This window comes from Mesorhizobium sp. 10J20-29 (assembly GCF_054130485.1).
In genome coordinates, this window is sequence record NZ_CP199156.1 from 446,964 (window position 1) to 495,000 (window position 48,037).

A 48,037-nucleotide genomic window follows, 5' to 3' on the forward strand; every position below is an offset into this window, starting at 1 on the left:
TTCTCGCCACGCACGAGCCCTGCTCGCTCTGCCTCTCGGCCATCACCTGGACCGGCTTCGACAATTTCTACTATCTGTTCAGTCACGAGGATTCGCGCGACAGCTTCGCCATCCCGCACGACCTGAAGATCCTGAAGGAGGTCTTCACGCTCGATCCTGGCGGATACAATGCCGAAAACGCCTACTGGAAGAGCTTCGGCATCCGCAGGCTGGTGCACGACCTTCCGGAACCGGACCGGTCTAGGCTCGAAGCCCGCATCGCCGCGATTTCGAAGCGCTATGACGAGATGTCGGCGATCTACCAGGACAGCAAGACCGACAACGACATTCCACTGAACTGAGGCAGCAAGCGGCGCGCCCATGCTCGGATTCCGTCTGGACGCAGGGCCTTGTGCCGAGGCAACGTGGCCCGCATGAAGACCGTCACCGACTTTCCGCGACAACCCCTCGAATTTCCCGACATGGGCATCGTCATGCCCGACGGCTGCCGCCTGTCCGCACGGGTCTGGATGCCTGTCGATGCCGACCAGGATCCGGTTCCGGCCATCCTCGAGCACCTGCCCTACCGAAAGCGCGATGGCACGACGGCGCGCGACAGCCTGACCCATCCGTACTTCGCCGGCCACGGCTATGCCTGCCTGCGTGTCGACATGCGCGGAAACGGCGATTCCGACGGGCTGATGGAGGACGAGTACTCGGAGCAGGAATTGCAGGACGCCTGCGACGTCATTGCCTGGGCGGCTGCACAGCCCTGGTGCAGCGGCAAGGTGGGCATGATGGGGATTTCCTGGGGCGGCTTCAACGCGCTGCAGGTCGTTGCAAAGGGCCCGGCTGCACTGAAGGCGATCATCACGCTCTGTTCGACCGACGACCGCTACGCCGACGACATCCACTTCAAGGGCGGCCTGCTGCTCAACGAGAACATGGGCTGGGGCGCAACGATGCTCTCCTATTCCTCGCGCCCTCCGGACCCGGCGATCGTCGGCGACAAATGGCGCGCCATGTGGCTCGACCGGCTGGAGCACGAACCCTTCCTGCCCGCCGTCTGGCTGCGCCACCAGACGCGCGACGCCTACTGGAAACGCGGCTCGGTCTGCGAGGATTTTTCCGCCATCAAGGCCGCGACGCTGGCCATCGGCGGCTGGGGCGACGGCTACAAGAACGCCGTCTCGCGGCTGGTTGCCGGCATCGATGCGCCGGCCAAGGGCATCGTCGGACCCTGGATCCACAAATACCCGCATTTCGCCGTGCCGAAGCCGGCAATCGGTTTCCTGCAGGAGGCGCTGCGCTGGTGGGACCACTGGCTGAAGGGCATCGACACCGGCGTCGAGAACGACCCGGCCATGCGGCTCTACGTCATGGACTCCGAACCGCCGCGCGACTGGTACGACGAGCGGCCCGGTCGCTGGATCGCCGAGTCGGTCTGGGCGGTGCCGGACCGCGCACCGCTCCGATTCACGCTCGGCGCCGGCAATCGGCTCGCCGCGGATGCGACGCCCATGCCCCCCACGATCATCGCCTCGCCGCAGGATTGCGGCCTGGCCGGGGGTGAATATTGCGCCATCTGGCTCGGCCCGGAATTGCCGGGAGACCAGCGCATCGACGACGAAAAATCTGCCTGCTTCGACAGCGAGCCGCTCGACGCCCCGCTCGACATCGTCGGCGCGCCGGTCGTCCGGCTGACGCTCGCGGCCGACCGGCCACGCGCCATGGTCGCGGTTCGGCTTTGCGACCTGCAGGCTGACGGCGCCTCGACCCGCATCACCTATGGGGTGCTCAACCTCTGCCACCGCGACAGCCACGAATTCCCGCGCAATGTGGTTCCCGGCGAGGCGATGCAGGTCGCGCTGCAGCTCGACGACATCGCCTACTCGGTGAAGCCCGGCAACCGACTGCGTGTCGCGATCTCCTCGACCTACTGGCCTCTGGTCTGGCCGTCGCCCGAGCCCGTCGCGCTAACGCTGGCGGAAGGCGCCATTGACCTGCCGGTGCGCCCATCGGGAACCGGCGACGAATGGAGCTTCGCCGAGCCCGAAGCCGCCACGCCCTGGAAGATCGAGACGCTGCGGCCATCTTCAAACAGCCGCACGGTCAAGCGGACGGCGGATGGACGCGTGCGGCTCGATATCGTCGACGACTTCGGCGAGGTGCGCGATCTCGACCATGGCCTCGTATCGGGTGGCACCGCCGAGGAGAGCTGGACGATCGATCCGGACGACACTCTATCGGCGCATGGCAGCACGCGCTGGACGCAGACGCTGTCGCGCGATGGCTGGTCGGTATCGACCGAAACCTTGACCGAAATGACCTCGGATGCGACAAGCTTCCATCTGCGCGGCCGCATTGTCGCCCGCGAAGGATCCCGGCTCGTCTTCGAGCGGGACTTCGACGAAACCGCCCCCCGCGGCTTCATCTGACCAGACCTCCATTGGGCCATGGCGGAATTTGATTTACGCCACGGCATGTCGCAATCCGCCTTGCGGACGTCGCTCCATTCCGGTCAATATTCAGACCAGCATAAAAACAAGAACGGCCGAAGGTCGAAACCGCAGAGTGAGGAACCTGTCATGTCAAACGAACTGGATTTCCTGAGCCGCCGCGTCGCCCAGGGCCGACTCAGCAGGCGTGAATTCCTTGGCCGCGCCACCGCGCTCGGTGTTTCAGCGACCTTCGCCAATTCCCTGCTTGCAGGCGCAGCGCGGGCGGAGGGCCCGGTCAAGGGCGGCATTCTCAAGGCCGGTCTGGTCGGCGGCGAATCCACCAACAGCCTCGACCCGGCACTGTTCATGACGCAGGTGCCCTTCGCCTTCGGCAAGATGTGGGGCGAAATGATCGTCGAGCTGTCGCCCGAGGGCGACCTCGAGCCGCGCATTGCCGAGGAAATCGGCTCGTCCGACGACGCCAAGGTATGGACGCTGAAGATCCGCGACGGCATCGAGTTCCACAACGGCAAGACGGTAACGCCGGAAGACGTGGTTGCGACACTCGAGCGCCACTCCGACGAGAATTCGAAATCCGGCGCGCTCGGCTACATGAAGGGCATCGAGAGCCTCAAGGCGAGCGGCAGGGAAGTCGTCATCACGCTCAAGGAGCCCAATGCCGACCTGCCCTACCTGCTCAGCGACTACCATCTGGTCGTCCAGCCGAACGGCGGCAAGGACGGCGCCGACGCCGGCATCGGTGCCGGGCCTTACAAGATTGCAGTCAATGAGCCCGGCGTGCGGCACGGCGGCGAGCGCTTTGCCAACTACTGGCAGGGTGACAAGATGGGTCATGCCGACCAGGTCGAGATCATCGTCATCAATGACGCGACGGCGCGCACGGCCGCGCTGCAGGGCGGCCAGGTCAACATGATCAACCGGGTCGAGCCAAAGATCGTCGACCTGATCAAGCGCCTGCCGGGCGTCACCATCCGCAACCATTCGGGCCCCGGCCACTATGTCTTCATTGCTCATTGCAACACGGCGCCCTTCGACAACAATGACCTGCGCATGGCGCTGAAGCTCGCCATGGACCGCGAAGAGATGGTCGACAAGATCTTGCGCGGCTACGGCTCGGTCGGCAACGACTTCCCGATCAACTCGGCCTACCCGCTGTTCTCCGACGACATCGAGCAGCGCACCTTCGATCCCGAAAAGGCCGCCTTCCACTACAAGAAATCGGGCCATGATGGCACCGTGCTGCTGCGCACCTCCGACGTCGCCTTTCCCGGCGCCGTTGACGCCGCCCAGCTCTACCAGCAGAGCTGCGCCAAGGCCGGCATCAAGGTCGAGGTCAAGCGCGAGCCCGGCGACGGCTACTGGTCGGAAGTCTGGAACAAGCAGCCCTTCTGCACCTCCTACTGGGGCGGCCGTTCAACACAGGACCAGATGTATTCGACCGCCTATCTTTCGACCGCCGACTGGAACGACACCCGCTTCCTGCGCCCCGACTTCGACAAGATGGTGATCGCCGCCCGCGCCGAACTCGACAACGAGAAGCGCAAGGCCCTGTACCGCGACATGGCGGTGATCGTGCGCGACGAGGGCGGCTTGATCCTGCCGATGTTCAACGACTTCATCGACGCGACGGGCGATGGCGTCGGCGGCTGGGTCGACGACCCGCACCAGGAACTGATGAACGGTTACGCACTTGCCAAGTGCTGGCTTGAAGCCTGATCGGCGCCGCGGACATGTCATCACCAATCCTGAAACTGGTTGCCCAGCGCATCGCGCTGGGTATCCTTCTCCTCCTGGCCGTTTCGGTCCTGATCTTTGCCGGCACGCAGATCCTGCCCGGCGACGTCGCCCAGTCCATCCTCGGCCAGTCGGCGACGCCCGAGTCGCTCGCCAATCTGCGCGCCGAACTCGGCCTCAATGACCCCGCCTATGTCCGCTACTTCAACTGGCTCGGCGGCATTCTCACCGGCGATCTCGGCACGGCACTGTCCAGCGGGCAGGACATCGCCACCTCGATCAGCGGCAGGCTGTGGAACACGCTGTTCCTCGCTTTCTGGGCCGCGGCGGTATCCATCCCGCTGGCCATCGGGCTTGGCCTGCTCGCCGTGCGCTACCGCAACGGCTGGGTCGACAAGCTGATTTCCGGACTGGCGCTCGCTTCCACCTCGTTCCCGGAATTCTTCATCGGCTATCTCCTGGTCTATTTCTTCGCCGTCAAATGGCAGATCTTCCCGGGCATCTCGACCGTCTATGACGGCATGCCCTTCATGGACCGCATGCAGGCCATCGCCTTGCCGGCCGCCGTGCTGACGCTGGTCGTGCTCGCCCACATGATGCGCATGACGCGCGCCGCCATCCTCAACGTCATGCAGTCGGCCTATATCGAGACGGCCGAACTGAAGGGCCTGTCGGCAATCGACGTCATCCGCCGGCACGCCTTCCCGAACGCCATCGCACCGATCATCAACGTCGTCATGCTGAACCTCGCCTTCCTCATCGTCGGCGTGGTCGTCGTCGAGGTGATCTTCGTCTATCCCGGCATGGGACAATATCTCGTCGACCACGTCTCCAAGCGCGATGTGCCGGTCGTGCAGGCCGTCGGCCTGATCTTCGCCGCCGTCTACATCACCCTCAACATCGTTGCGGATATCGGGGCGATCGTCGCCAATCCGCGCCTCCGGCATCCGAAGTAGGGGCGCGCCATGCTGAACATCCGACGTATACCCATCCCGGCGCTGGTCGGGCTCGTCCTGACCGCCATGTTCCTGTTTGCCGCGATATTCGCGCCGCTGATTGCCCCTTACGGCAACGGGCAGATCGTTGGCGATGTCTGGGAACCGGCCTCGTCGAGCTACCTGCTCGGCACCGACAATCTCGGCCGCGATCTCCTGTCGCGCATGATCTACGGCGCCCGCGTCACGATCTTCATCGCGGTGCTCGCAACCGCGCTGTCCTTCTCGCTGGGCTCGATCCTCGGCTTCACGGCCGCCGTGCTCGGCGGCTGGTTCGACACGCTGATGTCGCGCTTCGTCGATCTCCTGATGGCGATCCCGACCCTGATCTTCGGCCTCGTCGTGCTGTCGGTGCTGCCGACCACGCTGGTCACGCTCATCATGGTCATGGGCCTGCTCGACTCGACGCGCGTCTACCGGCTGTCGCGCGCGGTCGCCGTCGACATCAACGTGATGGACTTCGTCGAGGCTGCCAAGCTGCGCGGCGAAGGCACGGTCTGGATCATCTTCCGCGAGATTCTGCCGAATGCCCTTTCGCCGCTGATATCCGAGCTCGGTCTGCGCTTCATCTACGCCGTGCTGTTCCTCTCTGCCCTCTCTTTCCTCGGCCTTGGCGTGCAGCCGCCGGACGCTGACTGGGGCGGCATGGTCAAGGAAAACAAGGACGGCATCGTGTTCGGCATTCCCGCAGCCCTCATCCCGGCCGCAGCGATTGCCGCGCTTGCCATCTCGGTCAACCTGGTCGCAGACTGGATCCTGAACCGCACCACCAGCCTGAAGGGAGGGCGCGGATAATGGCCGAGGCAGCAAAGAAGCAGGACCCCCTGCTCGACATCCGCAAGCTTCGCATCGAGGCGACGGTCTTCCCGCCCGGCGAGGCGCCGAAGAACATCGTCCTGGTTCACGATGTCTCGCTGTCGCTCAAGCGCGGCAAGGTGCTCGGCCTCATCGGTGAATCCGGGGCCGGCAAGTCGACCATCGGCCTGTCGGCCATGGGTTACGGCCGCGGTGGCGTTCGCATCACCGGCGGCGAGGTCATGCTCAACGGCCGCGACATCATGAAGGCCGGCAAGCGCGGCATCCGAAAGCTGCGCGGCAAGGAGGTCTGCTATGTCGCGCAATCGGCCGCGGCAGCTTTCAATCCCGCCCACAAGCTGATCGACCAGGTGATAGAGGCGTCGCTGGAACACGGCACGGGCACGCGCGCCCAGGCCGAGAAGCGCGCCGTCGAACTGTTCCGCAAGCTCAGCCTTCCCGATCCGGAAAACATCGGCGAGCGCTATCCTCATCAGGTTTCGGGCGGCCAGTTGCAGCGCGTCATGACGGCGATGGCTCTCTGCTCGGAGCCGGACCTGATCGTCTTCGACGAGCCGACAACCGCGCTCGACGTGACTACCCAGATCGACGTTCTGGCGGCGATCAAGGATGCGATCCGCGATACCGGCGTCGCCGCGCTCTACATCACGCATGACCTTGCCGTCGTCGCCCAGGTCTCGGACGAGATCATGGTGCTCAGGCACGGCCGGCTGGTCGAGTGGGGTGGCACCCAGCAGATCATCAAGGAACCGCGTCAGGAATACACCAACGCGCTCGTTTCCGTGCACGAGATCACGCATGACGAGCAGCAGCCGGGCGAAGCGCCGTTTCTCTCCGTCAAGAACGTCACGGCCGCCTATGGCCGCGGCGGTCCGAAGGTCTTGAAGGACGTCTCGGTCGATATTTTTCCGGGCCAGACGCTGGCCGTGGTCGGCGAATCCGGGTCCGGCAAGTCGACCCTGGCGCGTGCCATCACCGGCCTCCTGCCGCCCGAACAGGGCACGGTCGATTTTGACGGCAGACCGCTCGCCAACCGGCTGGCCGACCGCCCGAAGGAAGACCTGCGGCAGTTGCAGATGATCTACCAGATGGCCGACGTGGCGATGAATCCGCGTCAGACCGTCGGCACCATCATCGGCCGGCCGCTGGAGTTCTATTTCAACATGCGCGGCGCCGAGCGCGACCGACGCATCGCCGAACTGCTCGACAAGATCGAGATGGGCAAGGGCTTCAGCGATCGCTACCCGGCCGAGCTTTCCGGCGGCCAGAAGCAGCGTGTCTGCATTGCCAGGTCGCTCGCCGCCAAGCCCAAGCTGATCATCTGCGACGAGGTCACCTCGGCGCTCGATCCGCTCGTGGCAAACGGCATTCTCAAGCTGCTTCTCGGCCTGCAGAAGGAGGAAGGCGTAGCCTATCTCTTCATCACCCACGACCTGGCGACGGTGAAATCGATCGCCGATTCCATCGCCGTCATGTATCGTGGCGAGGTCGTGCGCTACGGACCCAAAAGCAAGGTTCTGGCGCCGCCTTTCGACGATTACACCGACCTGCTGCTCTCCTCCGTACCGGAAATGGAGATCGGCTGGCTGGAGAAGGCCATCAAGGGCCGCAGAATGGAGAGTGCCGGAAACTGATCCGTCACTGTCCTAGTCAAACAGCCGTCACGAGCCTGGCTCACGATGGCCAACCAACAACAATGGGAGTTGTAGAATATGACCACCGAACTCGAATTCCTAAGCCGATTGACCGTTGCCGGACGCATGTCGCGGCGTGATTTCCTCGGCCGAGCCGCAGCGCTCGGCGCCTCGGCAGCCTTCGCCAACACGCTGCTCTCCGGCGCAGCCCAGGCCCAGACGCCCGTCAGGGGCGGCATCATGCGTGCCGGCCTGCAGGGCGGCGAGTCCACCAACAGCATGGACCCGGCGCTGATCCTCAGCCAGGTCATGTTCAGCTTCGGCAAGCAGTGGGGCGAGTACCTGAACCGGCTGAAGCCGGACGGCGGGCTGGAAAACCTGATCGCCGAGGAAATCGGCTCGTCGGGCGATGCCACGACCTGGACCATCAAGGTTCGCGACGGCATCGAGTTCCACAATGGCAAGACCGTCACCGCCGAGGACGTGGCCGCGACGATCGAGCGTCATGCGGACGAGAACTCCAAATCCGGCGCGCTGGGCATCCTGAAGAACATCAAGGGCGTCAAGACGAGCGGCAAGGAGGTCACCGTGACCCTGGCCGAGCCGGATGCCGACTTCCCCTACCTGATGGCTGACTATCACCTGATCATCCAGCCCAATGGCGGCAAGGACGATCCGAACGCCGGCATCAGCGCGGGTCCCTACAAGGTTTCGGTCAACGAACCGGGCGTGCGCCATGGCGGCGAGCGTTTTGCCAACTACTGGCTGGGCGACAAGCTCGGCCATGCCGACCAGGTGGAAATCGTCGTGATCAACGACGCGACTGCACGCCTTTCGGCCCTGCAGGGCGGCCAGGTCAACATGATCAACCGCATCGAGCCGAAGGTCGTCGACCTCGTCAAGCGCGTCCCCGGCGTCTCGGTCGAAGCGACTTCGGGCCGCGGCTTCTATCCGTTCAACATGTTCTGCGACACCGCGCCCTTCGACAATAACGACCTGCGTATGGCGCTGAAGCTGGCCATGGACCGCGAGGAACTGCTCGACAAGATCCTGCAGGGCTACGGCACGATCGGCAACGACTTCCCGATCAACTCGGCCTACCCGCTGTTCCCCAACGACATCGAGCAGCGCACATTCGACCCGGAAAAGGCCGCAGAGCACTACAAGAAGTCCGGCCACTCCGGCTCGATCCTGCTGCGCACCTCCGACGTTGCCTTCCCGGGCGCGGTCGACGCTGCCCAGCTCTACCAGCAGAGCTGCGCCAAGGCCGGCATCAAGATCGAGATCAAGCGCGAGCCTGGTGACGGCTACTGGTCGGAAGTCTGGAACAAGCAGCCCTTCTCGCTGTCCTACTGGGGTGGCCGCGCCACGCAGTCGCAGATGTACGCGACCGCGCTCGCCTCGACCGCCGACTGGAACGACACCCGCTTCAAGCGGCCGGAGTTCGACGCCATGCTGCGTGCAGCCGCCGGCGAGCTCGACCAGGACAAGCGCAAGTCCATCTACCACGACATGGGCATGATGGTGCGTGACGAAGGCGGCACGATCGTGCCGTTCTTCAACCAGTTCATCGATGCGGTGGATTCCAAGAAGGTTGCCGGCTGGGTTGCCAACCCGCAGGGCGAGATGATGGACGGCTACGCGCTCTGCGAGTGCTGGCTCACCGCCTGAGCCTGACTGGACGTCGATAATGATCCCCGCCGCGGTATACCGTGGCGGGGATTTTCTTGGTTAGAAGCGGACTGCGACAGAACCTGTCGGCGTCCGAAACTTCCGGATCGGAAACATGGCGCTCAAGACAAAACTCCTGCTCATCGTCCTCGACGGGTTGCCCTGGCGCAACTGGAAGAAGTTCATGGGCAATCTGGAGGGCTGGGTGCAGTCGGGCGACGCGCGCGCCTGGAAGATGCGCTCCGTCCTGCCTTCTACCTCGGCCTGCTGCTACGCCTCGATCCACACCGGCGTGGCACCGCAGGCGCACGGCATACTGTCCAACGAGGTGCGCTTCCGCGTCGCCCAGCCCGACGTCTTCTCGGAAGTGATGAAGGCCGGTGGCAAGACCGGCGCGGTGACCCATTCCTACTGGTCGGAATTCTTCAACCGCTATCCTTTCGACATGGTGCGCGACATCGAATACGACGAGCCCGGCGGGCCAATCACGCATGGCCGCTTCCACACCATGACCGGCTACGGCCACGCCAACCAGATGACGCCGTCCGATGTCGACCTGTTCGCCACGCTGACCATGCTGGCCGAGCGGCACGGCATCGATTACGGCATCCTGCACACCTGCACGCTGGACTCGATGGGCCACCGCTTCGGCCATGACTGCGGCGAGATGGACCACGCGCTGGCCGTCATGGACGCCATGCTGGCCGCCTTCCTGCCGCGCTGGCTGGAGGCGGGCTACGAGGTCATGGTGACCGCCGACCACGGCCAGACCGACCGCGGCCACCACGGCGGCCATGACGACGAGATGCAGGATTTCGCGCTCTATTATTTCGGCAAGGGCAAGGGACCGGCGGCCGAAACGCTGCTCGACCAGTTGCAGCTGGCACCGACCATTCTCAAACGCCTCGGCGTGCCGGTCCCGGCTACGATGAAGGCGAAGCCTTTCCTGAGCTGACTATGACCGCGCGCGAACGTGCAGGGCGCCTGCGGCATCCGTCATCGCGGCTATGGACTCGTAGCTCTCGATAGCTGCATGGCCCCCTCCGGACTTGTCGTCATGGGTCGCGGTCACCACCATGACGCGCGCGCCGGCGGCCTCCGCGGCGGCTATTCCGGCCGGTGCGTCCTCGAAGATCAGGCAGGACTCTGCCGTGACGCGGAGGCGCTCCGCGCCGAGCAAAAAACAGTCGGGCGCCGGTTTGCCCTGCGAGACGTCCTCGGCGGTCACCATGACGGCCGGCGCGCTCAGACCGGCCGCCTCCATGCGCCTCAGCGCCAGCGCCTTGGGCGCCGAGGTGACCACGGCCCAGCGGTCCTGCGGCAGGGTGGCGAGAAAGGCAGCCGCGCCGCGGATCGGTTCGATGCCGCCGACATCCTCCATCTCCAGCGCGAGCAGCCGGCGCGCCTCCACTTCCGGATCCATGCCGGGTACCGCCAGACGGCGCATCGTATCGATGGCGCGCATCCCGTGGATCGTCGGCAGCAAGGCCGCCACATCGAGCCCGTGGCCACGCATCCAGCCGGCCCAGACCCGCTCGGTCGCCAGGATGGACGTCAGGATGGTGCCATCCATGTCGAACAGAAAGGCCGAGAACCCCGTTGCCGGAAAGGCATTTGCCGTCATGTTCACCAGATCCACTCCTGCCTGCCCAGCGCGCCGACCGCCTCGACGATGCGGGTGAAACTTGCGCGCGCCCGTGCCACGCAGTGGCGCGCCCGCAGGTAGCCATGAACCAGGCCCGGCTCCTCGAGCCAATACGCCCGCCCGCCCGCTTCCGCAACACGGCTTCCATAGGCCGCGCCGTCAGAGGACAGCGGGTCGCATTCGGCGGTGATAATCACCGTCGGCGGCAGGTTGGTGAAATCGGCATCGGCAAGCGGCGACAGCGTGATGTCGCCCGTGCGGTCGACGCTGCCAGTGCGCACATGCTTGTAGAATTCGAGATCGCGCATCGTCAGCTGCGGCGCCTCGGCATGCGTCACGTAGGAGCCCTTGCTGCGGTCGCCGCCGAGGCCTGGATAGATCAGAACCTGCCCGGCTGGCCTGACCTTGTGGCCCCGCGTCGCGTGGCTGACGGCGGCGGCGAGATTGCCGCCGGCGGAATCGCCGCACAGCACGATCGGTATTCCGTAAGCATCCGCTGACCATTCATAGGCCGCCAGTGCGTCTTCGAAGGCTGCCGGGTGGACGTGTTCCGGCGCCAGCCGATAGTCGACCGAAACGACCTCGAAGCCGGTCCGGTCGCAGATCTCGGCGCAGACATCGTCATGGCTGTCGAGCCCGCCGAGAATGAAGCCGCCGCCGTGGAAGTAGAGCACCACGGCCGCGGGCTTGTCCGCCTTGCGGTAGATGCGGACCGGGATATCCGTGGCCGCTGTGGGGATCGTCGCGTCGCTGGCCGTCACGCCGGCAGGGTAGCCGGCGTGAAACGCCCTGCACATGCGGCCGTAGACCGCGCGCTGCTGGTCAATGGTGTAGTCGACCGTGTCGGGCGGATAAAATGCGTTGACGCGGTCGATATAGGCCCAGGTCTCGGCGTCGATCAGCTTCGTGTAATCGGTCATGACGCCCCTTGTGCCATGGCCTTCACTTTCCCTTCCAGACCGGGTCTCGCTTTTCCGCGAAGGCGCGGAAACCCTCCATGCCGTCCTCGGAACCGTACAGTTCGTCGACGGTGCGGAACTGCCGCTTGGTAATGCGGTTCATCGCGTCCTGGAAAGCCATGCCCTCGGCGGCCCGCGCCACTTCCTTGATCGCGGCAAAGACGAGCGGCGGTCCCGATTCCAGCAGTCGGGCAACTTCCCAGACGCGCTCGTCGAGCTTTTCCTTGGGCAGCACCTCGTTGACCAGACCCCAGCGATGCGCCTCGGCGACGTCCATCCAGCGCCCGGTCAACAGCATGTCCATGGCGACGTGGTAGGGAATGCGCTTCGGCAGCTTCAGCGTCGCCGCATCAGCCAACGTGCCGGCGCGAATTTCCGGCAGCGCGAAGCTCGCATGGTCGGCCGCGTAGATCAGGTCGCAGGACAGCGCCAGTTCGAAGCCGCCGCCGACCGCCATGCCGTTGACGCAGGCGATCACCGGCTTGTTCATGTCGCGCAGTTCCTGCAGGCCTGCAAAGCCGCCGACGCCGTAATTGCCGTCGACCGCGTCGCCGCCGGCCGCCGCCTTGAGGTCCCATCCGGCCGAGAAGAACTTGTCTCCCGCCGTCTTGACGATGGCGACACGCAGCTCGGGGTCGTCGCGGAAGGCCTTGAAGGTCTCGCCCATCAGCCGCGAGGTCTGCAGGTCGATGGCGTTGGCCTTCGGCCGGTCGAGCGTGACCTCGAGGATACCGCCTTCGCGGCGGGTTTTGACGACGTCAGTCATGGGCATTCTCCGTGAAAATCAGCAGCGCGTCGGCGATCCAGGCGCCTTCGCCCTCGGCACACGCAATGAGCGGATTGATGTCTAGTTCCTCTATGCGATCTGCATGGGCGAGCACGAAACGGAAAATACCCGCAACCGCATCAATGGTGGCGGCGAGATCCGCCTTCGGCCGGCCTCGATAGCCGTCGAGCAGCGGAAACAGCTTCAGGCCGCGCAACGCGGCCTCGATCTCAGCCCTGCTTGCCGGCAGGAGCAGTGTCGCACTGTCGCGCAGCAGCTCGACCAGCACGCCGCCGGAGCCCAGCGTCATCACCGGTCCGAACACCGGGTCACGCGTCACGCCGACGATCAGCTCGGCCACCCCATTGGCAATCATGCGCTCGACATAGAGCCCGCTGCCGAGCCCGATCAGCCCATGCGCCGCCTCCCGCACCGCCGCCTCGTCGCGCAAATTGAGCCTGACAGCGCCTGCCTCGCTCTTGTGCGCCAGGCCAAGCGCCTTGACCGCGACCGGAAAACCAAGTTCGTGCGCCGCGGCCACCGCCTCGTCGGTGGAGCCGGCCTCGATGCCCTTCGGCACAGGCAACCCGAAACCGGCAAGCATCGCCTTGGCGGCGGCTTCGGTAGGGTGGGCAGGCAGTGCCGGCTGGTCAGTTCCCCCATTGGAACCTTCGATACGACCATCCCACAAGGCTGAGGCCGGGGCGCGGTCGGCCTTCGTCCAGGCCTCGCCGATGAAGGACGCGGCTTCGGCCGCGTCGAAAGCCTCGACAATGCCGTGCAGCGGCACGATGCCCTTTGCGACCAGGCCCTCGGCATAGGCTTCTGCAAGGTTCTCGCCCATCGAGGCGACGATGGCGCCGCGCGCGCCATTGGCCGAAAGTGCCGCCTCGAAGGCTGTCACCGCCCCCCACCAGTCGGCATCCGAGCAGCGGTCCGAGCGCGGAAAATCGAGCACCAGCATGTTGAGGTCGAAGCCGCCGGACGCCATCGCCGAAAAGGCCTTGGTCATCGCCGGCACGTCGTTCCAGATGAAGGTGTGGTAGTCGAGCGGGTTGGCGATGGTCACCAGAGGCCCCAGAGTTGACCTCACGCGGGCGTGGTGCGCCGCCTCGAGCTTCGGAAAGCCGACACGCCGCCCCTCGGCGCTGTCGGCCATCACCGACGCCTCGCCGCCCGAGCAGCTCATTGAGGACAGTTTCGGGCCGGAATGCGGGCCGACGACATGCAGCAGCTTCAAGGTCTCGAGGAAGGACGGGATGGCGTCCACGCGGGCGATGCCGAGACGCTTCAGGAAAGCGTCTGAAGCCGCGTCGGAGCCGGCCAGCGAGGCCGTATGCGACACGGTTGCCGTGCGCGCCTGCTCGGATCGGCCGACCTTCATCGCGACAATCGGCTTCTTCAGCTTGCGCGCCCGCGCCGCCAGCCGCTCGAATCCGGCAACGGAATCGAAACCCTCGATGTGCAGCCCGAGCGCCGAGACGCGCTCGTCCTCGATCAGGCCGAGCGCCATTTCCGACAGGCCGGTCTGCGCCTGATTGCCGGCCGTCATCAGGAAGGCGACCGGCAGGCCGCGCGTCTGCATGGTGAAGTTGCAGGCGATGTTCGACGACTGGGTGATGATGGCGACACCCCGCTCGCCTTTTGCAAGCCGCCGGCCGCCATGCTGATCCGGCCAGAGCAGCGCGCCGTCGGCATAGTTGATCAACCCGTAGCAGTTGGGCCCGATGACCGGCATGTCGCCGGCCGCCTCCACCAGTTCCTGCTGCAGCCGCGCCCCGTCGGCATCGTCGGCGCCGGCCTCGAGAAAGCCTGAGGCGAAGCAGATTGCACCGCCCGCCCCGCGCTCGGCAAGTGAGCGCACGATGTCGATGGTGAGGTGCCGGTTGACGCCGATGAAGGTGGCGTCGGGCGCGCCCGGCAGCGCGTCCACCGTGGCGAAGGTCGCCACGCCCTCGATCTCGGGCTTCGTCGGATGTACCGGCCATATGTCGCCGGCAAAGCCCATCTTGATGCATTGCTTGACGACATTGGGCGCGAAGAAGCCGCCGCCGATGACGGCAATGGATTTCGGCCGCAGAAGCCGGGAAATGTCGCGCGTGCCGCTCATCGGAAGTCCACTGCCCCGTTGTCGCCGATTGCCTGCTCGATCGCCGCGTCGAGCCGTTCGAGTTCAGCCGCATAGTCGCTGACGGCGATGCGGCCCTTCGGCGTCAGGTCGTAGATGCCGGTCGCGACGCGCTCGAACCAGCCGTAGTGATCGTCTGCCATCAGGCGGCGGGCATGCTTTACGCGCGCCTGCCGCGCCACGTCGGCAGCCTTTGTCGGGCCCCCCGCTTCCAGGACCTTCAGGCAGAGCAGCGCGTCCTGCCGGTAGGCCGTGACCAGGCCGACGCGCGTCGCCCCGCCATTGTTGGGGTCGCCGACGCGGCGGGCGAATTCGCGCAGCAGCCGCGCCTTGCGCGGCTTCGACTGGCGCGGTCTGTAGGCTGCCGGATCGCAATGGATCTCGACGAAACCGTCCCTCATGCGCACCGTGATCAGCCCCAGCCCCAGGCGGCGGCAGAGCGCCGTGTTGCCGGCGAGCGAACTCATGAAAGGCTTGCCCTCGCCGCGCGGCACGGCGACATAGACAGTGTCCGTCAGGGCCTGCCGCTGCACCGCCTGGTGGAACAGCGACAGCGAGAATTTCGTCTTCAGCTCGACGATGACCGGCTCCTCGTCGCCGCGTACCGCAACGATGTCGGCCGCCCCGATCTCGCTCTTGACGACATAGCCCTGCCCTTCGAGCATCAGCTTGACGGGCGGGTAGAGGTCGGTCTCGCGAAGCGGCGCGGGTGGCATTGCGGCGGCCTAGCCTCCGACCGCCCGAAGCAGCGCGCGCGAGATGATGTGGCGCTGGATCTCGCTGGTGCCTTCCCAGATGCGCTCGACGCGCGCATCGCGCCAGATACGCTCAAGCGGCAGCTCGTCCATCAGGCCCATGCCGCCATGGATCTGGATCGCCTCGTCGGCGACGAAGGCGAGCATTTCGGTGGCCTTCAGCTTGGCCATCGCCATGTCCTGGTCGGTAACCGTCCCGGCATCGTATTTCCACGCCGCCTCGAGGATCATCAGCTCGGCCGCCTTCAGCTCGACGGCCATGTCGGCGAGCTTGAACGAGACGCCCTGGAACTTGCCGATGCTCTGGCCGAACTGCTCGCGCTGCGCGGCATAGTCGATGGCGTGGCCGAGCGCCCGCTCGGCCCGGCCGAGGCAGGTCGCGCCGACCTGCAACCGCGTCGCGCCGAGCCAGTTGTTGGCGACGTCAAACCCCTTGTGCACCTCGCCCAGCACCTGGCTGGAAGGCAGCCTGCAATCGTCGAATTCGAGGATCGAGTTGGTGTAGCCGCGGTGCGAGACGTTCTTGTAGCCGTCGCGCACGTTGAAGCCCTTGGTGCCCTTGTCGACGAAGAAGGCGGTGATCTTCTTGCGCTTGCCGCGTGGGCCATCTTCTTCGCCAGAGGCCATGAAGACGATGGCAAAATCGGCGATGTCGGCATGGCTGATGAAGTGCTTGGTGCCGTTCAGCACCCAGTCGTCGCCATCCTGCACGCCGGTTGCCTTCATGCCGCGCAAATCCGAGCCGGCGCCCGGCTCGGTCATCGCCAGGCAGTCGGACTTCTCGCCGCGGATGCAGGGGTAGAGGTACTTTTCGCGCTGCTCCTCGGTGCCCGCGCAAAGGATGTTCGAGGGGCGCGCCACGCAGGTCCAGTGCAACGCGTAATTCGCGCGGCCGAGTTCCTTCTCGTAGAGCAGCCATGTCACCGTATCGAGCCCCGCGCCGCCGACCTCTTCCGGCATGTTGGCGGCGTAGAGCCCCGCCTCGATCGCCTTGGCCTTCAGCTCGGCGATCAGTTCCGGGCGCAGCACGCCGGTGCGCTCCACCTCCGCCTCGTGCGGGTAGAGCTCGTTCTCGACAAAGGCGCGCGTCGTCTCGACGATCAGCCGCTGTTCATCCGTGAGGCCGAAATCCATTGCCTCAGCCCTTTTTTTTCTTTGGCGTCTTGCCCTTCTTGACCAGCTTTTCGGCCTTGGCCTTCACGGCGGCCTTCGAAGCCTTCGGCTTGTTCGACGCCAGCTTGGCGAGGCGCTTGGTGTAGTCGTTGTGCAGCGCGCCGGCGCCCCAGCCCTTGCCCTTGTTCTGCTTCGACAGCGCTTCCATGATGGCGACCAGATTGTCGTCGCGGATGCGTTCGAGCTGGCGGATCGACAGGCCATGCGCCTGCGCGTCCGACTGCTCGGCGATCTTGTCGACCAGCTCGTCGGTCAGCTCCGGCACGTCCATCAGCTTGGTCCACGGCCATTTCAGGCACGGACCGAACTGCGCCATGAAGTGGCGCATGCCGGCTTCGCCGCCGGCCACGCGATAGACCTGGAACATGCCCATCTGCGCCCAGCGGATGCCGAAGGAATAGCGCATGATGTCATCGAGTTCCTCGACGGTGACGATGTCGTCCTTGACCAGCCACAGCGCCTCGCGCCAGGCAGCCTCGAGCAGGCGGTCGCCGACGAAGGCCTCGATCTCCTTGCGGATGACCACCGGCTTCATGCCGATCGATTCGTAGATCTCGCGCGCAACCTCGACAGCCTCGGGAAACGTCTCCTTGCCGCCGACGATCTCGACCAGCGGCAGCAGGTAGACCGGGTTAAACGGATGGCCGACGACCAGCCGCTCCGGGTGGCGCTTCATCGCCACCTGCATGTCGGACGGCAGTATGCCCGATGTCGACGAGCCGATGATGGCATTGGCCGGCGCATGCGCGTCGATCTCGGCCAGTACCTTGTGCTTGAGGTCGAGCCGCTCGGGCACGCTTTCCTGGATGAAGTCGGCATCCTTCACCGCTTCGGCAATGGTCTTGGCGAAGGTAAGCTTGCCTTCCTTCGGCAAGCCGCCGGGCAGCATCTGCTTGTAGGCACGGCGCGCCCCCTTCATCACCTCGGCGACCTTGCGGCCGGCCTCCGGATCGGGATCGTAGATCGCCACGTCGATGCCGTTGAGCAGGAGCCTTGCGACCCAGCCCGCGCCGATGACCCCGCCGCCTATGGCCGCGGCCTTTTCGATGATGCTCATGTCGAAGCTCTTTGTCTGGCTGTTTCAGGATTGGTGAGCGGCACGCGCTCGCCCGCCCGGATCACCGCCGGGTCGTAGGCCTTGCGCGCAAAGACCTCCAGCACGGAGGGCCGGAAGGTCTCGAGCGGCAACGTGTCGTGGTCGGGGTCGAAGCTCGACTGGTCCCATCGCTCGCAGAACCGGTCGCAATCGTCGAAATAGGCATGGCCGGCGAAGCGGTCGCGCGCATGCGGGTTGCCGCCGGTGTGATGCGCGTAATAGAGCCGCTGGAAGTCGCCATGCTTTTCGACCACCCATGTGCACTGCTCGCGCACGAAGGGCTTCAGGATCGCAGCGGCATATTCGTCGTGATTGTAGGGCGCGTAGATGTCGCCAATGTCGTGCAGCAGGGCACAGGCGATCCAGTCTGAATCGGCGCCATCGCGCCAGGCGCGTGTCGCCGCCTGCAGCGAATGGCCGAGCCGCGTGATCTTGTAGCCGGACAGGCCCTCGTCGAGCTGCACCAGCGCGTCGAGCAGCCGGTCGGCTGTCTTCTCCGCATAGGCGATCTCATGCTCGGTCAGAAAGGCGTAGTCCTTGCGGTCGCCGTCCTTCATCGCGGTGAACTTCACGGTTTCCATGGCTTCCTCCTCCCTGCGGCCTGGCGTCAGATCGGCGCCCGCTTGGTCAGGTTCAGCTTCTTGCGGACCTCTTCGGGACCGAGCACCCTGGCGCCCATATTCTCGACGATGCCGACCGCACGGTCGACCAGCTGGGCGTTGGTTGCCAGCACGCCCTTGTCGAGCCAAAGATTGTCCTCAAGACCGACGCGGCAATTGCCGCCGGCGAGCACCGCGGCCGCAACATAGGCCATCTGGTTGCGGCCGATCGAGAAGGCCGACCAGTTCCAGTCCGACGGCACATTGTTGACCATCGCCATGAAGGTGTTGAGGTCGTCCGGCGCGCCCCACGGCACGCCCATGCAGAGCTGCACCAGCGCGTCGGGCGCCAGCACGCCCTCCTCGACCAGCTGCTTGGCGAACCACAGATGGCCGGTGTCGAAGGCCTCGATCTCCGGCTTCACGCCCATCTCGGTCATCATGCGGCCCATGGCGCGCAGCATGCCGGGAGTGTTGGTCATCACATAGTCGGCCTCGTTGAAGTTCATGGTGCCGCAATCGAGCGTGCAGATTTCCGGGCGGCACTGGCGCACATGCTCGACGCGCTCGGACGCGCTCGCCATGTCGGTACCTTGCGCTCTCAGCGGCAACGGGCTTTCAACGTCGCCGAACACCATGTCGCCGCCCATGCCGGCGGTCAGGTTCAGCACGACATCGACATCGGCGTCGCGGATGCGTTCCGTCACCTCGCGGTAGAGGGCGACGTCGCGGCGCGGCTTGCCGGTCTCGGGATCGCGCACATGGCAGTGGACGATGGCCGCACCGGCCTTGGCTGCGTCGATCGCCGAATCGGCGATCTGCTTCGGCGAACGCGGCACATGCGGGCTGCGGTCCTGCGTCCCGCCCGAGCCGGTCACGGCACAGGTGATGAAGACCTCGCGGTTCATGGTCAGCGGCATCGGCAACTCCCTTGGCTCCCGGCCCCTTCCCCTACCAACCCTAGCTCCTGCCGTCGAGGCGGAGGCATGCGCGGGCGGACAGTTCGGACGGCCGTGGATTGTGCCGGCAGCATCGTCCGGCTTGCGCGGCCACGCTTCACACTTTACGAATTCAACTTGATGAAAAGCGAAGCCACGTCAATCTTCCGCTCCGACGATACCGCGCTCAGGGTGACGCTGCTGGTGTTTTCCGGCGCCTCGATCATGTGCGTCGCCTCGGCGGTCGATCCGCTGCGCGCGGCGAACCGCATTGCCGGCGCCACCATGTTCGACTGGCAGCTCGTTTCGGCCGACGGCGAGCCGGCCGTCACCACCTCCGGCCTGCCGATCGCGGTGTCTGGTCGCTTCGACGCGACACAGAAGACCGATGTGCTGATCGCCATCGGCGGCTTCGGCACGCGCTACGAGACGGCCTCGCTCGTTGCAGGTTTTCGCCGGGCCGCAAGAGCAACGCGCGCCGTAGGCGGCATCGAGGCCGGTACGTGGCTGCTCGGACGCGCCGGCCTGCTCGAGGGGCGTGCCGCGACGACGCACTGGGAGGATCTGGAGGATTTCGCCGCTGCCTTTCCCGGCGCCGACATCCGCCCCGACCGCTATGTCATCGACGGGCCGGTGTTCACCGCCGGTGGCGCCTCGCCGACCTTTGACCTGATGCTGCATCTGGTGCGCGCACGCCTCGGCATGGCGGTGGCGCTCGATGTCGCCAGCGTCTTCATCTACGACCAGGCGCGCGCCGCCACCGACGCACAGCCGCTCGTCTCGCTCGGCCGGCTCGACGGATTCGACCCGCGGCTTGCCGGCGCCATCCGCCTGATGGAATCGCATGTCGACCGGCCCCTCACGGTAGCGGCCATCGCGCGGCGAACTGGCGTGACCGCAAGGACACTGGAGAAGACGTTTTCCCGCGCCATCGGCGAGACACCGGGCGCCTACTATCTGCGCCTCAGGTTGAACGCGGCCCGTCGCCTCGTGCTCGACACCGCAGAGCCGATGGCCGACATCGCCGGCCGTACCGGCTTTTCATCGGCGGCGGCCTTTTCGCGCGCCTTCTCGCACGCCTTCGGCCAGCCGCCGGCGCGCATGCGTCGCGGCTGACTACGCCCGCTTGGCGGTTGGTTCTTCTTCGAGGAGGGAGCGCAGGGCGGAAGCGAGCCTTGTCTCCATGCGCCGCGCCACGACAGCGTCCCAGTCGGCGCTATGCGAGAGGCCGTCCTGTTTCGGCAGCGGCATCGCCATCAGCTGGTCGACGATCGAGGCAGACTCGTTCAGACGGTCGAGCAGCGTCGCGATCTGGGCGTCTAGGTCGCTGTGGTTCTGGTCGTCGAGGCGCTTCGTGTCCATGACCGCCTGCATAGCGGTCTTTCATGACAGGACGACGGCAATTGCGTGTCGCGACGCGGGTTATTTTCGAATTCGAATGACCCTTGGTCAGCCGGTTTGAAAAGAAATCGCCCGGGCCGTCAGACGACGACCCGGACGATCATTTGCCGGCTTGGTTTGCTCAGACGTAGCGGTTGACGATGTTCTCGAGCAGTTCCTGCTGGCCGGAACGCGGCTGGGGCTCGATGCCCTTCTTCACCACGCGCTCGGCGATCTCCTCGAGGGTGCGCTTGCCCGACAGCATCGCCTTGCCCTCGGCCGATTTCCAGCCTGCATAGCGCGCCTCGAGCGGCCCGATCAGCGCCTTGTCCTCGATCATCTTCGCCGCCGCCTTGAGGCCGCGTGCGCAGCAATCCATCGCGCCGATATGCGCGATCAGCAGGTCCTGCGGGTCGAGCGACTGGCGGCGCAGCTTGGCGTCGAAATTGGTGCCACCCGTCTTGAACCCGCCGGCCATCAGCACCTCGTAGTAGGCGAGCGCCATCTCCGGAACATTGTTGGGGAACTGGTCGGTGTCCCAGCCGGACTGGTAGTCGTTGCGGTTCATGTCGATCGAGCCGAAAATGCCGAGTGCGGCGGCCAGCGCCAGCTCGTGCTCGAAGGTATGACCGGCCAGGATCGCGTGGCCCTGCTCGATGTTGACCTTGACCTCGTTCTCCAGCCCGAAGCGCTTGAGGAAGCCGTAGACCGTTGCGACGTCGTAGTCATACTGGTGCTTGGTCGGCTCCTGCGGCTTCGGCTCGATCAGGATCGTGCCCTTGAAACCGATCTTGTGCTTGTAGTCGACGACCATCTGCAGGAAGCGCCCGGCCTGCTCCGACTCGCGCTTGAGATCGGTGTTGAGCAGCGTCTCGTAGCCCTCGCGGCCGCCCCACAGCACGTAGTTCTCGCCCTTCAGCCGCTTGGTCACGTCCATGCAGCTCTTCACCGTCGCTGCGGCATAGGCAAAGACATCCGGGTCCGGATTGGTCGCGGCGCCCGACATGTAGCGGCGGTGCGAAAACAGGTTGGCCGTGCCCCACAGGAGCTTGGTGCCTGTCTTCTTCATCTTGCCGGCAAAATAGTCAGCGATCTCGTCGAGCCGCGCCGCGCTTTCTGCAAAGGTTTCCGCCTCGGGCCGCACGTCGGCATCGTGGAAGCAGTAGTAGGGAACGCCGAGCAGCGAAAACATCTCGAAGGCGACGTCGGCCTTCAGCTTCGCCAGTTCCATCGTGTCACCGAACCACGGCCTGTCGAAGGTCTGGCCACCGAACGGATCGCCGCCAGGCCAGGCGAAGCTGTGCCAGTAGGCGATCGAGAAGCGCATATGGTCTTCCACCCGCTTGCCCGCGACCTTCTCGTCGGGATTGTAGAAGCGATAGGCCAGCGGATTGGTACTGTCCGGCCCCTCGTACTTGATCGGCTTGATGTCGCCAAAGAAACCGGTGGTCATCACATAACTCCCTTGATGGCAGGATAGAGTGCGCGGTAGCGCTGATAGGCATCTGAATAGGCCGCCGACAGCGAACGGTCGGGTTCGATCGTTTCTTCGGTTTTCGGCGTCGTGCAGACCGCGAACGGGTCGGCGCCGGTAGCAGCGATGAGCCCCAGCCGCGCCGCGCCGAAGGCGGCGCCGAAATCGCCGTCGGCCGGAACCTCGACCGGCAGGTCGAGCGCTGTCGCCATGGCGCGCAGCCAATAGCGCGAGCGAGAGCCGCCGCCGATCGCGGTGACGCGGTCGAGTTCGGTCCCGGCGGCGCGCAGCGCCTCCAGGCTGTCGCGGAAGGCAAAGGCGACGCCCTCGAGCACCGCCTGGGTCAGCACCGGACGGCCCGCTTCGTGGCCGAGGCCGGCAAAGACGCCGCGGATCGAAGCGTCATTGTGGGGTGTGCGCTCGCCAGAGAGATAGGGCAAGAAGGTGACGCCGGTTGGCGCCTTGAGCGTCTCGCCGAGCTCGTCGGTCAGCGCGCCGGCATCCTTGCCGGTGATGCCCGACAGCCAGTTCAGCGAATCCGTCGCCGACAGGATGACGCCCATCTGGTGCCAGGTGTCCGGCAGTGCGTGACAGAAGGTGTGCACCGCGCTTTCCGGGTGGGGCAGATAGGCGCCGTTGGCGGCGAAGATGACGCCCGACGTGCCGAGCGAGGCGAAGGCCTGGCCGGGCCGGACCGTGCCCATGCCGCAGGCCGAGGCGGCATTGTCGCCGGCGCCGCCGGCAACCGGAATGCCTGCCCGCAGGCCCCATTTCGACGCCAGGTCGGCGCGCAGCCCGCCCGCCGCTTGGGTGCCCTCGACCAGCGTCGGCATCTGGCTCTCGCTGAGATCGGTCGCGGCCAGCAGCTCGTCCGACCAGCGCCGCTGCGCCACATCGAGCCAGGCGGTGCCGGCCGAATCCGACATTTCCGACATGTGCTCACCGGTCAGCCAGAGGCGCAGGAAATCCTTGGGCAGCAGGACCTTGGCGACGCGGGCGAAAATCTCAGGCTCGTTGTTCTTGACCCAGGCGAGCTTCGGCGCGGTGAAGCCCGGAAAGACGATATTGCCGCTGATCTCGCGGAACGCCGGATTGGCGTCGAGCGCGGCAGCCTCCTTGTGGCTGCGCGTATCGTTCCACAGGATGCAGGGGCGCAGCACCACGTCGCGGTTGTCGACGAGCGTCGCGCCATGCATGTGGCCGGAGAGGCCGATCCCCTCGACGGCGGCAAGTTCCTTAGGCCGTCCCGCCTGAAGGCCCTCAAGTGCCTTGGCGGTAGCGGCGATCCAGTCGTTGGGGTCCTGCTCTGACCAGCCCGGATGCGGACGCGAAACCTCGAGCGGTGCGGTCGCCGAGCCCACCACGCGCTGGTTCGCGTCGATCAGCAGCGCCTTGACGCTCGACGTGCCGAGATCGATGCCGAGATACATGAACCCTCCTCCCGATGGCGGCCGAAACGCTTGAGCGCCGCCCCGACCAGCGCTGCAGTTCATCACAGATGAACCCCGCGCATTCCTCCCGGCAGAAGCTACAACCCAAAACCGGGCCGAGTGCAACCGCCAAACCGGGCTCCAGAGAGCATTTTTTTCGCAACCCGCAATAATTCCGCGAATTTCTTATTGTCTGACTTATCGGTCAGGAGACGGCGCGGCCGGCGACCTCTCGTGCACGCCTGAGGAAGAGCTGCGACAGCGGGCTCTCGGGCCGCGCCACGGCGCGCTCGGCCGAAAGCGCCGCGGCAAGCGCGCCATTGCCCGAGCGGAACGCCGCCTCGATCAGCGTCAGGTCGATGACGTCGCGCTGCGCATGGCTGCCGCCGAAACGCGCTGCGATGCCACGGATGGGACGCAGCAGCGTCACCACGGTTGCATAATCGCCCTCGCCGAACGCCTTGATGGCGCGCGTCACCGGGTGGCCGACCTCGCGGGTAAACTGGGCGTTGTCGTCTGTACCGCCCATGGCCTCGTCCTGCGCTTCCAGCAGCAGGCGCGCCGGCTCGTCCAGACCGGCGCCGACGAAGGCCATCATGGCGTGCGCATCGTTGAAGGCATAGTTTCCGTCCTTCGCCTTCGGCGCCCAGTTTGCGGCAAGAGCGGCCCAGCGGTCGCCGACATCGACGCCCTGCAGGTGGAGCCGCCACAGCAGCGCAGATGCGTCGAGCATGTTCAGCGCCAGCGTCGAATGCGTGCCGTAGATATGGTCGTCGAACAGTTTCAGCGCAGCCTCAGTCTCGCCGAGTTCGTAGTGAAACAGCGCGAGATGCCACCAGTTGTGCACCTGGAAGAAGCTGTCGCCTGTCCAGGCCTCGGCATTATCGCGCATCCAGGCAATGCCGTCGCGCTGCCGGCTCTGCATCTCCATGACATGGGCGACCGCGTGCTGCGCCCAGCCGTCGCGCGGCTCGATGCCGATCGCTTCGCGGCCGAGCCGCTCGGCGCGCGCATAGTCGCCCATTTCCTCCAGCCCGAAGGCGTGCATGGAAAGCGTTGCGTGATAGCCGGCCATGCCGGGCGACCACGCCGGAACGGCCCGCGCGATGCGGTCGCGCAGCATCCGGGAATTGCCGGTGAAGAAGTCGATCTGGTGGCCGGCAAGCAGCGCCAGGGCATCGCGCGGTTCCTCGATGGTGACGTCCTCCAGCACGCGGCCCGCCTCATGCCATCGCCCTGCGGCGAGATGGCCGAGGGCGGCCACATGACCTTTTTCCCGCACCGTTGCCGGCAGCCCTGTTGCGGCTGCATGGCAGGATTTCACCACATCGATGGCCTCGCGGTCGGTGGACAGCCCAAAAAGGTAGCCCTTCAGCACGTGCCCCATGACGAGTTCGGGAGCCTCGCCAAGCGCCGCATCGACGGAGGCGACCGGGTCGCCGACATAGCATTGCAGCTCGTGCAGCGCCTTTTCGTACTGGCCGAGGGCGGCCGCATCGGCGCCGGTCACGTAAAGGCCGAGTTGATCGGTGACTGACATGGGAGCTCTCCCCTCAATTGCCCGAGCGCACGGCCACCGTGGCGATGCCGGCACCGACGAGCAGTGTGCCGCCCGTCCGGTTGAAGATGCGGATGGCGCGCGGGTTGCCGACCAGCCTGCGCGCCCGCGCCGCGACCAGCGCGTAGCCGAAGGCATTGGCGAAGGCGAGCGCCAGGAAGGTCGTCTCGAAGATCAGCATCTGCGTCCAGAAGTCTGCATGGCGGTCGAGGAACTGCGGCAGGAAGGCGACGAAGAAGGTGATGCTCTTCGGGTTCAGCGCCGTCACCAGCCAGGCATGCGCCATCATGCGCACGGCCGATACCCGATCGGTGCGCGGTTCCGCGTCGAGGCTGCCGCCGGCGCGAAAGAGTTTGATGCCGAGATAGATGAGATAGGCCGCGCCGATCCATTTCAGCGCGGTGAACACCATGGCGGACGCCGCGAGCAGCGCGCCGATGCCGAGCATGGACAGTGTCATGGCGGTGAAATCGCCGAGCGCCACGCCCACCGCCATCGGCAGCGCCGTGCGCCAGCCCTGGCCGAGCGCATAGGACACAACAAGCAGGATCGTCGGACCCGGAATGACCAGGAGCACGGCGGAGGCGGCGGCAAAGGCTGCCCAGTTCTCGAGCGGCATGGCGAACTCCGTAGCAGCAGGAATGAATCGCCTGCCCGCGCCATTTGTAAAGAGGCCCCCGCCGGCAAAATGCGGCGCGGGCGCCACTTTCACCTTTCGTCAACCATGATTGCCTAAAATTCGCGCAAGTTCTGGCCTCCTGTCGGAACAGGTAGCCGAGTGGAACAGTAACCGTGTCAAACTCATCCGCCACGCCAATCCTGCCCGCAGCCGAAGCGTCGCGCGCCACTTTCTCGCGCCGCAGCGCGCTTCTTGGTCTCGGATCGGCCACCGTTCTCGCCGCAGCCGGCTGCTCGCGCAGCATCGATCTCGCCGCGATCGAGGTGGACGACTACACCACCGGGTCTATCCGCCCCCGCATCAGCGTCGACCGCAACGTCACGACGCCGGAACTCATGTACGCCTCCTTCGCCGATGAGGGATTCGTGCTGCCGGAAGTGCCCTACCAGAAGGTCGAGCCGCAATGGCGCCGCCAGATCGTCGTCGATCCGACCGGCGAGGCGCCCGGCACCATCGTGGTGCGGCTGAAGGAGCGGCATCTCTATTACGTGCAGCCCGGGGGCGACGCGCTGCGCTATGGCGTCGGCATCGGCCGCGAAGGCTTTCTGTGGTCCGGACGGGCCAACATCCAGTACGGCAAGAAGTGGCCGACCTGGACCCCGCCCGCCGAAATGATCGCCCGCAAGCCCGAGCTGGAAAAATGGCGCGGCGGCCAGCCCGGCGGTCTCGAAAACCCGCTCGGCGCGCGCGCGCTCTATATCTTCAAGGACGGCCGCGACACCGGCTTTCGCGTGCACGGCTCGCCCGAGTGGTGGACCATCGGGCAGGCCATGTCGTCCGGCTGCGTGCGGATGATCAACCAGGACGTCATCGACCTGTTCAACCGCGTTTCCGGCAAGACCCCGATCGTCGTCGCCTGAGGCCCGAGGCCGGTTCGCCGCGAAGCGAACCGCCAGGGACAGACGGCTCAGACGTTCGCCGCGACGAGCGCCTTTTCCAGCTTGCCCATGCCTTCGGCGAGAATCTCGTCGGAGATGGTCAGCGGCATCAGGATGCGGATCGTGTTGGCATGCACGCCGCACGACAGAAGAACCAGCCCCTCGGCAAGCGCTGCCGCGGTCACCCGCTTGGTCGCATCGGCGTCCGGCTCCTCGGCGCCGCGCGACTTGACGATGTCGAAGGCCACCATGGCGCCCGGGCCGCGGATCGCCGACATCGGCACCGTGTCGTTGCGCTGCGCGATGCGGGCGAGTTCGCCCTTGATGCGATCGCCGAGCACGTTGGCGCGGTCGATCAGCTTTTCCTCGGCAATGACATCGAGCACGGCAAGGGCTGCCGCGCAGGCGAGCGGGCTGCCGGCATAGGTGCCGCCGAGGCCGCCCGGGTCCGGCGCATCCATGATGGCGGCGCGGCCGACGACCCCCGACAGCGGAAAGCCGCCGGCAAGCGACTTGGCGATCGTCATCAGGTCGGGTTCGACGCCGGAGTTCTCGATGCCGAACATCTTGCCGGTGCGCGCGAAGCCGGTCTGCACCTCGTCGGCAATCAGCAGGATGCCGTGCTCGTCGCAGATGGCGCGCAGTGCCGTCAGCAGCTCGGTCGGCGCCGGATAGAAGCCGCCCTCGCCCTGCACCGGCTCGATGATGATTGCAGCGACGTTGAACGGGTCCACATCGGCCCGGAACAGGTACTCGATCGCCTTCAGCGTATCGGCGACCGTCACGCCGTGCTGCGCCACCGGGAACGGTACGTGCCAGACGCCGGCCGGCATCGGGCCGAACTTCTTCTTGTAGGGCGCGACCTTGCCGGTCAGCGCGCTGGTCATCAGCGTGCGTCCGTGGAAGGCGCCTGAGAAGGCAATGATGTTTGTGCGTCCCGTCGCGGCGCGGGCGATCTTGACGGCGTTCTCGACGGCTTCCGCACCGGTCGAGAACAGGATGGACTTGGCCTCGCCCGAAAACGGCGCCAGCGCGTTCAGCTTCTCGCACAGTTCGATATAGGGCTCGTAGGGTACGATCTGGAACGCCGTGTGCGTGTAGTGGTCGAGCTGGTCGCGCACCGCCTTGACCACCTTGGGATGCCGGTGTCCGGTGTTGAGCACCGCGATGCCGCCGCCGAAGTCGATGAAGCGCCTGCCGTCGACGTCCCACAGCTCGGAGCCTTCGGCGCGCTCGGCAAACACGGGGTAGGCGGTGGCGACGCCGCGCGGAATGGCTGCGGTCCGGCGGGCCTGGAGCGCTGAATTGCTGGTCATTGGATCCCCTCTTCGGTGCGAACACCGCATCATTCTATCGACTGTCTTGCGCGAGCGATATGCGTCCGCGCCCATCCCTGTCATCCAGCCAGCGCTGCGCTTCCGATGGCTCAGGCAGCGTCAGCTGGGCTCGCTGTCGACGATTTCCTTCTCGCGTGCCTCGCGCTGTTCCTGCAGCGCGTTGCTGAAGGCGGAGGCCAGGATGCCGGTCGGCATGGCGATCAGGCCAATCCCCGTGATCGCGGTGAGCCCGGCGAGCAGCTTGCCAAGGATGGTGAGCGGAACGGCGTCGCCATAGCCGACAGTGGTCAGTGTCGCGACCGACCACCACATGGCGCGCGGGATGCTGCCGAAGGCGTCCGGCTGGCCTGCCCCCTCGACGAGGAACAGCAGCGTCGAGGAAACCAGCAGCAGCATGCCTGCGACGGCGAGGCTCATCAGCAACTCGTAACGCCGGTCGCGCACCGCCTGGGCGATGGCCAGCATCGCCGTCGAATAGCGCCCGAGCTTGGCCAGCATGACGATGCGCACCAGCCGGAACAGTCGCAGGATCGTGCCCTCCGCACCCATCAGCGTGATGAACAGGCTGGCGAGCACGATGACGTCGATGATGGCGGTGAAGCTGCGCATGTAGCGCAACCGGCCGCGCCAGCCCTCTCCAAAGGCCGGGTTCTCGGCAATCGTCCAGACCCGCCCGGCATATTCGGCGAGAAAGATCACCGCCAGCACCATCTCGGCGGCGCGGAACAGGTCCTCGCGCCCGCGCAGCACGGTCGGTTCGCTCTGCACGATCGCCATCACCACGGCGACGACGATGATCACGGCAATCGCCTTGTTGAGAGGCGACAGGCCTGATCCGGGCCATGCTTGGGTGTGCAGGTTCACATAGAGCCAGTGCCGCCAGCCCGTACCGCCATCCGCCGGGCCGGGTTCGATGCGGGAGGGTGTGGTCTGATCCATCAGCGTGCGTCGAACGTCCCGGACTCAGACAAAAGGCTTGCCGACGTCGTACTTCTTCGGCACCAACCGCTTCATGTAGGCCATGCCTTTTTCCGACAGGGAGGTTCCCGACGCATCGAGGTAGTCGTCCGGCATATGGCGTGTCTTGGCCGCGACGGCCGACAGCGGCACGATCTTCAGCACCGTCTTCTCGCCATCGAACTGCAAGGCTACAGAGCCGCCGCCCTGGGCCGCCGCCTCGACAGCATGGACGCCGGCGTCGAAGGCTTCCTGCTGGTCGACCTTGCTGATCGCCGCGATCGAGCCGCGCGGCATGTAGCCGAGTGCATCGACCCGCGCCCGCTGGCCGGGCAGCCCGTCGCGCAGCGCATGCTCGAAGGCGAGGCCGAGGTCGCCGCCTGACAGCTTGAGATTGCCGTGCGCATCGCGCTCCAGCCGCTCCTCGGGCACGATGGTCTCGACCAGCGAACGCCCGTCCTCTGTGGACACGCCTTCGGAAACGGCGACGATGCAGCGTTTGTGGCGCGCGAGCTTGGCGCGCACGTCGTCGATGAAGCGCGGCACCGAGAAGGCCCGCTCAGGCACGTAGATCAGGTGCGGTCCGCTGTCCTCGTCGAGCCGCCAGGCCGCCGAGGCGGCGGTCAGGAAGCCGGCATGCCGGCCCATGACGATCGCGACATAGACGCCGGGCAGCGCGCGGAAATCGAGATCGACCGACAGGAAGGCCCCGGCGACGAACTCGGCCGCCGAGATGAAGCCCGGCGTGTGGTCGTTCTCCATCAGGTCATTGTCGATGGTCTTGGGCGCATGCACGAAGGCGATCGAGCCGCCCGAGGCGTCGGTGAGAATCTGCTGCGTGCCCGACGTGTCGTTGCCGCCGATATAGATGAAGGCGTCGGCTGAGACCTTTTTCAGGCCCGCGAGCACCTTGTCGCAATAGGCAGCGTCCGGCTTGTCGCGCGTCGAGCCCAGCGCCGCGCTCGGCGTTCCGGCGATCAGCCTGAGCTGCGCCTCCGGCACGTCCGACAGCACGACATAGTCGCCGTCGCGTACGCCGCGCACGCCATGCCGCGCACCAAGCACCCGAGCCCCCGGATGACGGCGCAGCACCTCCAGAGTCGCGCCCACCATCGTCTGGTTGATCACCGCCGTCGGGCCACCACCCTGCGCGATCACGAATGTCTCGGCCATGCCTGAAAAGTCTCCTGTCTCTCGATGCCGGCACAATCGCCTGTCTGGCAGTCCAGCGCAACGCCGTCGCGGCAAAAACGGCGCGCATCCGGCCGCCCGGATGCGTCAGCCTTGTCCCTCGGGCGTCGTGTCGTCGGCCTGCCGCAGCAGTTCGTTCAGCGCGGCGGGAATGTCGATGCGCGCCTTCATCGGCAGGTGGTCCGAGGCGACCCTGGCAAGCGGCGAATTGTGCACCTCGAGCTTGGTTACCAGACCCGGCGATCCGATCACCCGGTCGAGCGCGATGACCGGGAAATAGGACGGGAAGCTGAAATGCTCGTGCGACAGCGGGCCGAACACCGGGCGCAGCGCCAGCAGGGATGAGCGGTTGCCCGGCCGCCATTCGTTGAAGTCGCCCATCAGCAGAACCGGCACGGACGGGCCGTCCTGGATGGCGTTCAGGATCGAGTGGATCTGCCAGCGCCGGCTGCGCCTCAGAAGACCGAGATGGGCGGCGACCATCCTGAGCGGCCCGGTCGGCAGGTCGAGATCCACGAGTAGCGCGCCGCGCGGCTCGGCTCCCGGCAGTGCCAGCCGGCGCATGTCCTGCACCGCGCCGGTCTTCAGCAGGAGCGCGTTGCCGTGCCAGCCGTGCCCGTCCGGCTTCTCCGACGTTGGCACCAGCGTCAGCCCCGTCATCCCTTCCAGCGCCTGGAGGTCGAGGAGGCCGCGGCGGCGGCCGAAACGCTGGTCGGCTTCCTGGATGGCGACGACGTCGGCATCGAGCTCTGCGATGACATGGGCGATGCGTGCCGGATCGAAGCGGCCATCCGTCCCGACGCATTTGTGGATGTTGTAGGAAGCGACGGTGATCTCGCGGCCGCTGCTTTCGACCCTCGGCCGGTCGTCAGGCTCCAGATTGGCCAGTTGCATAGCCTGCAGGCGGGCTCTCAGGTCGTGCTTCATCGAGCTGAACCGCCGCGACGTCCGCCTGAGGCGCGCGATCAGGGCCGGATCGAGGAATGCGCGGTGCCTCTTTGTCATTCGCCTGCCTTGGCTGTTGCGAATGAAGTGATAGACGGACAGGCGCGGCGAGAAAAGCCGCCGCGAGCAAGAAGCCATGGGTTTTTGAACGGCCGGGCCACCGGGCCGCGAACTGCGAGCGACAGGACCGGCGACGCCTAGCGGCGGTTGCCGATGATGACCTCGTCGGTATTGGCAAGCAGCTTGCGCACCGCGCGCCGCGCAGCGTCCGGACGGCGCAGCCGGATCGCCTTCTCGATCGCCTCGTGCAGGATCTGGGCACTCTGCACGTCATTGAGTTCGCGCGTCACGAAGACGAAGAGATTGTTGAGTGCCGATTCGATCAGCACGCCGAGCGGCACCAGCAGGTCGTTGCCCGAAGCCCGCAGGATGGCCAGATGAAAGCGCGTATCGGCCTGTGTGCGGCTCGACAGCGAGGTGGCCTCGCCCATCTCGCGGCAGGCGGCGCTGATTTCCTCCATCTGCTCGTCTGTCCGGCGTTCGGCCGCCAGGGCGGTGGCCTCGGGCTCAATGATGTGGCGGAACTCCTGAACCGTGCGCAGGAAGGCCTCGCGATCCGGCGCCATGGCGTACCAGCCGAGCACATCGCGATCGAGCAGGTTCCAGCGTTCGCGTGGCTCGACCCAGCTGCCGATCTTCGGCCGCGAGGCCAGCAGGCTCTTGGCCATCAGCATCTTGATCGCCTCGCGCACCGCCGAGCGGCTGACGTTGAAGGTCTCGGACCATTTCGCTTCGTTGGGCAGGATGGTTCCGGGCGGATAGTCGCCGCGCACGATCCTCAGGCCGATCTCGTTGGCCAGCGAGGCATGCACGCTGCTGCCGCCGATCAGCGCATTGCCGGTGCTCTTGCCTCGGTCGAGGCTGCCCTGCGAACCGGCTGCCGTCGAGGATCGCTTTGCCTTGCCGCCCCGCATGTGTCGTGAAGTCTCCTGTGCCTGCCGCACGACCAATATCCGGCAGGAATGCCCCCGGCGCGCCGAAACGACACGCCGGGGAAGCATAGCTATTTCTGGATGCAGGTGTCGACCGTATCCTTGGTGCACTCGTCGAGGCCGGTGAAGACCGGATCGTCGACCGGCTTGCCTTCGATCAGGTCGATCATGACGCCGGGCGCCAGGTAGCCCATCTCGAAGGGCCGCTGACCAACCAGCGCCGTGACCAGGCCCTCGCCGGCAATCGCGACTTCGTCGCCGATCGTGTCGGCGGCGCCGATCACGAACTCGTTGGCGGCGATCTTGTCGGCGATCGGCCTGAACAGGTCGCGGTAGGGCTGCGGCGCGCCGAACAGCGGCCAGCCGCCCATGATGCCGAAGCCGACGAGGTCGGGATTTGCGGCCATGATGTCGGTCATCGCCTGGACGCCCTTGGCGCCGTCGTCATTGGTGAAGACCGGGCAGCCCGCAACTTCGGTCCAGCCGCCTTCGCCCTTCAGTTCGGCCAGGCCGTCCTGGCCCGACAGCGAATCGCGCCAGCCCTGCGCGCGGCGCAGGATGTTGTCGGCACCCGGGTTGCCCTGGATGGAGCAGACCTTGCCGCCGGCTGGCAGCGCTTCCTTCATGTAATCGCCGATGCGCTTGCCCATCAGGTAGTTGTCGGTTCCGAGGTAGGTCTTGCGCAGCGCCGCGTCTTCCTGGGCAAGGTCGGCGTCCACCGTCATGATCGGCACCGTCGCGCCGGATGTCTTGATGGTCTGCGCGATCAGCTTGGCGTTGGACGGCGAGATCGCCATTGCGGCGGTATCGGCCTTGCCGAGCATGTCCTGCACGATCTGCGCTTCGCCGGCTTCATCCGACGTCGAGGCCGGACCGGTGTAGAAGCACTCATATTCGGAACTGGCGTTTTCGGAATTCCACTTCTGGCAGCCCTGGTTGATCGCTTCGAAGAAGGGATTGTCGAGACCCTTTACGACGATGACCAGCTGTTTCTTCGCCAGGGCAGGGCCGGCGCCAAGCGCCAGAGCAGCCGCGGCAAGCAGTAAAGGTAGTTTCCTCATGCATTCCTCCCTTGCAACAAACGGCCACAGGAGCGTGGCCGCCACTTAGTCGATACGCGGCGGAAGTCGACGCATGGCCTGCGCCGCTGGCTTCGCTGCAGCCCTGCCGGGTCAGCCGCAAGCCGGAATTGCCGGCGCGAGACAGCATTTCCCGGTGCGCCGCACACTGCGAGTCCGCGGTGGCTGTCGGGAAACTGCATCGCGAAATCCGGCATTACCTTCCTCCGGGTGAGCAGCTAATAGCGCCGGGCGGGTCGCGTCAACGCGTTTATCCTATTTATCATACAAAAGAGACAAATAGGCTGACGCATGATTGACGCCTCCGCTGTGGTTGGCCTAAATGCCGGGATCGCCGGCCGGGAGGAACCGGGCCGGACGACACCGCGACACGGCACAGGCACGAGCCATTGTCCGGCGCGGAAACGGGAGGAACAAGAGCGCGTGGCAGTCTTGGAACTCGTCAACATTTCGAAGCATTTTGGCGCCATCCAGGCAGTAAACGACGTGTCGTTTGCCCTGGAGCCCGGCGAGGTCGTCGGCCTCATGGGCGACAACGGCGCCGGCAAGTCCACCCTGGTCAAGATGATCGCCGGCAATTTCCGGCCGAGCGCCGGCAAGCTGAAGATGGACGACGCCGAGATCGTGCTGCACCGTCCTGTAGAGGCGCGCCGGCACGGCATCGAGATCGTCCACCAGGACCTCGCGCTCTGCGACAATCTGACGGCGGCCGCCAATGTCTTTCTCGGCCGTGAGCTGCGACGCGGCTTCGGCCCCTTCGGCATCCTCGACTACGCCACGATGTACCGCCGCGCCGGCGAGATCTTTGCCGAGCTGAAGTCGGAAACGCGCCCGCGCGACCTGGTGAAGCAGATGTCGGGTGGCCAGCGACAGGCCGTCGCCATTGCGCGCACGAGGCTGTCGGACGCCAAGATCGTTTTGATGGACGAGCCGACCGCCGCCATCTCGGTCAGGCAGGTTGCCGAGGTGCTCAACCTTATACGCCTGTTGCGCGACAAGGGCATCGCCATCGTCTTGATCAGTCATCGTATGCCCGACGTCTTCACGGTGGCCGATCGTGTCATCGTCATGCGGCGGGGCCAGAAGGTTGCGGACAAACAGATCGCCGACAGCTCGCCCGAGGAAGTCACCGGGCTCATCACCGGGGCGATCGAGCGGGTCTGAGGCGGCCGGAAAAAGGACAAGGGGCGATAATGGCTATCACGCTTGACCAGACGATCGAGCAGAAGCAGCAGAGCTGGCTTTCTGCGACGCTCGCCAGCCAGACATTCTGGGTGCTGGTCGCCATCGCGCTGGCCTTCTTGTACCTGTCCTTTGCGACCGACTCCTTCGCCACGTCGAAGAACCTCTACAACATCACCCGCAATGTTTCTTTCGTCGCCATCGTGGCGCTTGGCATGACGTTGGTCATCATTACTGGCGGCATCGACCTGTCGGTCGGCTCGGTGCTCTGTCTCTGTTCGATGATTCTGGCGGTCGTCATGCATGCCGGCTCCTCGATCGAGATCGGCATCGCGGCCGCGATCGGCACGGCGCTGATCGTCGGCGCCTTCAATGGCATCCTGATCGCCTATCTCGGTTTTCCGCCCTTTGTGGTGACGCTCGGCATGCTCTCCATTGCGCGCAGCCTGGCGATGGTCGCGTCCAACAACACGGTGGTCTTCGAGTTCGGGCCAGACCACGAAAAGCTGCTGGCGCTCGGTGGCGGCGCCTGGCTGTTCGGCATCGCCAACCCGGTTCTCTACATGGTCTTGCTGGCGCTGATCACCGGCTTCGTGCTGCGCTGGACCAAGTTCGGCCGGCATGTCTATGCCATCGGCGGCAACGAGCACGCCGCCACGCTGACAGGCGTGCCGGTGCGTCCCATCAAGGTCGCCGTCTACATGGTGTCGGCGCTGTCGGCCGGCATTGCCGGCATCATCCAGACCGGCTGGCTCGGCGCGGTGACCACCAATCTCGGCGCCGGCATGGAACTGCAGGTGATCGCCGCGGCGGTCATCGGTGGCGCCAACCTCGCCGGCGGCATCGGTACCGCCTTCGGCGCGCTGGTCGGCGCGGCGCTTATCGAGATCATCCGCAATAGCCTGGGCCTGCTCGGCATCAATGCCTTCTGGCAGGGTACCTTCATCGGCGGCGCGATTGTCCTTGCGGTATTGTTCGACCGCATCCGCAATCTTCGGCTCAACGACTAGGACAATCCATGCACAACCTCTTCAGTCTAGCGGGCCGGCGGGCTCTGGTCACCGGTTCGGGACAGGGTATCGGCTTTGGCCTGGCGCGCGGCCTGGCCGAGCACGGCGCGACGGTCATTCTCAATGGTCGCACAAAGGAGAAGGTCGAGCGTGCCGTCGACACGCTGAGCGCTGAAGGCCATGCGGTTCATGCCTGCGTGTTCGACGTTACCGATGCGGCATCCGTCGCGTCGGCCGTCGAAAAAATCGAGGCCGAGATCGGGGCGATCGACATCCTGATCAGCAACGCCGGGGTTCAGTTCCGCGCGCCGCTCGAGGATTTCCCCGACGACAAATGGCAGCTTCTGCTGCAGACCAACGTTACCGGCGTATTCAATGTCGGCAAGGCCGTGGCCAAGCGCATGATCCCGCGCGGCAGGGGCAAGATCATCAACATCGCTTCCGTGATGAGCGAACTCGCGCGGGCCACCATCGCGCCCTATTCCGCCACCAAGGGCGCGGTGCGCAACCTGACGCGCGGCATGTGCGCCGACTGGGCCCGGCACGGCCTGCAGATCAACGCCATCGCGCCCGGCTTTTTCCGGACCGAACTGAACACCGCCCTGTCGGAAGATGCCAAGTTCAACACATGGCTCGATCAGCGGACGCCGGCCGGGCGCTGGGGCGAAGTGCCCGAGCTTGTCGGCGCAGCCGTCTTCCTTGCCTCCGACGCGTCAAGCTTCGTCAACGGCCACGTCCTTTACGTCGACGGCGGCATGACGGCCTCCGTCTGAACGGCGGCGCGTTGTCCGCGCCGCCGACTTCGGCCAGTAGCCGGCTCAGGCGTATTTGCGCCAGTTGTGCTTTTCCTTGAAGCCCAGCACTTCCCGGATCTTGCGGTTGGAGAACAACGTCTCGTATTCGCCAAGCTCGCCCTTCACCGGCACGTCCGGGTAGAAACGCTTGAGCAGTTCGCGCGTCGGCAGGTCGGCCGAGGTGTCGTCATTGGCCGCGTTGAATATCTGGAAGCCAAGCCCGTCCTTGGCGATGGCGAGATCGGTGATCTGGCCGAGGTCGCGCGCGTCGATATAGCTCCAGGCAATGCGCTTGCGGAACTCCGGATCGGCGCGCCATTTCGGAATGTGGGCCTCGTATTCATGCGGCTCGATGACGTTGCCGATGCGCAGCGCGTATATGTCGGCGCCGCTGCGCAGCGCGAAGGCGCGCGCCGTCTTTTCGTTGACCACCTTCGACAGGGCGTAGCTGTCCATCGGGTCGACGTCATACTCCTCGTCGAGGGGAAAATGCGTCGGGTTACGCGGCTCGTTGGCGAAGACCAGCCCGTAGGTTGTCTCGCTGGAGGCGACGATGATCTTCTTGATGCCGAGCTTCACCGCCGCCTCGATGACGTTGTAGGTGCCCATCGCGTTGATGCGGAAGACCTCGTTGTCGGGCGTGATCATGATGCGCGGGATGGCCGCGAAATGCACCACGGCGTCGACCGGCTGTGCGCGCAGCGACGGGTCGAACTCGTGCAGGCCCATGTAGCTCGTCAGCGCGTTGAACACCTGGCCGCTATCGGTGATGTCGGTGATCAGCGTGCGCACCTTGGGGTTGTCCAGCGGCTTGGTGTCGAGGTTGAGCACCTGGTGCCCCTGCTCGACCAGATACTGCACGACGTGCCGCCCTGCCTTGCCCGAGCCGCCCGTGAACATGATTCTCTTCGACATATGGTCCTCCATGCGAATTCAGGCCTCGAAGGTAGCGCTACCACAAGGCTGCGCAAGGGCCAGTCCGGCAATAACGGCCGTCGAGCCCCGGCTTTCTGCAACGGCTGCCTCAGGCAGCCTCGATCTCGGCCTGCAGCGCCGTCATGTGCCGCGCCGCAGCCGACGTCGCCGCCCGTTCGATCGCCCTGAAGCGACGCACCACCGCGAGGCCCGCCGGCGTCAGCGTCGTGCCGCCGCCCCGCCTGCCGCCGACCTGCGCCGCCACCACCGGCTTGCCGAACAGGCGGTTCATCTCCTCGACGAGATCCCAGGCGCGCTTGTAGGACATCTTCATCGTCCGCGCCGCCGCCGAGATCGAGCCGCAGGCGGCGATTTCCTCCAGAAGGTCGATCTTTCCCGGCCCGATGCGGCCGGCGGGATCAAGATTGATCCTCAGGCTGAGCGTTGGCATATGCGCTATCCCTCTCCCGAAATCTTTTCCGGCGCGCGACCGGCGGCGACGCCGCTCCAGGTGTTGGCGCGGTCGAAACTGACCGCCTTGATCACGGCGAAGACCGGCTGGCCCGCGGCGAGGCCAAGCACCTCGCAGGACTGCCGGGTGACGCGCGCCTCGATCTGCGCCTCGCCGCAGGCAAGCGTCACGTCGGCAAACGCCCCCTGCGGCCTGATCGCGGAAACCGTCGCCGGCAGGACGTTGAGCGCGCTCAGGCCGCGCGGCCGTTCGGTCGCAATCAGCACGTCGCGCGCCCGGATGCGCACCCGCACGCTCGCGCCCCCGGGCAATCCGCTGCCCGCCACCCTTAGCTCGCCGGCAGCCGATGTCAGCACCGTCATGTCGAACTCGCCTTCCTGTCGGGCGACCTGCATGTCGAGCACCGCGCCGCCCTCGCCGCGCTCCTCCTCCGGCAGGAGGTCGAGCCGCCGCAGGATTTCCGTGGTCGGCCCGGCGGCGGTGACCCGGCCCTCGTCGAGCACCACGATGTCGCTCGCCAGCCGCGCCACCTCGGCGACCGAGTGGCTGACATAGACGATCGGGATCTTGGTCTCGTCGCGCAGCCGCTCGAGATAGGGCATGATCTCCGACTTGCGCGCCTCGTCGAGCGCGGCCAGCGGCTCGTCCATCAGCATCAGCAGCGGGCTGGCAAGCAGCGCCCGGCCGATCGCCACGCGCTGCCGCTCGCCGCCCGACAGCGAGCCCGGCCGCCGTTCCAGCAGCGAGCCGATGCCGAGCATCTCGACCACGCCGGCTATGTCCGTCCGGCGTTCGTCGCGCGGCGCGAACCAGCGCCCGTAGCGCAGGTTCTGTGCGACCGTGAGATGCGGGAACAGCCGGGCATCCTGGAACACATAGCCGACGCGGCGCCGGTGCATCGGCACGAAGGTGCCCGCCCCGGTGTCGGCCAGCACGCGGCCGTCGACGGCGATGCGACCCTCGTCGGGAGCGAGCAGCCCGGCGATCAGGTTGACCAGCGAGGTCTTGCCCGAACCCGAGGGGCCGAACAGCGCGACCAGCCGCCCGTCCGTCTCGAAACGGGCGTCGAGCCGGAAACTGCCGAGCCGGTGGCGGATGTCGACCGAGAGCGTCATGCGCTGCCCGCCTGTTTTGCGGCGCGCCTTGCCAGAACTTCCGACACCAGCAGGGCCGCCATCGCGATGGCGATAGAGATCAGCGTCAGGCGCAGCGCCCCGGCGTCACCGCCCGGAACCTGGGTCAGCGTGTAGATTGCCGAAGGCAGCGTCTGCGTTTCGCCTGGAATGTTGGAGACGAAGGTGATCGTTGCGCCGAACTCGCCCATCGCCTTGGCGAAGGACAGGATCATGCCGGCGATGACGCCTGGCAGGATGAGCGGCAGCGTGATGGTGACGAACACCCAGGGCGCGCTGGCGCCGAGCGTGCCGGCGGCGAACTCGAGCCTGCGGTCGACCGCCTCGATCGACAGGCGGATCGCCCGCACCATCAGCGGAAAACCCATCACCGCGCAGGCGAGTGCCGCACCCGTCCAGCGGAACGAGAAGACGATGCCGAAATGCTCCGCGAGGAAGGCGCCGATCGGTCCTCGTTTGCCGAAGCTCAGAAGCAGCAGATAGCCGGTCACCACTGGCGGCATGACCAGCGGCAGGTGCACGAGGCCGTTGAGCAACGACTTGCCCCAGAAGTTGCCGCGCGCCAGCAAAAGCCCGACGCCGATCCCGAGCGGCAGGCTGGCGAGCATCGCCCAGGTCGCGACCTTGACCGACAGCCGGATCGCGCTCCATTCGTCGGGTGTCAGGTCGAGCAGCCAGTCCATCGCCCCGCCTCTCAGTTCGCCGCAGCGGGGGCGAGCACCGTGAAGCCCTGTGCCTCGTAGAGCGGCCGCGCGCGCCCCGAGGCAAGACAGGCGAAGAATGTCGACGCTTCCGGTTCCCGCGCCTCCGCCAGTTCCGCGGCCGGGTAGACGATCGGCGGGTGCGAGCTCTCGGGAAAGGTATCAATGATCCGCACGCCGTGCTCGGCCGCCGCGTCGGTCCGGTAGACGATGCCGAGCGGCGCCTCTCCGGTCGCCACGAGTTTCAGCGCAGCCCGAACATTCTCGGCCTGCGCCGTGTGGTCGCCGACCGACTGCCAGACGCCGAGCGACTGGAGCGCGGCCATGGCATATTTGCCGGCGGGCACGGCCCGGACGTCGCCGATAGCGAGCCTGCCGCCGCCGAGCAGGCCGGCGAGATCGAAGCCCGGGCCGATCGTCGCCTCGGCGATGGAATCCGCAGGCGCGATGAGAACGATGCGGTTGCCGAGCAGCCTCGTCTCCGACTCCGGCTTCGTCAGCTTGCGGTCTGACAGGTAGGTCATCCAGTCGAGGTCGGCCGAGATGAAGACGTCGGCCGGCGCGCCGGCCTCGATCTGACGGGCGAGCGCCGAGCTCGCCGCATAGGATATGCTTGCCGGGATTCCGGTTTCGGCGGTGCAGCTTTCGGTGACGGCATCGAGCGCGTTCTTCAGGCTTGCCGCCGCAAAGACCGTGACCCGCTCGCCGGCCATGGAAGCGGTCGCGCTGCACAGCGCGGCGACTACTGCCACCACAAGGGCCAACCTGCCTGAAACTCCCATCCGGCTGCTCCTCGATGGCGAGGCGATGCGCCAGCCAATCCGCACATCGTTATATCCACTCGTATACAGCAGGGAAAGCCGAGACGGAGCCTTTTCGCCGTTCGATCGGCTGGGGCAGGCGGCGCAAGCGGGAACCATCGCACCACATTTCCGTTGTGCGTTGGGGTGTCTATTGCGCTTGCCTGCCAAGGCACTCTGAAATCCAGGAGAGCCGGACTGCTCAATTTCCGGGCAGCCGGTGCGTACCATTCAAGCTTTGCAGGTGCGGGAGAAGCAGCTAGACTTGCATTCAGGCAACGCTTTGTCTTTGACGCGTCGCATAAACACATAAAAAGGAAACCTGCCTTATGCCGGACACCAAGCCGGACGAATCGAATCCTCGTGTCGCTCTCGTTTCTACTCACGGCTACGTCGCCGCGAACCCGCCGCTCGGCGCGGCCGATACCGGCGGACAGGTCGTCTACGTTCTCGAACTCGCCAAGAAGCTGGCCCAGCTAGGCTACAGCGTCGACATCTGGACGCGCCGCTTTGAGGATCAGCCGGCGGTGGACGAAGTGGCCGACAGGGTACGTGTCCTGCGCGTTCCCTGCGGCGGGCCCGATTTCATTCCCAAAGAGTACCTTTACCGGAGCCTGCTCGAGTGGGGCGAGAACGCGCTGCGGCTGATCCGCGACGAGGGTCTCACCTACGACTTCATCAACAGCCACTATTGGGACGGCGGCGTCGCCGGCCAGCGCCTCGCCGAGGCGCTCGACGTGCCGCATATCCACACGCCGCATTCGCTCGGCATGTGGAAAGAGCGGCAGATGAAGACCGACTATCCGGACAAGGCCGACTCCTTTGACGAGGAGTTCAACTTTGCCGAGCGCATCAAGCACGAGACGATCATCTACCGTAGCTGTGCCATGGTCATTGCCACGACCTCGCCGCAGCTCGACATGCTGATCGACGACTACAATGTCGACGCCAACCGCGTTCACATGATCCCGCCGGGCTACGACGACAACCGCTTCTTCCCGGTCAGCGACGCGACGCGCAGAATGGCGCGCAAGCGCCTAGGCTTCGAGGGTCGTACGATCCTGGCGCTCGGCCGGCTGGCCACCAACAAGGGCTACGACCTGCTGATCGACGCCTTCTCGGTCGTGGCGACACGCATACCGGACTCCGTGCTGCGGCTTGCCGTCGGCGGCGAGAACATGGACGACCACGAGCGCCAGATCCTCGACCAGCTGAAGGCGCAGGCCAAGCGGCTGAAGCTTGAGGACCGCATCGTCTTCTCGGGCTTCGTCGCCGACGAGGACCTTGCCGACACCTACAGGGCCGCCGACATGTTCGTCCTGTCGAGCCGCTACGAGCCCTTCGGCATGACCGCCATCGAGGCCATGGCCTGCGGCACCCCGACGGTGGTGACCATCCATGGCGGCCTCTACCGCGGCATCAGCTATGGCCGCCACGCGTTGTTTGCCGATCCCTTCGACAAGGAGGATCTCGGCATAACCATCACCAAGCCCTTGAACCACAAGCGGCTTTACGGCCGCCTTGGTCGCATGGGTGCCCACAAGGCACGCAGCCTCTACACCTGGACCGGCATCGCGCAGCAGCTGGTCAGCCTCGTCGAGGGCCGCCGCACGCTGAAGGCGGTCGACGACTACGACTGGGCCGAGCCCTGGAACGACGGCGATTGAAACCGGTCGCGCTGATCTCGAGCGACCTCGACGGTACGCTGGCCGGCGACGCGCCGGCCACGCGGATGTTCCGCGAGACGTGGGACGCGCTCGACAAGGCCCGCCGCCCGCTGCTCGTCTACAACAGCGGCCGGCTCGCCGACGACATACTGGAGTTTGTTGCCGCGACCGGCCTGCCCCAACCCGATTACGTGATCGGCGGCGTCGGCACCATGCTGGTCGCCCCGAGGGGCACGGAGAGCCTCGACCGCTTCCACGAAAGGCTCTCCGAAGGCTGGTCCCTTGATGCCGTCGAGGAGATCCTCGGCGCGCACGACAGGACGGAGCGCCAGCCCGACATCTACCAGCACGCCTTCAAGTCGAGCTGGTACCTGCGCGACGCCAACGCCGGAATGCTGGCCGACATAGAGAAGAAGCTGCAGCGCGCCGGCGTCGCCTTCACCATGGTCTATTCCAGTAGGCGCGACCTCGACATATTGCCGCTGCGCGCCGACAAGGGCCAGGCGCTGACATGGCTTGGCGAGGAACTCGGCATAGGCCTCGACGAGATGCTCGTCGCCGGCGATACCGGCAACGACCGATCCATGTTCGACCTGCCGGACGTGCGCGGCATCGTGGTGGGCAACGCCCTGCCCGAACTGCGCGCCATCGGCGAGGGTAATCCGAGGGTCTTCAACGCCAGGCGCACCCATGCCGCAGGCGTGCTTGAAGGCCTGGTGCACTGGTCCGTCCTCGACCGGGAAGGGGTCTGAGCGCGCCTGCGCTCAGGGTTTCAGCGCCCAGACGATGGCGCGCTCGACGGCACCCGGTTCGGCGGCGAGCCAGACCGACTGCACCGGCTCGAAGCCCTTGATCCGCTTGGTCCCTGCCCAGCGGCCATGGTCGGCGAAGACCTCGATCGAGCCGTAGTCCAGGAATATTCTCAGCCGCTTCGGCTTGGCGCCGCGCGCCAGGTAGTATGGACTCTTCTTCTGGTCGTCTTCGCTATACTTGATCGCCAGCCCGGCGTCATTGACGACGACCTGCAAATTGACCTCGGGATGATTGAGCTGCAGCGTGAAATGCGCGCCCGGCTCCGCCAGTTCGAACAGGATCTCGACCGCGCCGTTGACCAGCGTGATCGCCTCGCCGCCGGCAAGCCGCGTGCGGTCGAGAATGTGGCTGCGCAGGCTTTCGGCTGCGCCGATCGGCGGCGTATGCAGCGCGCCGTCGATCAGGTGAATGGCGCGCGGCAGGGTCATGGCTGTCGGAAAGTCGATTGCCGGGCCAGTATCGACCCAGTTGGCAAGCCAGCCCATGCCGACGATCGTGTTGCCGTCGACGAAGGCCTGGAAAGCGTAATTGTCGGTTCCGAAGTCGAGTTCCTGCTCGAACTCGCCGGTGAACGCCTTGCCGTCGAAATGGCCGACGACCGCGAGCGTCAGGTTCTTGCGGCCCGTCGCCTGGTCCTCGCCGTTCATCAGCCCGAAGATGAGCACCCAGCGCGTTTCTGGCGCCGCGGCCGGCCCGTCGACGGGCAGCAGGCAGGGACACTCGATCGCCGTCGTCTTGTGGCGGGTCTCGACCAGCAGCTTCGACACGAAGGTCCAGCCCGAGGCAGCGGTCGCGTCTTGAGTTTCATAGAGCAGGATGACGCCGCCGGCGTCGCTCTGGCTGCCCAGCAGCATTTTCCACAGCCCGTCGGGCCCGCGGAACACATAGGGATCGCGGAAATCGGGCGTCAGGCTCTGGTCGACCGGCCGGTAAGGCAGGATCACCTCCGCCTGCCCGGCCATGATCAGGTCGGACGAGGTGGCGGTCAGCTGGATCTGCTGCTCTGGCACCCGGTCGAGCACCTGCTCGGTGAAGAAGACGCGGATGCCCGGCCCCTCGACCAGCGGGATCGCCGAGCCCGAAAAGGCGCCGCCGCGCTTGTCGGGTCGCGCCGTCAGTTCCTCCGACGGAAACAGGAAGATCGGCATGTGCCGCCAGCGCAGATAATCGGATGAGACGGCATGCCCCCAGTGCATCGTGTTCCAGGTCAGGCCGTGCGAATAGTGCTGGTAGAAGAGGTGCGGCCGCCCGCCATAGCGGCCGAACCCGTTGGGATCGTTCATCCAGCCGAAGGGCGGGCGGAAGTGATAACTGTCGGGAATGTTCGGCGCAGCATTGCCGGGATTGGTGTGGAGCAGCGTGATGCCGGTGTCGAGAACTTCGGCCTGGGTGAACCAGTAGGCGACCGACAGTGACGTCTTCTGCGTATCGTAGCTGAGCTCGACCGGACCGCCGCCATAGACCTGGAAGATGCGGAACTCGTACTCCTCGGCATTGCGCACGCTGACGTCGCCGAAAGTGCCCCGCTGGTTGGAGAAGGCCATCTCGCCAGGGTGATCGGAAGACGTCGCCTTCATCCACAGATGGATGGTCGAATTCACCGGCAGGTCGGCATGCAGGCGCTTGATCGTGGCCGCCTCCGCGACCTTCAGCTCGCCATCGTGCATCGGAACTTCCTTCGTAGGACTGGATTGACAATTCGGCGCGCCGAGACCCGCCGCGCCGCCGTCAACGAAACAGCTCCTCCCGAACCCCGAGTACACCCCGGGTGGAGTCTGCAGGTCAAGACCCGACCGGGCAATCTGCTGGCCTTCAGGAAGACCGCCTCGTGCAGGAAACGTTGCACGGCGCGGGAGCGGGCGGCATTCGGGCAGCAACGCCGGCGCGCAGCACGGTCATTATCCCGATCTTGACGCGTGAGGTCTATTCCAACACTGATGATTGCCTGACCAAGCCCATGCCGGGGCAAAAACGATTCCCTCCCTGCCGCAGGCTGGACGGGGCGATCCGGCAGCCAAAGCACCTAAATCGGACTTCAGATGGATAATGAAACCAAGATCGTTGTCTCGGTGACGACAATACCGCCGCGATTCAACGACCTCGGGCTGACGCTCAAGAGCATTCTCGATCAGTCCCGCAGGCCCGATTCCATCGAAGTGACGGTCCCGCGGTCCTACAGGCGATTTCCCCAGCACGAGTTCCGCAGCCCCGAGGTTCCGGATGGTGTCGGGATCGTCGTCACCGACGAAGACCTCGGACCGGCCAGCAAGGTGCTTCCCTGTGCCCGGCGATATCGCGGGCAGAATGTGCGCATAGTCTATTGCGACGACGATCGCGCGGCGCCACGCGACTGGCTGGAGTCCCTCCTGTCCAAGACGCGGGAGCATCCGGAAAAGGCCATCGTTGCCTCTGGTGGAAATCTCGACAGGCTGCTCGGCCGGCAGCTCGCGTCCCCCGAGCCTCGCGCCGTTCGCCAGCCTCACCGGACCAACCTTCTCTACCGACTTGAGCGAATCGAGCAGGGGATGAAAAACCTCCTGACGGGACAACGACTGCCGAAGCCCGGCAGACGCTTGTACAGGAAGGATGGTTACGTCCATATCGCCTGCGGACTGGGTGGCGTCTCGGTCGCGCCGGACTTCTTCGACGACGAGAGCTACACGATTCCGAACGTGATCTGGGCCGTAGACGACATCTGGCTGTCGGGCAGCCTTGAACGGCGGGGCATCAGGATCTGGGCAGACAGCAATTGCAGGGTGCCGGTCGAACACCAGGGCGGCAACTACGACGCTCTCTTCAAGTCCATCATCGAAGATGCCGACCGCCACGAGGCAAATGCCGCCTGTGTCCGTTACATGCAGGAAGAATACGGGATCTGGTCATGAGCGCCCGCTCGCCGGTCCTCGCAGCCTGGGTCGCCTGATGTTCGGTTCGCCGTTTCGCTATCTCAGCTCCGGCCTGTCGCGCTGGAACCGTCGAAGGAAGCGGTTCTTCAAGTCGCTCAAGCTGCAAAGGCGCTTCCTGCGCTCGATACGCCCGCGCGACGCTTCCAGTGAGGCGCAAGTTGCACAGGCACTTGCCATGCTGCGTCCGGAGGCGATCGACACGCGACTGGTGCGCATCGGGCCGGACCGCGACGGGGGATACCTGGTTCCTGACGATCTCGACGCCATCAGCGCGCTGTTTTCACCGGGCGTTTCGCAGGAAATCGGCTTCGACCGCGCGATGGCCGCGAGAGGCATCGAGTGCTTTCTGGCCGACGCCTCCGTCGAGCCTCCCCCGAACCTGCCGTCAAACATCCACTTCCGATCGAACTTCATCGGCCCGCAGGACCGTCCGCCGTTCATAACGCTGCAGGATTGGGTGGAACAATCCGCCCCGGGCCAATCCGATCTCTTGCTGCAGATGGATATCGAGGGTGCCGAATACGACGTTCTCGTCGACCTTTCGGAGCAGCTTCTTGCCCGCTTCCGCATCATCGTCCTGGAACTGCATGACCTGCATCGGCTGGCAGAGCCGGCCTGGAGGGAGCGCTTCATGGCGACTGTCTCGAAGCTGAACGCGCAGCATCTCCTTTGCCATCTGCACCCGAACAACTACGCAGAACATTTTCGCTTCAGGGGACGGACCGTACCAACGGTCGTTGAACTGACCTACCTGCGCAAGGATCGGGCGGGCAGGACGGGGACCACGGCACAGCTGCCGCACCCGCTCGACCGGCCGAACGAGGCGAAGAACCCCGATATTCCGCACTCTCCCTTCTGGGATGCCGGATAGCATGATGCCCGCCTGAACGGAGAACCGGCTGGCCCGCTTATCGAAGCCCGGCATCCGGATCGGTCCGACGCTAGCCGCTGTCTGAAGACCACAAAAAAACCCGCCAGACTGGAAGCCTGGCGGGCTGATTTTGGTTGCGGGGGTTGGATTTGAACCAACGACCTTCAGGTTATGAGCCTGACGAGCTACCGGGCTGCTCCACCCCGCGTCAACTTTGGAGATATTGGCCCAAGAAAGGCGCATCGAAAAGAGAAGATTAACAGTGTGCGCTTGGCAGACCTGGCAGCGACTTACTCTCCCGCGTCTTAAGACGAAGTACCATCAGCGCTGGAGCGTTTCACGGCCGAGTTCGGAATGGGATCGGGTGCAGCCGCTCCGCCATAACCACCAGGTCGGCAAAACGCACATTGTTCAAGAAGCTGGATTTTCGTGCCTAGGCACGCGGCCCGTGCGGGCCGCAGCCATCACCGATGGTGATGGACACAAGTAATGAGAACGATCAAGCCAATCGAGCTATTAGTACCGGTAAACTTCATGCCTTACAGCACTTCCATACCCGGCCTATCAACGTGGTCGTCTTCCACGGCTCTCAGGGAATACTCGTTTTAAGGTGGGTTTCCCGCTTAGATGCCTTCAGCGGTTATCCCGTCCGGATGTAGCTACCCTGCTATGCGGCTGGCGCCACAACAGGTCCACCAGAGATCCGTCCATCCCGGTCCTCTCGTACTAGGGACAGATCCTTTCAATATTCCTACACCCACGGCAGATAGGGACCGAACTGTCTCACGACGTTCTGAACCCAACTCACGTACCGCTTTAAATGGCGAACAGCCATACCCTTGGGACCTGCTCCAGCCCCAGGATGCGATGAGTCGACATCGAGGTGCCAAACAACCCCGTCGATATGGACTCTTGGGGGTCATCAGCCTGTTATCCCCGGCGTACCTTTTATCCGTTGAGCGATGGCCCTTCCACGCGGGACCACCGGATCACTATGACCGACTTTCGTCTCTGCTCGACTTGTCAGTCTCGCAGTCAGGCAGGCTTATGCCATTGCACTCAGCGAACGATTTCCGACCGTTCTGAGCCCACCATCGCGCGCCTCCGTTACTCTTTAGGAGGCGACCGCCCCAGTCAAACTACCCACCATACATTGTCCCGGACCCGGATAACGGGCCGCGGTTAGACATCCATAGTAATAAGGGTGGTATTTCAAGGATGGCTCCACTCGAGCTGGCGCCCAAGCTTCAAAGCCTACCACCTATCCTACACATGCCACTACGAATGCCAATGTAAAGCTATAGTAAAGGTGCACGGGGTCTTTCCGTCTAACCGCAGGAACCCCGCATCTTCACGGGGAATTCAATTTCACTGAGTCTATGCTGGAGACAGCGGGGAAGTCGTTACGCCATTCGTGCAGGTCGGAACTTACCCGACAAGGAATTTCGCTACCTTAGGACCGTTATAGTTACGGCCGCCGTTTACTGGGGCTTCGATTCAGAGCTTGCACCCCTCCTCTTAAC

Annotated in this window: 43 protein-coding genes, 1 tRNA gene and 2 rRNA genes (2 of these 46 only partly in view); 17 read left to right on the forward strand and 29 right to left on the reverse strand. The window is 65.4% G+C overall.

Annotated features, from left to right (window positions below):
- From ACT2BZ_RS02170 to ACT2BZ_RS02205, 8 genes are all read left to right on the forward strand, one after another.
- Positions 1-341, forward strand: the 3' portion of a protein-coding gene (locus ACT2BZ_RS02170; RefSeq protein WP_457938953.1) for a nucleoside deaminase. Its footprint begins 253 nt before the window's first position; 341 of the gene's 594 nt are visible here — the last part of the coding sequence; its start codon lies off the left edge, out of view; the stop codon is at positions 339-341.
- A gap of 72 nt (positions 342-413) precedes the next feature.
- Entirely contained in the window at positions 414-2,417 is a 2,004-nt protein-coding gene (locus ACT2BZ_RS02175) for a CocE/NonD family hydrolase (protein WP_457938955.1), read from the forward strand.
- Between the two features lie 150 nt (positions 2,418-2,567).
- The gene (locus tag ACT2BZ_RS02180; RefSeq protein WP_457938957.1) at positions 2,568-4,157 is read left to right on the forward strand and encodes an ABC transporter substrate-binding protein; all 1,590 of its coding nucleotides are present in this window, start codon (positions 2,568-2,570) and stop codon (positions 4,155-4,157) included.
- A 14-nt stretch (positions 4,158-4,171) separates the two neighbouring features.
- On the forward strand, positions 4,172-5,131 hold the full coding sequence (locus ACT2BZ_RS02185) for an ABC transporter permease (RefSeq protein WP_457938958.1): 960 nt from the start codon (positions 4,172-4,174) through the stop codon (positions 5,129-5,131).
- Positions 5,132-5,140: 9 nt separating this feature from the next.
- Positions 5,141-5,965 (forward strand): ABC transporter permease, encoded by an 825-nt coding sequence (locus tag ACT2BZ_RS02190; protein WP_457938959.1) that lies wholly within the window; start codon positions 5,141-5,143, stop codon positions 5,963-5,965.
- Positions 5,965-7,620 carry an ABC transporter ATP-binding protein gene (locus ACT2BZ_RS02195; RefSeq protein WP_457938960.1) on the forward strand — a complete coding sequence of 552 codons (1,656 nt, stop codon included), beginning with the start codon at positions 5,965-5,967 and terminating at the stop codon, positions 7,618-7,620. The genes ACT2BZ_RS02190 and ACT2BZ_RS02195 overlap by 1 nt, the downstream gene beginning before the upstream one ends.
- 78 nt (positions 7,621-7,698) lie before the next feature.
- Positions 7,699-9,291, forward strand: coding sequence for an ABC transporter substrate-binding protein (locus ACT2BZ_RS02200; protein WP_457938962.1), 1,593 nt, complete (start codon positions 7,699-7,701; stop codon positions 9,289-9,291).
- Positions 9,292-9,406: 115 nt separating this feature from the next.
- Positions 9,407-10,246 carry an alkaline phosphatase family protein gene (locus ACT2BZ_RS02205; protein WP_457938964.1) on the forward strand — a complete coding sequence of 280 codons (840 nt, stop codon included), beginning with the start codon at positions 9,407-9,409 and terminating at the stop codon, positions 10,244-10,246.
- On the opposite strand, the gene ACT2BZ_RS02210 is transcribed toward ACT2BZ_RS02205, so the two are convergent.
- From ACT2BZ_RS02210 to ACT2BZ_RS02250, 9 genes are read right to left on the reverse strand one after another with little or no spacing between them, the layout of a single operon-like run.
- Positions 10,247-10,915 carry an HAD-IA family hydrolase gene (locus ACT2BZ_RS02210; protein ID WP_457941451.1) on the reverse strand — a complete coding sequence of 223 codons (669 nt, stop codon included), beginning with the start codon at positions 10,913-10,915 and terminating at the stop codon, positions 10,247-10,249.
- A 2-nt stretch (positions 10,916-10,917) separates the two neighbouring features.
- The gene (locus ACT2BZ_RS02215; protein ID WP_457938966.1) at positions 10,918-11,856 is read right to left on the reverse strand and encodes an alpha/beta hydrolase; all 939 of its coding nucleotides are present in this window, start codon (positions 11,854-11,856) and stop codon (positions 10,918-10,920) included.
- Between the two features lie 22 nt (positions 11,857-11,878).
- Positions 11,879-12,661 carry a carnitinyl-CoA dehydratase gene (locus ACT2BZ_RS02220; protein WP_457938967.1) on the reverse strand — a complete coding sequence of 261 codons (783 nt, stop codon included), beginning with the start codon at positions 12,659-12,661 and terminating at the stop codon, positions 11,879-11,881.
- Positions 12,654-14,771 carry an acetate--CoA ligase family protein gene (locus ACT2BZ_RS02225; RefSeq protein WP_457938969.1) on the reverse strand — a complete coding sequence of 706 codons (2,118 nt, stop codon included), beginning with the start codon at positions 14,769-14,771 and terminating at the stop codon, positions 12,654-12,656. The genes ACT2BZ_RS02220 and ACT2BZ_RS02225 overlap by 8 nt, the downstream gene beginning before the upstream one ends.
- Positions 14,768-15,505 carry a DUF2161 domain-containing phosphodiesterase gene (locus ACT2BZ_RS02230; protein ID WP_457938970.1) on the reverse strand — a complete coding sequence of 246 codons (738 nt, stop codon included), beginning with the start codon at positions 15,503-15,505 and terminating at the stop codon, positions 14,768-14,770. Before ACT2BZ_RS02230 ends, ACT2BZ_RS02225 begins: the two co-directional genes overlap by 4 nt.
- Positions 15,506-15,514: 9 nt before the next feature.
- On the reverse strand, positions 15,515-16,678 hold the full coding sequence (locus tag ACT2BZ_RS02235) for an acyl-CoA dehydrogenase family protein (RefSeq protein WP_457938972.1): 1,164 nt from the start codon (positions 16,676-16,678) through the stop codon (positions 15,515-15,517).
- 4 nt (positions 16,679-16,682) lie between these two features.
- Positions 16,683-17,774 (reverse strand): carnitine 3-dehydrogenase, encoded by a 1,092-nt coding sequence (locus ACT2BZ_RS02240; RefSeq protein ID WP_457938974.1) that lies wholly within the window; start codon positions 17,772-17,774, stop codon positions 16,683-16,685.
- Positions 17,771-18,394, reverse strand: a complete 624-nt coding sequence (locus tag ACT2BZ_RS02245; RefSeq protein WP_457938976.1) for an HD domain-containing protein — start codon at positions 18,392-18,394, stop codon at positions 17,771-17,773. The genes ACT2BZ_RS02240 and ACT2BZ_RS02245 overlap by 4 nt, the downstream gene beginning before the upstream one ends.
- 26 nt (positions 18,395-18,420) lie before the next feature.
- Entirely contained in the window at positions 18,421-19,332 is a 912-nt protein-coding gene (locus tag ACT2BZ_RS02250) for a 3-keto-5-aminohexanoate cleavage protein (RefSeq protein ID WP_457938978.1), read from the reverse strand.
- A gap of 156 nt (positions 19,333-19,488) precedes the next feature.
- On the opposite strand from ACT2BZ_RS02250, the gene ACT2BZ_RS02255 reads away from it, so the two are divergent.
- Positions 19,489-20,466, forward strand: a complete 978-nt coding sequence (locus ACT2BZ_RS02255; protein ID WP_457938980.1) for a GlxA family transcriptional regulator — start codon at positions 19,489-19,491, stop codon at positions 20,464-20,466.
- Here the strand turns inward: ACT2BZ_RS02255 and ACT2BZ_RS02260 are convergent, their stop codons facing one another.
- From ACT2BZ_RS02260 to ACT2BZ_RS02280, 5 genes are all read right to left on the reverse strand, one after another.
- The gene (locus ACT2BZ_RS02260) at positions 20,467-20,712 is read right to left on the reverse strand and encodes a hypothetical protein (protein WP_457938981.1); all 246 of its coding nucleotides are present in this window, start codon (positions 20,710-20,712) and stop codon (positions 20,467-20,469) included. It lies immediately after the preceding gene.
- 160 nt (positions 20,713-20,872) lie between these two features.
- Positions 20,873-22,183 carry a xylose isomerase gene (gene xylA / locus ACT2BZ_RS02265; protein ID WP_457938982.1) on the reverse strand — a complete coding sequence of 437 codons (1,311 nt, stop codon included), beginning with the start codon at positions 22,181-22,183 and terminating at the stop codon, positions 20,873-20,875.
- Entirely contained in the window at positions 22,183-23,634 is a 1,452-nt protein-coding gene (gene xylB / locus ACT2BZ_RS02270; RefSeq protein WP_457938984.1) for a xylulokinase, read from the reverse strand. Before xylB ends, xylA begins: the two co-directional genes overlap by 1 nt.
- Before the next feature lie 205 nt (positions 23,635-23,839).
- Positions 23,840-25,174, reverse strand: a complete 1,335-nt coding sequence (locus ACT2BZ_RS02275; RefSeq protein WP_457938985.1) for a tetratricopeptide repeat protein — start codon at positions 25,172-25,174, stop codon at positions 23,840-23,842.
- A gap of 13 nt (positions 25,175-25,187) precedes the next feature.
- Positions 25,188-25,811, reverse strand: coding sequence for a LysE family translocator (locus ACT2BZ_RS02280; protein ID WP_457938986.1), 624 nt, complete (start codon positions 25,809-25,811; stop codon positions 25,188-25,190).
- Between the two features lie 173 nt (positions 25,812-25,984).
- Between ACT2BZ_RS02280 and ACT2BZ_RS02285 the strand changes: the two genes are divergently transcribed.
- Positions 25,985-26,731: a L,D-transpeptidase gene (locus ACT2BZ_RS02285; protein WP_457938988.1), complete on the forward strand. Its 747-nt coding sequence runs from the start codon at positions 25,985-25,987 to the stop codon at positions 26,729-26,731.
- Positions 26,732-26,778: 47 nt separating this feature from the next.
- Here the strand turns inward: ACT2BZ_RS02285 and gabT are convergent, their stop codons facing one another.
- The 6 genes from gabT to ACT2BZ_RS02315 all read right to left on the reverse strand — a co-directional run bounded on the left by gabT (position 26,779) and on the right by ACT2BZ_RS02315 (position 33,232).
- Complete coding sequence (gene gabT, locus ACT2BZ_RS02290; protein ID WP_457938989.1) at positions 26,779-28,065, reverse strand: 4-aminobutyrate--2-oxoglutarate transaminase; 1,287 nt, start codon at positions 28,063-28,065, stop codon at positions 26,779-26,781.
- Between the two features lie 120 nt (positions 28,066-28,185).
- The gene (locus tag ACT2BZ_RS02295; RefSeq protein WP_457938991.1) at positions 28,186-29,025 is read right to left on the reverse strand and encodes an ion transporter; all 840 of its coding nucleotides are present in this window, start codon (positions 29,023-29,025) and stop codon (positions 28,186-28,188) included.
- Positions 29,026-29,049: 24 nt separating this feature from the next.
- Positions 29,050-30,216: a diphosphate--fructose-6-phosphate 1-phosphotransferase gene (locus tag ACT2BZ_RS02300; RefSeq protein WP_457938992.1), complete on the reverse strand. Its 1,167-nt coding sequence runs from the start codon at positions 30,214-30,216 to the stop codon at positions 29,050-29,052.
- A 105-nt stretch (positions 30,217-30,321) separates the two neighbouring features.
- Entirely contained in the window at positions 30,322-31,128 is an 807-nt protein-coding gene (locus tag ACT2BZ_RS02305; RefSeq protein WP_457941452.1) for an endonuclease/exonuclease/phosphatase family protein, read from the reverse strand.
- Positions 31,129-31,376: 248 nt separating this feature from the next.
- Positions 31,377-32,153, reverse strand: coding sequence for a FadR/GntR family transcriptional regulator (locus ACT2BZ_RS02310; protein ID WP_457938994.1), 777 nt, complete (start codon positions 32,151-32,153; stop codon positions 31,377-31,379).
- Between the two features lie 89 nt (positions 32,154-32,242).
- Complete coding sequence (locus tag ACT2BZ_RS02315; RefSeq protein ID WP_457938996.1) at positions 32,243-33,232, reverse strand: substrate-binding domain-containing protein; 990 nt, start codon at positions 33,230-33,232, stop codon at positions 32,243-32,245.
- A gap of 309 nt (positions 33,233-33,541) precedes the next feature.
- Between ACT2BZ_RS02315 and ACT2BZ_RS02320 the strand changes: the two genes are divergently transcribed.
- Genes ACT2BZ_RS02320 through ACT2BZ_RS02330 form a run of 3 tightly spaced genes read left to right on the forward strand, consistent with a single transcriptional unit; the run spans position 33,542 to position 36,215 of the window.
- Positions 33,542-34,414 (forward strand): ATP-binding cassette domain-containing protein, encoded by an 873-nt coding sequence (locus ACT2BZ_RS02320; RefSeq protein ID WP_457938998.1) that lies wholly within the window; start codon positions 33,542-33,544, stop codon positions 34,412-34,414.
- Positions 34,415-34,443: 29 nt separating this feature from the next.
- Positions 34,444-35,442, forward strand: coding sequence for an ABC transporter permease (locus tag ACT2BZ_RS02325; protein ID WP_457939000.1), 999 nt, complete (start codon positions 34,444-34,446; stop codon positions 35,440-35,442).
- 8 nt (positions 35,443-35,450) lie between these two features.
- Positions 35,451-36,215 (forward strand): SDR family oxidoreductase, encoded by a 765-nt coding sequence (locus tag ACT2BZ_RS02330; RefSeq protein ID WP_457939001.1) that lies wholly within the window; start codon positions 35,451-35,453, stop codon positions 36,213-36,215.
- Positions 36,216-36,260: 45 nt separating this feature from the next.
- Here ACT2BZ_RS02330 and ACT2BZ_RS02335 read toward each other — a convergent pair whose 3' ends face one another.
- From ACT2BZ_RS02335 to modA, 5 genes are all read right to left on the reverse strand, one after another.
- The gene (locus ACT2BZ_RS02335; protein WP_457939002.1) at positions 36,261-37,151 is read right to left on the reverse strand and encodes an NAD-dependent epimerase/dehydratase family protein; all 891 of its coding nucleotides are present in this window, start codon (positions 37,149-37,151) and stop codon (positions 36,261-36,263) included.
- A 109-nt stretch (positions 37,152-37,260) separates the two neighbouring features.
- Entirely contained in the window at positions 37,261-37,602 is a 342-nt protein-coding gene (locus tag ACT2BZ_RS02340; protein WP_457939003.1) for a winged helix-turn-helix domain-containing protein, read from the reverse strand.
- A gap of 5 nt (positions 37,603-37,607) precedes the next feature.
- Positions 37,608-38,738: a molybdenum ABC transporter ATP-binding protein gene (gene modC, locus ACT2BZ_RS02345; protein ID WP_457939004.1), complete on the reverse strand. Its 1,131-nt coding sequence runs from the start codon at positions 38,736-38,738 to the stop codon at positions 37,608-37,610.
- The gene (modB, locus tag ACT2BZ_RS02350) at positions 38,735-39,439 is read right to left on the reverse strand and encodes a molybdate ABC transporter permease subunit (RefSeq protein WP_457939006.1); all 705 of its coding nucleotides are present in this window, start codon (positions 39,437-39,439) and stop codon (positions 38,735-38,737) included. Before modB ends, modC begins: the two co-directional genes overlap by 4 nt.
- Positions 39,440-39,450: 11 nt before the next feature.
- On the reverse strand, positions 39,451-40,239 hold the full coding sequence (gene modA, locus ACT2BZ_RS02355) for a molybdate ABC transporter substrate-binding protein (protein ID WP_457939007.1): 789 nt from the start codon (positions 40,237-40,239) through the stop codon (positions 39,451-39,453).
- A 347-nt stretch (positions 40,240-40,586) separates the two neighbouring features.
- Between modA and ACT2BZ_RS02360 the strand changes: the two genes are divergently transcribed.
- Positions 40,587-41,924, forward strand: coding sequence for a glycosyltransferase (locus ACT2BZ_RS02360; protein WP_457939008.1), 1,338 nt, complete (start codon positions 40,587-40,589; stop codon positions 41,922-41,924).
- Complete coding sequence (locus tag ACT2BZ_RS02365) at positions 41,921-42,676, forward strand: HAD-IIB family hydrolase (protein WP_457939009.1); 756 nt, start codon at positions 41,921-41,923, stop codon at positions 42,674-42,676. Before ACT2BZ_RS02360 ends, ACT2BZ_RS02365 begins: the two co-directional genes overlap by 4 nt.
- Before the next feature lie 12 nt (positions 42,677-42,688).
- On the opposite strand, the gene ACT2BZ_RS02370 is transcribed toward ACT2BZ_RS02365, so the two are convergent.
- On the reverse strand, positions 42,689-44,404 hold the full coding sequence (locus ACT2BZ_RS02370) for a glycoside hydrolase family 32 protein (protein WP_457939011.1): 1,716 nt from the start codon (positions 44,402-44,404) through the stop codon (positions 42,689-42,691).
- 372 nt (positions 44,405-44,776) lie between these two features.
- Here ACT2BZ_RS02370 and ACT2BZ_RS02375 point away from each other — a divergent pair, with 372 nt between their 5' ends.
- Both ACT2BZ_RS02375 and ACT2BZ_RS02380 read left to right on the forward strand, forming a co-directional pair.
- Complete coding sequence (locus ACT2BZ_RS02375) at positions 44,777-45,622, forward strand: glycosyltransferase family A protein (RefSeq protein WP_457939013.1); 846 nt, start codon at positions 44,777-44,779, stop codon at positions 45,620-45,622.
- 37 nt (positions 45,623-45,659) lie between these two features.
- Entirely contained in the window at positions 45,660-46,514 is an 855-nt protein-coding gene (locus tag ACT2BZ_RS02380; RefSeq protein ID WP_457939014.1) for an FkbM family methyltransferase, read from the forward strand.
- 131 nt (positions 46,515-46,645) lie between these two features.
- On the opposite strand, the gene ACT2BZ_RS02385 is transcribed toward ACT2BZ_RS02380, so the two are convergent.
- From ACT2BZ_RS02385 to ACT2BZ_RS02395, 3 genes are all read right to left on the reverse strand, one after another.
- A tRNA-Met gene (locus ACT2BZ_RS02385) sits at positions 46,646-46,722 on the reverse strand.
- A gap of 69 nt (positions 46,723-46,791) precedes the next feature.
- A 5S ribosomal RNA gene (gene rrf, locus ACT2BZ_RS02390) occupies positions 46,792-46,906 on the reverse strand.
- A 103-nt stretch (positions 46,907-47,009) separates the two neighbouring features.
- Positions 47,010-48,037: ribosomal RNA gene (locus tag ACT2BZ_RS02395) — 23S ribosomal RNA — on the reverse strand (it continues 1,785 nt past the right edge of the window).

Excerpts from the sequence above, each read along its gene's own strand:
- ACT2BZ_RS02250 (WP_457938978.1), bottom strand. The coding sequence starts at position 19,332 with ATGCCGCTGACCATGAACCGCGAGGTCTTCATCACCTGTGCCGTGACC.
- ACT2BZ_RS02215 (WP_457938966.1), bottom strand. The coding sequence starts at position 11,856 with ATGACCGATTACACGAAGCTGATCGACGCCGAGACCTGGGCCTATATC.
- ACT2BZ_RS02210 (WP_457941451.1), bottom strand. The coding sequence starts at position 10,915 with ATGACGGCAAATGCCTTTCCGGCAACGGGGTTCTCGGCCTTTCTGTTC.
- ACT2BZ_RS02335 (WP_457939002.1), bottom strand. The coding sequence starts at position 37,151 with ATGTCGAAGAGAATCATGTTCACGGGCGGCTCGGGCAAGGCAGGGCGG.
- ACT2BZ_RS02280 (WP_457938986.1), bottom strand. The coding sequence starts at position 25,811 with ATGCCGCTCGAGAACTGGGCAGCCTTTGCCGCCGCCTCCGCCGTGCTC.
- ACT2BZ_RS02300 (WP_457938992.1), bottom strand. The coding sequence starts at position 30,216 with ATGGCCGAGACATTCGTGATCGCGCAGGGTGGTGGCCCGACGGCGGTG.
- ACT2BZ_RS02315 (WP_457938996.1), bottom strand. The coding sequence starts at position 33,232 with ATGAGGAAACTACCTTTACTGCTTGCCGCGGCTGCTCTGGCGCTTGGC.
- ACT2BZ_RS02305 (WP_457941452.1), bottom strand. The coding sequence starts at position 31,128 with ATGCAACTGGCCAATCTGGAGCCTGACGACCGGCCGAGGGTCGAAAGC.
- ACT2BZ_RS02310 (WP_457938994.1), bottom strand. The coding sequence starts at position 32,153 with ATGCGGGGCGGCAAGGCAAAGCGATCCTCGACGGCAGCCGGTTCGCAG.
- ACT2BZ_RS02175 (WP_457938955.1), top strand. The coding sequence starts at position 414 with ATGAAGACCGTCACCGACTTTCCGCGACAACCCCTCGAATTTCCCGAC.
- ACT2BZ_RS02260 (WP_457938981.1), bottom strand. The coding sequence starts at position 20,712 with ATGGACACGAAGCGCCTCGACGACCAGAACCACAGCGACCTAGACGCC.
- ACT2BZ_RS02180 (WP_457938957.1), top strand. The coding sequence starts at position 2,568 with ATGTCAAACGAACTGGATTTCCTGAGCCGCCGCGTCGCCCAGGGCCGA.
- ACT2BZ_RS02295 (WP_457938991.1), bottom strand. The coding sequence starts at position 29,025 with ATGGATCAGACCACACCCTCCCGCATCGAACCCGGCCCGGCGGATGGC.
- xylB (WP_457938984.1), bottom strand. The coding sequence starts at position 23,634 with ATGTATCTCGGCATCGATCTCGGCACGTCGAGCGTCAAGGCGCTGCTG.
- ACT2BZ_RS02375 (WP_457939013.1), top strand. The coding sequence starts at position 44,777 with ATGGATAATGAAACCAAGATCGTTGTCTCGGTGACGACAATACCGCCG.
- xylA (WP_457938982.1), bottom strand. The coding sequence starts at position 22,183 with ATGACCACCGGTTTCTTTGGCGACATCAAGCCGATCAAGTACGAGGGG.
- ACT2BZ_RS02330 (WP_457939001.1), top strand. The coding sequence starts at position 35,451 with ATGCACAACCTCTTCAGTCTAGCGGGCCGGCGGGCTCTGGTCACCGGT.
- ACT2BZ_RS02225 (WP_457938969.1), bottom strand. The coding sequence starts at position 14,771 with ATGAGCGGCACGCGCGACATTTCCCGGCTTCTGCGGCCGAAATCCATT.
- ACT2BZ_RS02245 (WP_457938976.1), bottom strand. The coding sequence starts at position 18,394 with ATGGAAACCGTGAAGTTCACCGCGATGAAGGACGGCGACCGCAAGGAC.
- ACT2BZ_RS02325 (WP_457939000.1), top strand. The coding sequence starts at position 34,444 with ATGGCTATCACGCTTGACCAGACGATCGAGCAGAAGCAGCAGAGCTGG.
- modC (WP_457939004.1), bottom strand. The coding sequence starts at position 38,738 with ATGACGCTCTCGGTCGACATCCGCCACCGGCTCGGCAGTTTCCGGCTC.
- ACT2BZ_RS02240 (WP_457938974.1), bottom strand. The coding sequence starts at position 17,774 with ATGAGCATCATCGAAAAGGCCGCGGCCATAGGCGGCGGGGTCATCGGC.
- modB (WP_457939006.1), bottom strand. The coding sequence starts at position 39,439 with ATGGACTGGCTGCTCGACCTGACACCCGACGAATGGAGCGCGATCCGG.
- ACT2BZ_RS02200 (WP_457938962.1), top strand. The coding sequence starts at position 7,699 with ATGACCACCGAACTCGAATTCCTAAGCCGATTGACCGTTGCCGGACGC.
- modA (WP_457939007.1), bottom strand. The coding sequence starts at position 40,239 with ATGGGAGTTTCAGGCAGGTTGGCCCTTGTGGTGGCAGTAGTCGCCGCG.
- ACT2BZ_RS02360 (WP_457939008.1), top strand. The coding sequence starts at position 40,587 with ATGCCGGACACCAAGCCGGACGAATCGAATCCTCGTGTCGCTCTCGTT.
- ACT2BZ_RS02235 (WP_457938972.1), bottom strand. The coding sequence starts at position 16,678 with ATGGATTTCGGCCTCACGGATGAACAGCGGCTGATCGTCGAGACGACG.
- ACT2BZ_RS02370 (WP_457939011.1), bottom strand. The coding sequence starts at position 44,404 with ATGCACGATGGCGAGCTGAAGGTCGCGGAGGCGGCCACGATCAAGCGC.
- ACT2BZ_RS02340 (WP_457939003.1), bottom strand. The coding sequence starts at position 37,602 with ATGCCAACGCTCAGCCTGAGGATCAATCTTGATCCCGCCGGCCGCATC.
- ACT2BZ_RS02230 (WP_457938970.1), bottom strand. The coding sequence starts at position 15,505 with ATGCCACCCGCGCCGCTTCGCGAGACCGACCTCTACCCGCCCGTCAAG.
- ACT2BZ_RS02185 (WP_457938958.1), top strand. The coding sequence starts at position 4,172 with ATGTCATCACCAATCCTGAAACTGGTTGCCCAGCGCATCGCGCTGGGT.
- gabT (WP_457938989.1), bottom strand. The coding sequence starts at position 28,065 with ATGACCAGCAATTCAGCGCTCCAGGCCCGCCGGACCGCAGCCATTCCG.
- ACT2BZ_RS02275 (WP_457938985.1), bottom strand. The coding sequence starts at position 25,174 with ATGTCAGTCACCGATCAACTCGGCCTTTACGTGACCGGCGCCGATGCG.
- ACT2BZ_RS02320 (WP_457938998.1), top strand. The coding sequence starts at position 33,542 with ATGATTGACGCCTCCGCTGTGGTTGGCCTAAATGCCGGGATCGCCGGC.
- ACT2BZ_RS02205 (WP_457938964.1), top strand. The coding sequence starts at position 9,407 with ATGGCGCTCAAGACAAAACTCCTGCTCATCGTCCTCGACGGGTTGCCC.
- ACT2BZ_RS02380 (WP_457939014.1), top strand. The coding sequence starts at position 45,660 with ATGTTCGGTTCGCCGTTTCGCTATCTCAGCTCCGGCCTGTCGCGCTGG.
- ACT2BZ_RS02195 (WP_457938960.1), top strand. The coding sequence starts at position 5,965 with ATGGCCGAGGCAGCAAAGAAGCAGGACCCCCTGCTCGACATCCGCAAG.
- ACT2BZ_RS02190 (WP_457938959.1), top strand. The coding sequence starts at position 5,141 with ATGCTGAACATCCGACGTATACCCATCCCGGCGCTGGTCGGGCTCGTC.
- ACT2BZ_RS02220 (WP_457938967.1), bottom strand. The coding sequence starts at position 12,661 with ATGACTGACGTCGTCAAAACCCGCCGCGAAGGCGGTATCCTCGAGGTC.